Here is a 57,671-nt window from a genome sequence, read left to right as displayed (position 1 = left end):
CGTATAGAGGATGACAAGGATCTCGAGGTCTGGAACAGGCTGACCGGAAACTTCTGGCTGCCGGAGAAGGTGCCGCTTTCGAACGACATCCAGTCCTGGGCGACGCTGAAGCCGGAGGAGCAGAGGCTCACGATCCGCGTCTTCACCGGGCTCACCTTGCTCGACACGATCCAGAACGGAGTCGGCGCCGTGCGGCTGATGGAGGATGCCGCCACGCCGCATGAGGAGGCGGTTCTGTCGAACGTCTCCTTCATGGAAGCGGTGCATGCACGCTCGTATTCGTCGATCTTCTCGACACTGTGCCTGACGCCGGATGTGGACGATGCCTATCGGTGGTCGGAGGAGAACGAGTTCCTGCAGCGGAAGGCGGGGCTGATCATGGAGCAATATGACTCAGGCGATCCCTTGAAGAAGAAGATCGCCAGCGTCTTTCTCGAAAGCTTCCTGTTCTATTCCGGCTTCTATCTGCCGATGTACTGGTCGAGCCGGGCGAAGCTCACCAACACCGCGGACCTCATCCGTCTCATCATTCGCGACGAGGCGGTGCATGGCTATTACATCGGCTACAAGTTCCAGCGGGCGCTCGACCGCGAACCGGAAGCGCGGCGGCAGGATATTAAGGATTTCGCCTTCGAACTCCTGCTCGACCTCTATGACAACGAGGCCAAGTATACCGAGGACCTTTATGACGGGGTCGGGCTGACCGAGGATGTGAAGAAGTTCCTGCATTACAACGCCAATAAGGCGCTGATGAACCTCGGCTACGAAGCGCTGTTTCCGGCGGAGGCATGCAAGGTCAATCCCGCGATCCTCTCGGCACTTTCACCGAACGCCGACGAGAACCACGACTTCTTCTCCGGTTCCGGTTCCTCCTATGTCATCGGCAAGGCGGTCGCTACCGAAGATGAAGACTGGGATTTCTGAAGCGCGCTGATACCGTTGGTAGACGAGCTTCGCTTGCCACCAGAGAACGGTTGTCGGTCAGCCGTCCTGTGTCGTTCCGGCAATCGCTCATATATCTTTGAAGGGGCGGGTTGAAATTCGCCCCCTGCATTTGCAGATAACGGCCCTACGAATGCGATAGGCACGACAGGTGCGAGAGGGCATCCCCATGGACGGGCAAACGCTTGATGCGATCAATGACTGGGTTATCGAGCAAGGGTTGCTGGGATTGCGGGAAATTGATCTTGTAGATGGCTTCTGCAATCGTTTGCGCGAGGGCGGGCTGCAAATCGTGGAAGTCGCGCTTTTCTTCGACACGCTCCATCCCGTTCAGGAATCGGAAGGCGTGTTCTGGAACATTGCCAATCAGAACGGTCCTGTCCATCGAGAGTTCACGCGAGAGGAGGCGATACGAAATAACCACCTCTGGCGCGGCAGCCCCTTCCACTACATGAACGAAAACGGTTTGTCGGAACTGCACATACCGCTCGTTGATGCCGATCGTTCGCGGTTCGGTATCATTGGAGACCTAATCGATCGGGGCCATACCGATTATTTTGTGTTGATGCATAAGCTGGGCGGAAAGACGACGATCGGCGAAATCGAGAGCATCTATTCGCGATGGTCAACGAGCCAGCCGGGTGGCTTTTCCGAAGATGACCTGACGGCGTTGCGCAAGCTCGTTGCGAGCCTTGCATTGGCAATCAAGTCGGCTTCGCTAAGCCAGATTGCGCGGTCGCTGGTTGAGATCTATCTCGGACGGGACCCGGGCCGGCGCGTGCTCGAAGGCCGCATCGAGCGGGGGAAGGTCGAGACCATCCGGACAGTCCTCTGGTATTCCGACATGGAGAATTACACCTCGCTATCGGAAACCATGGAGAGCGGAAGGCTCATCGCCTTCCTGAACGATTATGCAGATATCGTCATTTCGGCGGTCCACAATGCGGGCGGCGATATTCTGAAGCTCGTTGGCGACGGCATTCTCGCCATCTTCAATCATCGCGACCAGCGCGAAGCCGCGCGCGCTGCGTTGCAGGCTCAGGCCGATGTCAGCAGGCGCATTGCCGAGCTTAACCTTCGGCGCAGTGACGAGGGGCTGGCAACGACTTCGGTCTATCTCGCGCTTCATGAAGGGGAAGTTTTCTACGGCAATGTCGGAAGCGATGAACGGCTGGATTTCACGGTTATCGGACCGGCCGTCAACGAGGTGTGCCGCATGGCGGCCATGTGCCGTTCCGTCAACGAAACGGCGCTTGCTTCCCGCGAGTTTGCAGCGCTCGCACCCGAAGAGGGACTGAAAGCGTTCCACAATCTCGGTTCGTTCCAGCTGAAGGGTGTGCAGGAGCAGAAGGCGCTGTTTGCGCTTCGCCAATAGCGGCCGGCAGGCTATCCGGAGCGGATAGAACCACACGGAAAACTATAGTCGGAGAAGTTCGACTTCGGATGCGGAGGTTTACCTTTCGATGCAGTCGGTAAACCTCCATATAGTTCATCCATCGCTCGGCTGGCGCTATAAAGGGCCAACGGCAATTGTGTGCAGGTACGCCGGAGATTGGCTACTTCCGCTGTGGCAACGACCAGTTTCATTGCAATCATCAACGACGAGGCCGACGTGCGTCGGGCAACGAGCAGTCTTGTCCGCTCGTTCGGCTTCACGGCGAAGTCATTTGTTTCCGCCGAAGAGTTCCTTGCGGATGAAGATAATCTCTCTGCATCCTGCATCGTTTTAGACGTCAACATGACCGGCATGAGCGGCATCGAGCTTTATCTCCGGGTGCAGGAAGAGAAAGTGAGCCGAGTTCCGTTCGTCTTCATCACTGCCTTCGCGGAGAGCCAAGTGCGCGAGCATATCGGCGAGCATGTCCGGGTGCTGCAGAAGCCTTTCCATGCCGATGCATTGGCGGCCTGTCTCGACGCCGCCCTGCAAGCGAAGGACGCCGGATCGAACTGAACCCACGTCCAACGGAGGAGCGACGGGATGGAGTTCCCGCCGCTCCTCGGTTCAGATTTTCTCATCGGGGCATGTCGAACAGGAGGGCCTTTCCGTTGGTCAGCCAGCTGAGTTCCAGGGTTTCCGGGTCGGAGATCTGGAGGCCATCACCCGGTCTCAGGTTCTCGTCATCGATCCGGGCCAGCCCGTCCACGATATGGACGAAGACGAGGCGTCCGGGCCGGGCGGGGATGGTGCTGACATCACCCTCCTTCGGATTGGCGATCAGTATCCTGCTGTCGGACAACAGGTGAAGCGGAGCCTCGCCTTCGGTGCCGGATGCGATCGGCGTCCAGTCCCGGGTATCTTCCGCGGCCGGCAGGCGGGCCTGCTGGTAGCGCGGTGCGGTTCCCCTGACATCCGGGATCATCCAGATCTGCAGAAGATGAGCGGTTTCGTTCTCCGAGGCATTCATTTCCGAATGGCTGACCCCTGTGCCGGCGGACATCAACTGGATCTCTCCGGCCTCGAACGTCGAGACGTTTCCCATCGTGTCCTGGTGGCGCAGCTTGCCTTCGAGCAGGACAGTGAGGATGTCCATGTTGTCATGGGCGTGTTCGGAAAAGCCGGAACCCGGAATGATCCAGTCCTCGTTGATGACACGAAGCGGGCCGAAACCCATGCGCGTCGGGTCCTGGAAGCCGCCGAACGAGAAGGTATGAAAGCTGTTCAGCCAGCCCTTGCTGGTTTTGCCGCGGCTCATGTTTTCGTGGATCAGGATCATGGTTTCTCTCCCGGATTGCATCGGGGCCGGAGACCTCCGAAGGGTGATTTCGCAGTTAGGTTCCGGCCGATATTGTTTCTTCTCGGCCGGAAGTCTTATCGGGTCAGGAAGGCGTTCAGTGCCTGCAGTTCCGTCTGGCGAATTTCGTGCCCGCCTGCATGGATGCTGGTTTCGACCTTGGCGCCCTGTCGTTCGAAGTAATCGACCAGCGCCTCGGTCAGCGGGAGCGGGCAGATAGGATCATGCTGCCCGGCTGTGACGAGTACCTGCCGGTCCTTCAGCGCGCCGTTGTTTTCCGGTTTCCACGGGATCAGCGGATGCAAGAGCGCCACACGGTCGAAGAGGTCGGGCTTTTTGAACGCCACGGCGGCGAGAATGTTCGCTCCGTTGGAATAGCCGAGCGCATAGACGGGACGGTCGGGGTTTTCCGCTTTCTTCTCAGCGAGGAAGTCGATCATCTTGTCCGTACGTCTGACGAGGTCGTCCATGTCGTAGACGCCTTCGCCTGTGCGGCGGAAGAAGCGCAGGGCGCCGTATTCGGAAACATCGCCCCTCGGGGATACGATCCCGGCATCGGGAAGGATCTGCTCCACCAGTTCGGTAAACTGGAGTTCATTGCCGCCGGTGCCGTGGAAAGCGAAGACGAGCGGAGCCCCATCGGAACCCGGCTTGGTAAAGGCATGATAAGTGCTGGTCGTCGTGTTCATGATGTCTTTCTCCTGATGACGGGACCATTCGGCCCCGCCGTTTCATCCATCGTTGCCACTGCGTCAGTCGGCGATCGGCTGAAGCTGCTTTTCGATCTGGCCGCGATAGGGTTCGTAGCGGGACGGCAGCTTCAGGGCTTCTCCGAGGTGAGCGGTATCCTCGTCACGGTCGAAGCCGGGTTCGTTGGTCGCGATTTCGAACAGCACGCCACCCGGCGTACGGAAGTAAATCGCCCAGAAGTAATCGCGGTCGATGACCGGGGTTACCTGGTAGCCGGTGTCGAGAAGCGCCTTGCGCACTTCAAGCTGCGCCGCCCTGTCTTCCACCGCGAATGCGATGTGGTGGACCGAGCCGGCACCGAGGCGGGCAAAATCTGCCTGCGGGACGGTTTCGAGATCGATGAAATCCGCACCGTTACCGCCAGCGATGGCAAAGCGAGCCCATTCGCCCTTTTCGTCGACCTTCTCGTAGCCCATGAAGCCGAGCAATTCGCGGGTCGCGCCGGTGTCCTTGAGCCTCATGCTCGCACCATGGAAACCCTTGATGGCTTCGGCGGCTCCAATCTCGTCATGTAGCCAGCCTTCGCGCTTGTCGTTATCGACTTCCACCAGCGAGAAACCGTCACTGTCCGGACCGGCGAAGCGCAGGCGCTTCTCGCCGAACACTTCCGTTTCCGAGAGGTTCTTCACACCAAGCTTGGTCAGGCGTTCCGTCCAGTAGCCCAGCGAGCCCTTTGGAACCGCGAAGTAGGATTCCCCGACTTCACCGGCACCTGGACGGCCTGCCGCGATATGCGGGAAGGGGAAGTAGGTCATGACCGAACCAGGGGTGCCTGCCTCGTCGCCATAATAGAGATGGTAGACATCGGGGGCATCGAAGTTGACGGTCTTCTTCACGCGGCGCAGTCCAAGCGTCTTGGTGAAAAAGTCGCTATTCTCCTGGGCGTCGGCAGCCATGGAGGTGATGTGGTGCAAGCCTTTGATCTGAGTAAGCATTTTTGTCATCCTTCTGTTCGGATGCCGTTGCATCCCTTGTTCCGAGGCAGAAGATGGGGCCAAAGCTCACTGAAGTGAATGGCAATAATATTGACAATATTATTGCAAAAAGTGAAATTATTCGACATGAGCGATCTGAACGATATCCGCATCTTCCTGGCCGTTGCGAAGGAGCGCAGCTTTGTCGCTGCCGCCCGGCAGCTTTCGATGACCGCGCCGACCGTCACGCGTGCCGTCAGTGCGCTTGAGGAGCGGCTCGGCGTGCAGCTTCTCCTGCGAACCACCCGGCATGTGTCCCTGACTTCGGCGGGTGCGGTCTATGCGGCACGTATCGAGCCGGTGGTGGAAGCCTTCGAGGCCGTGGCGGATGAGGTTCGGGCCGAAACCGGCCATGCCGCAGGCCTCATCCGGCTGAATGTGCCGTTGTCGCTCGGGCAGCGTATCCTGCCGGATGTCGTCTCTGGCTTCCGCGTCGAAAATCCGGGTATCTCGGTGTCTCTTACTTTGACGGACCGGTTCATCGATATCGTGTCAGATAGTTTCGATCTCGCCATCCGCATTTCAGAGCCGCCGCGGGACAAGTCCACCATCTGGCGCAAGATCTGCCCCGTGCGTCGTATGCTCGTGGCGTCTCCGGGCTATCTTGCGGCCAACGGAACGCCGAAATCGCCCGATGATCTCGATGAAGCTGCATGCATCGCCTATGACGAGGAAGCGCTGTCCGAGACATGGGAGCTTTCCTCCGCGGGCAGGACGCGCAAGGTGAGGGCGGGCCAGGTGCTTGCAGGCAATAATGGCGAACTGACCGCCCGGCTGGCGGAAAACGGAGAGGGGATCGTTCTGCTACCGGCCTTTATCGTCGAGAGGGCCATTGCGGACGGCCATCTTGTCCAGATTCTGCCCGAATGGCAGGCGCCCGAACTCTGGCTGACGCTCTATTATCCTCCTTATGAAAAACTGCCGATGCGGGTCGCCAAGTTTTCGGATTTCTTTGAGAATTTCGTCACCAGCGTCCGCCCCGTCTGAACCGATTTTCTTGTTTCCGCGGGCGCGGCAGGACGGTGTCGCGCAGTCACGAACAGGAGGACTTTGTCCAAAGCGCAGTCGGATTAGACAATCCAGATCCTGTCTCCGGTGAAAATATGTCGCTACAAACACGGCTGGTCCGCACGGCATGAGGTTGACCGAGCCGAATCCGCTTAGAATGCCCGTCTCCTGAAGTATATTCAGGCCTGATCAGATATCGAGCTTTGCGACATGTGGACGGTCAGGCTGCATGCCGCGGGGCAATATAATGTTCTTTCTGATGACCGGCCGACTTGAGCGCGGTCACTGATCGATCTGGAGGTTAGCCATGGTCCGTCCCCCTCTGTCGGCTGTTTTGAGCTTCAATGGTGGTTATGTCGATACTATGGGGTTCCTCGCGCTCACGGGTCTTTTCACGGCTCATGTAACAGGAAACTTCGTGACGCTCGGTGCGGCGATCGCGCAGGGGGCCGGCGGCGCTGTTGCCAAGATCCTGGCCCTGCCGGTCTTCTGCATTGTCGTTTTGGTCACCCGTCTGGTTGATCTCAGGCTGGAGAGACATGGACGGTCTGCGCTGCCGATCCTTCTTTCGATCAAGTTGGCGCTGTTTGTCGCGGCCGCGGTTCTGGCCATCCGCCACGGACCATTCGACCAGACGGAGAACCTGGCAAGCATCGTCGTCGGTATGACGCTTGTGGCGGCGATGGCGATACAGAATGCTCTGCACCGGGCGCATATGGCGACGCAGCCTCCCACTACGCTGATGACGGGCACGACAACGCAAATCATGCTGGATCTGGCCGATCTCCTGACCGGCGGGCATCCGACCGATGCGGTCGCAGTCAAGAGCAGACTCCTGCGTATGGGGTTCAGTGTGCTGACCTTTGCGCTCGGTTGTGCATGTGGGGCACTTGCCTTCATGCTTTCCCCGGTGTGGTGTTTTGCCGTGCCGCCGGTTCTCGTCATTATCGCCATGGCAGTGCATCTTGCGGCAGTAAAACCGCTCGCGACGTGATATAACGTCAGCGTTGGTGCGGTACCTGTAGAACGACAGCAATCCAGGGAGATCGACATGAAACAGCAGAAAAATTTGGACAAGCAGCGGTACCGGGACGGCAAGGAGAGTCTCGCGGAACCTATGGACCTCGAAGAATGTTCTCCCGCAGACGTCAAGAAGCGTCATGACGACGGCAATCTGGACGAGGCCTTGCGGGAAACATTTCCTGCCAGCGATCCGCCAGCAAGCGGACGTTTCGAGTAGTCTTTTCATGCAGAACGGCGGAGCGGAAATTCTCTGCCCGAAAAACAAGGAGCCCAATGATGGAAAATACTGCCAAATCGCGTCGCTCTGCGGATTTGCACACCCCGTCCGGCCTTGATCAGGACGCGGTGCGCGACATCTCCGCAGCGGCTAATGCACTGCTTGCGGATGTCTTTGCCCTTTATCTCAAGACGAAGAATTTTCACTGGCACATGTCCGGGGCTCATTTCCGCGATTATCACCTCCTGCTGGACGAGCAGGGAGAACAGATTTTCGCGATGACCGACGCGCTCGCCGAACGCGTCCGAAAACTCGGCGGCAGCACCATCCGCTCCATCGGCGATATCTCGCACAAGCAGCGTATCAAGGATAATGATGCGGAATTCGTTCATCCGCACGAGATGCTTGCCGAACTGCGCGACGATAACGGTTCGCTCGTTGCCAGCATGCGCGCTCTTCACGACCTCTGTGACGAACATCGTGATGTTGCCACTGCAAGCCTGCTCGAAAACTGGATCGACGAGGGCGAGCGCCGGCGCTGGTTCCTTTTCGAGACGCTTCGCCAGACCAACTGAAGGTCTCGGAACTGCAAGAACGAGCCGGTACCTTCGGGAGCCGGCTCGTCTCAATTTACCGCTTCCAATCTTGATGTTTTCGACTCTTGTCAGTGTCCTGAGGCGCTAATGGTTGATGCTTCAGGACCGCAAGGGAAAAATGGGAGCAGTCGTCTACCTCCATAAGCGGAGAGCTTTGCCTATCAGTATCAATTGAATCGTTTCGCGTTCGGGGGCAGCCTTGTTTTCGGCTGGAGGTCTGCGAAATGTCATTGGTTTCCGAGAATATTGCACAGCGGCATGCCGCCGTCTCCCCCGCACGGGTTGTGAGGAGCCGGGGCGGAAAACGTGTCTTCGACATCGTCTTCGCGCTCTCCTCGATTGTGTTCCTGCTGCCGGCTCTGGCGCTAATCGCGCTTGCTCTTCTGATCATCGACGGCCGGCCGATCATCTTCCGCCACAGACGTGTCGGGCGAAATGGCAGGTCGTTCGACTGCCTGAAATTTCGCTCCATGCGCAAGGATGCTGACAAGGCGCTGAAAGAGCTTCTTGCCAGCAATCCGGACCGTTTGCGGGAGTGGACGGAAACCCAGAAGCTGAAGAGCGATCCGCGGGTTCATTGGCTCGGCAAGTATATGCGTATCACGAGCCTCGATGAGCTTCCGCAGCTATTCAACGTCCTGCGCGGCGAGATGAGCATTGTCGGTCCCCGCCCGATCGTTACCGAGGAGCTGGAGCGCTATGGCCCCCAGGCCCACTGCTATCTGGCGATGAATCCGGGCATCACAGGCCTGTGGCAGGTTTCACGCCGCGACGGCACTTCCTATGAGGAGCGCGTCCGCTTCGATGTCGATTACTACCACAGCGTTTCGTTTTCCCGGGATATGGGAATCATCCTGCGAACCGTTGGCGTGGTGCTCTTCGCGCAGAACGAACGCTGACCGATGAAACAATGCGTCGAAGGTTTCCATCCGACGCCTTTAACCTCGTGAACGACCGCACCCGGCAGGCATTCCGCCTCGCCGGGTTTTTCGTGGGCTGGAATAGAGCTCGCGTCGGCCCAGCGATCCATCATTCTCGTCAGGTGCACAAAAGAATGAACCGGCACGTGGTGCCGGTTCTCGCGGGTGTTGACTGTAATCGAAACGGAACCGATATCCGTGTCCGTCAATCGGAATGCGGGCTGGCGCTCGCTTCCTCAGGCCAGACGGAGATAGAACCCGGTGCTCTCGCTTTCACCGAGTTCAGGATGGGTTTCGATGGTATGGGAGAGCGTCGGGATCGTCCATCGATCCACGACTTCGTAGCCGAGGCGTGAGAGTTCGGCCATGAACGTAGCCTCGTTGCGGATCTGGTAGGGAACCGTGACCTCCTCGAAACGCTGGAGGGTGAAGACAGTCGGCCCCTGCCGCATCGCCACCTTGTTCAGCAACATGTGCCTCGGCAGCCGCGGCAGGCGCGAAAGCAGTGTGGTGAGCGGCACGTCGAGATATTGCAGCAGGCCGGAGCCGACGAAGAGATCGGGGTCGCCCGCATCCTCCATGTTTTCGACGAAACGCAGCTTGTCGAGCCCGTCGATTTCGGCGCGCCGCCGTCCGGCCCGGACGATCGCCGGGACGTCGTAGACCACCCAGTCGACGGAGGTCTCGATCGGCAGCAGTTTGCGGAAGGCGCGGAACTTGGTGCCCATGTGGCCCCCTGCATCCACCAGAAGATCGATCTCCGGTAATATCTGCCCCAGCCAGAACAGCAGCGGATAATCCCAGGGCGTGATCTCGCACATCCGCTCGAAGGCGATGTCGGTGAGCTCGTCGTGGTCGAACCCGACCTTGCTGTTGGAACGTCCGGCGGCGACAGCCGTATCGTAGGTGGGATAGGCGCCCGAGAACTGGGGCGGGAAGGGCGAGAGAAACTTCATTCGTCCGCCTGCGATCTGCAGCGGTGTCATCGTGCGTCTCAACCCGTGCACCAGATGCCGGATCGAATTCGTTGCTTCCGATCTTGCCATGCCCATTTTCCTGTTCCCCCTCTGATGGTTCTTATTCAGGTCATGCTCCGGCATGTCCTTCAGGAATTGCGTTGCTGTACGAGCGGTTCAGCTGAGGTCACCACGAGCTTGTGGAGGACAGCGAGAACCGCGATGTAGGCGATTGCCCCGCCCGCCACCTGAAAGCCCGTCGTCAGGGCATTGGGCAGGCTGGCGGGAAGGGTGATGTAGTTCAATGCGAAATCGGCGAGCAGCATCGCGCCGAGGGCTGCGAGTGTCGGGCCGCAGCGTCTGGCAATGCGAACCCAGTCTAGGCCGCCATGGCGCTGCTGCAGCCAGATCATCGTGCCCAGCCAGAAGGCGCCGACGACAACCTGACCAAGCGCGAGCGGTATCAGCCCGAAGGGCGCCAGCGCCACGATCAGAGCGATGGAAATCCCGCCGTTCATCAAGGCAATCGGCGGCAGTCTCTTCAATTCGCCGACCATCGACAGCAGGGGTTCGATAATGGCGGCCGGGATGAGCAGGAGCTGACGGATCGCGAGGATCGAGACCACGATTGCAGCAGGCATCCATGCATCGCCCAGCACGAAATTGATGAGCGCGCCGGAGGCAAGCGAAAGGCCGAGATAGAAGGGGGCGGCAATGGCGACGAACAGCACCACGAATGAATTGGCGGCCGCGGCGATCCGGGCGTTGCCGCCGGCGATATCCTGCGGATGGCGGTCGCGGGCCTTGCGGAAGACCACCCAGCCGAGCATGCGGGCGGGCTCTGCCAGCAGTTCGGAGATGCTTGCGACGATGCGTTCGGCAGCCCGGTAGTATCCGGCTTCCGCGAGACCGAGGAAACTACCGACGGCCAGCGTTGCCGAATAGGAGCGTAGAAAGACGATCAGCCTGTTGGCGAGTATGTGTCGTGAGAAACCGAGGATTTCGCGCAGGAAGGGACGGGTCAGGCGGATCTTCGGCAGCCAAAGTACCGCGAGCATCGAGCAACCGAGGCTGGCGACCTGTGCGGCCAGCCTGCCGGCAAAGAGCGCAATGATATTCCAGCCGCTCCAGAGGCCGGCTGCGACGACGGCAAGGCCGACGAGCTCCGATACGATTCGTATCTTCGCTTGATCCTTCAATCTGCCACGGGCGACGAGAATACCGTCATAGATGGTGGACAGCGCGCAGACAAAGATCAGGGCACTGGAGATGACCAGTATTTCCAGATGGAGCATGTCGCCGAACCACGAGCCCATGGCCAACGCGCCGGCGAGCGCGAGTGTCGAGACGATGAGGCCCGATATCATGGCGGTGGTGGCTGCCTGATCGTAGTCGGCCTCCGTGCCGTGGGATTTCATCAGGAATTCGCCCCAGCCGCCTTCAGCCAGAACGATCAGCATGACGACGAAGGCCGATGTGAAGGCGAAGAAGCCGAATTCCGCCGATGTCAGCACACGCGCGCCGAGGATGAAGATCAGCAGTTGCACGAGTTGCGAGGTGCCTTTGGCAATCATCGTGAACATGCCGTCGCTGACCAGTGAATGCTGGCGTGCCATGAGGCTCTGCAGCCGGTTCTTCAGGGATTGTACCGTTTTGAATTTCGCCGGGTTCATCGGCGTTCCTCCCGCGACATCGGGAAGGTCTCAGCTCCGGCAAGGCGGCAATTCATCTGGTCACCGCTCTGTTTCGAAGGGAATTTGCGCGCTAATGTGATCCCGCTGGGGATCCGCCGCACGGATGAGATGCCGCTGCAGGGCGCGACAGCGAGGAGATGTTGTGGAATGGGCGACCGGTCTGTTTGGTATGTAAAGTACGGTCTACGCTGGCTCATCATTCTGCTCTGCCTGGCCGTGTGGCTCATCGCGGTTTACCTCGTCTTTTTCTGAAGCCGTCGGCCGCCCGTTCTGTCGGACGGCCTGCCAGGTCATTTGGAATGAAGATCAAGTTGCCGGCGAAAGTTTCCTGCCGAAGCTGTTCTACAGCACCGATCGGCCTGTCATTTCTTCGGCGATCAGGAACAGGCCCAGCGACAACAGGGCCATCGCGAAAAGCATGCCGACGATATCGATCGTTTCCGGCATGCGTGCGCTCTTGGCGATGGTCTTCGCTCTGGTTCGCTGGTCTCGTTTTGTCGTCTGGTCCGTGACAAACTGCATTATTCAGCCCTCCCGTTGAAATACCCATGAAGAGGCTGACAGCGGGGAGCCTACTTTTCAATTGAGCGTGGCGGACACCGGATAGTTCAATGGCGGTAGGCGGGGTAGCGGGGCTGGCTGGGTGGTCTTGTCTACCCGAAATTCCAGGCCTCTTCTTAAGGTAAGGCGACATGGATACAGTCATCCGGGTATCCTTGCGGGATGTGCTCTCGACAAGGAGCGACGTCCCGGAGATCGCTGCGGATTGGCCGCCTGCCTGAGGACACGATCATAGAGAGCCATGATCGCATCTCCCCATGACTCCGGCGTATGGGCGAGGTTACCGGCGTTCATCCGGCATCGTTCGCTCATTCCACGGACAAGATCGTCGTCTATCGCAAGGCGACGAAGGCCATCGGCCAGACCTTCAATGTCGCCGCTCCGGAACGTCAGGCCACAGCCGAGTTCCCCCAGTTCGCGACCGAGTAGTGCCGCAGCCGGCATGATGACCGGGATGCCGGCGGACACCGCCTCCAGCGCTGCGAGGCCGAAGGGTTCGGGAACGCGCGAGGATATGACGACCGCCCGTGCATTCCGCACCAGCTGCCCGATTTCCTCGCGTCCGCGCCAGCCGTGGATGGTGATTTCGGGGTAGAGGCTTTCCAGCAATGCCCGGCCATTGCCGTCTCCGATAACATGCAGCTTCGCTCCGGCGAGCCGCGCCGCCTTTGCGGCATCCTCGAAGCCTTTTTCCGGTTCGAGCCTGCCGATGAAGAAGAAAGCTTTGTTCTGCGCGGGGGTCACGGGACCGGTGGGAAAAGGTTCGACCGGGTTGCGGATTGTTTCGACCCGCTCGACATTGATGCCGGAACGCTCGAACATCTGCCTCATGCGTTCGTGGACGACCACAATGTTTGCCGGAAGGGATGACGTCGAATAAAACTGTTGCCGCAGCAGATGGCGAGCGCTGCGCCACAGTTTTTCATGATAGCCCCGCTTGTCGCATTGGGTTGCGAAACACTGCGCCGACATCGGTATGAGATCGCAGACCTGCTGTTTGCGATAGTTGGCAAAGCCCCCATTGGGGCAGGCCAGAAAATAATCGTGGGCATGCAGCACAGTGCGCTCGCGCACCTTCGCCAAAGCCCGGAAGATGGAAGGGGAGAGGATCTTCGACCATCCGTGAACATGATAGATAGTCGATGGCGTGTCGCGGAGCGAGATCAGCTCGTGAAGGGCATCATAGGCCCTTGCATTGTAGAGCCCCCCGACGAAGGCGGAGAGCTTGCCCTGTTGCACGAGGGGCTTTCCGGCGAGATTGATCGTATCGTCAACCGGCTTGTCCAGGGATGGACCGTCGCCAGCGAAATAGGTGACCTGCAATCCTTGCCGCTCAAGAAGGCCGGCGGAGAGAATGGCCAGGTTCGATGCGCCGCCGACCATGGCGGAGCGGTCGTTGACGACTACGACGCGATCCGGTTGCCACTGGGCCATGGTCAGTCCAGCCCCTCTATATTCTGTGGAGCCAGGCGGCCGGCGATGAGATCGGAGAAGGCCAGGAAGTTGCCCCGCAGCCGGCCCCGCCGGTCGATCCAGGGTTCCGGTTTCCAAGTCTTCACGATGTTGGCGACCAGATTTCGCCCCATCTGAACCAAAGCGTGGCGGGGTGTCATGGTCTCCTTGCGCATGAGGTAGATCGGATTGGCGATTTGCGAGTAGCCGAACCTCACCCCGGAGGTCCGCCCGACCTTCGTTCCCAGATGGACGCCGACAAGGTGGGGCGAGGAAACGACACGACCGTGCCGTGCCGCGATCCGGCTGAAGTCCACGTCCTCGAGCCATCCGTACAGCGGCAGGTTTTCGTCGAAACGCAATCCGCCGATCCGGACCGCCGACATGCGCACGGCCATGTTGCAGCCGTAGCCCGTGTAGGTCGGGGAAACCGGAAGGTATTGGCCTTTCGCGCGCGCGTGTGACCGTAGCATCTGCCAGCCCTCGGTGACGGAAATGCCGGGGCCGGTGATCCCGTCCGCAATGACATTGCCGGTGCAGATGTCTACATCGGGATTGGCGGCGAATATCGCCTCCGTGTGTTGCAGGTAGGGTGGCGACATAAGAAAATCGTCATCGAGGAAGACGACGATCTCCGCATCCGGACTCGATTCCAGAATATGATTTCGCTGCCGGCAACTGCCTTTTGCTGAAACCAGCACCCGGACCGGGCAGGGCAGGCGCGACAGTGTCTCACGGTCAGCATCTTCGGTCGATGGAACGCACACGACAATCTCGTCCGGAAGCCGCGTCTGCCGGGCGATATGTGGGGCAACGGCGGCAAGGATATCCCGTCTGCCTGCGCTCGGTATTCCAACAATGAGCCTGAACTGGTGGGTAGTTGTGATTGCAGCCCGGCGTTCGCCGATCTGGTCCAGGGCATTTGTCATCAGCTTCCGCTCCTTCACAGGTATTGGCCTAGCCGGCCGCTTGTCGCCGCCGCGCGTCGCTCCGGTTGGAAATGACGCCCAGCAGCGCGATGCGGGACTTGCCGAAGGCCGACAGTGCGTCGGCCAGACGTTCGATCGTCATCTTGTTGGAATTGCCCAGAACGAGAATGATGCCGTCGACATAGGTGCAGATGGTTCTGGTATCGGCGGAATCCTCGAAACCAGACATGTCGACGATAATGACCTTGTAGCGACGGCGCATCTTCACGATGGCTTCCTTCACCGTGGTCAGGTGGCCGTAGCGCTGGTTGGCGGCGGCTGCCAGCTTGGCCTGCTCCACGGTAACCAGCGGTACCGGGTTCGTGTCGCCTGCTTCCTGCTCTCCACTCACATCGTTCCGCTCGAGTTCTGAAACGACCGAACCGTGTATGCCTTTGCCCGCCGAGGAGCGACTTGGCTGCAGAGCGACGGGCTGTTCGCCGAGGAAGGAGAGTTCGACGGGTTTAACCGCGACATCCTTCGCGGCACTTGCCGCAAGACGGGAAAGGCGCGAGCCGATGAAGTCGGCATCGACCAGAAGGACCGATTGCCCTTCGTTCTGGTAAAGCTGGGCCAGGTTGGTCGCGATCGTCGTCTTGCCTTCGCCGGGCCCGACCGAGGTCACACCGATCACGATGGAACCGTTGGCGGGAATGATCGAGTCCAGCGAGTTCTTGACGCTGCGCAGTGCCTCCGAAAAGCGCGAATACGGCATGTCGAGGACCGATCTCAGCGGCAGCATCGTCGTGGGCAAGGGCTTTCCGACATTGCCGCCGTCGAGTTGCGGTCGGTAGACAGGGATGCTGCCGAGCGAGGTAATGCCCAGTTCACGCTGCAGCCTTTCGCCGGAGCCGGCGCGACGGTCGAGACCGCTGCGCAGGATGGAAGCCATCAGGCCGCCGGCAAAGCCGAGCACGGTCGCGAAGGGCAGGATGATCGTTGGTTTCGGCCAGATCCTGCCGAAGGGCGCTGTGGCCGCCGTCACGATGCGTGCTTTGCCCAGCGGGAACGACTGCGTCTGCATGGTGCCGACATATTGCTGGAGAATACTTTCATACAGACGCCGGTAGGTGTTCGCGCGGCTTTCCATTTCGGAAAGTTCCACCCGCGCGATGTTCTTGTCCGCGCCTTTTGCAGTGGCGTTGGTGAACTGCTCTTCGGCAAGCTGTTCGCGGGTGCGGGCCGTTTCCACGTTGGAGCGATAGATAGCCTCGATCTGGCGGAGTTCGCCATCGATGGCTGCCTTCATTCGCGCGATCTCGTCGCGGGCCGCAATGATGGCGGGGTTGCCGTCGTTGTAGCGGCTCTTCAGGTTTTCGAGCCGTGTCTCGGCAAGGCGGATATCGTCCCGCAGCTTCTGTATTTGCGGATTGTTGGCGATCTCGTCCATGTTGCCGTCCGCGGACTTGCCTTCGATCAGCCTTGTCAGAGTGGTGAGCTTGGCGGATTCCGCAGCTGTTGCCGCTCTTGCCGCAAGCATCTGGCTGCTGACCTCGGCGAGTTGCTGTTGATCAAGGGTGGAAGAATTCGCCATCGCGGTGATGTCATGCTTGTTGCGATATTCCTCGGCGGCAAGCGCGGCCTCGCGGGCCTTTCGACCCACCTCGATCAAGCGGCTCTCAAGCCAGCTGGCGCCCTGTTTGGCGGCATCCGCGCGGTCGTTCAGGCCGTTGCGAATATAGGCTTCTGCGAGAGCATTTGCCGTTCTCGCGGCCTTTTCCGGATCGCCGGACGTGTATCCGATCTCCAGCACGTATGATTGCCCAACGCGGCGCACCGTGACGCGTGAGAGAAAGCCTCCCATTGTGCGTCGCATCAACTCCTCTTCCGTGGGTGGTTCCTCATCTTCATCGCCTCCGCCGGTGAAGATGCCGGTGGCAGAGGTCACGAAGCCCTTGAGAACCGACTTCAGCGATCGAGAGTTTATGATCTCGGGATCTTCGGTAAGCCCAAGCTTATGGATAACGGCCTGAGCGATTGCTTCCGACTTTACGATTTCCACCTGGCTGGCGATTTCCGCGGCCTCGATAATGACGGTGCCGGTGGCCGCGTCCTGCGAAACGATTCTGCCCTGTTCCGGGTCCATGACCAGACGTGTCGTCGCCATATAGGTGGATTTGGAGTTGAGGACGTAGATGCCGCCCAGTATCGCGCCTGTTGCGGTGCAGGCGGCGATGACGATCATGTTCTTCTTCAGAAAATTGAATATATCGCGAAACGAAATGTACTCTTTCTTCGAGGCGTCCTTCTTTTCGAGGTGCGATATCGTCTCGATGTTTCCGAACTCATGGAATCCCATTTACGCCACCCTGTTCTTCTTCTTGTTTGCCCCACTGAACTGATTACTGCGACTGCTCCGGCCGGCTGGACAATTGCAGCGGGCCAGCCAGCCCCGCGGATACGTCGTAGCGAACATCCAGCACGTCCCCCGGCTCGAGCGTCGCCGTCTCCGACACCTTGGTCGGCGAGCGCACGTCGTTGCGCCGCGTGATCCAGTATTCCATCGGCTGGATCTCCAAGGCCTTCATGGCGTTGTAGCGAGCGAGCGAAGCCCCGCTCGCCTGCAGGAGCTGCAGGGTCGTGGCCCGCTTCAGCTTGGTGTCGTCGATTTCCGCTTCCACCGTCTGCAGGTCACGGCCTGCATCAGTGCTGTATTGTCCCTTAAGCGTGATCGCGTCGCGCTGGGTTTCGCTCACCTTCTGCTTGGCGCGCATGGCGGCAACCACAAGATCGAGTTTGCCGCTGTTCAGATCTGCTACGATCCGCTCAAGCGAGGTCTCGCGGGATTTTGCCAGCGTTCCGGTGTCGACGAGAGATGCGATGCTGGCGAGTTCCTGCTGGGCGATCTTGAGCTGGCGCTCCTGCACCACGCTCTTTTCTTCCAGGACCTTGATTTCGTTCTGGAGCAGGGACTGCAGATCGTTGAGTGAATCCAGCTGCCGTTTCAGGGCTTGGGATCTGGCGACAAACAGGCTGTTTTCGCTTTCCGTGATCAGCTTTCCAGTGCTCTGGTCCCGGGCGTTTGTGAGTTCGGGCGGAAAGTCGACAGTCGGGCTTCCCTTGAGTTCCGCCGCAAGCCGGGCGCGGCGTGCCGCAAGCTGCTGGAGCAGTAGGTCGTAGCGGTTCAACTCGCCGGCGTAGCGGATCTGTTCGAGATCGTTGGAGCCGTTGGGGTTCGTCCGGCGCTCGCGACCGCCTGCCATGGCAATGGCCTGCATGACGGTGAGACCCGGCCGGAATTCGAGTTCTCCGGGCCGGTCGACGGCGCCAGAGACATAGATCATCGGATATTTCATCACCTCGACCGTTGCGACCGGAGGGGATGCAAGTCCGGTTTTCTCCCTCAGCGCGCGGGCGATGCGGTCCGCCACGTCGGTGGTCGTGTCATCGACGACGACGAGTTCACCGATGAGGGGGATAGAAATCGTTCCGAGCGGCGAGACGGAGTATTCGCCGTTCAGTGCCGTCCATTCCTTGTATTCGCCTGTCGATGCAACCCATTCGACAATCGTGACTTTGACCTTCGTCTGGGGACGCAGGCGATAACCGTCGCCGGAAGCGGCCATGGCGCCACTTGAGGAGACGACAACATGGAGCAATCCCGTCAGCGCACAGGCGAGCAGAAAGCTTCTGTTTCGGGATGTAAGCTGCCGCTTTCCAAAAGATACAATCGGCATGAACGCGCCTCGCAGTTTCGGCAACAAAGGACCTGTCGGGTTTGCCCTTCAGGTTCGAACGTAAGGCCGGAGCCTCTGATCGCCGATTGTCGGCTCAAAGCGATGCGAGTAAATCCCCTGCGTGTCGCGGGGACGCTACTCCCTTAGGGCAGAGGGGCCTAAGCCCTCACCTCGAACGGATGAAAGCCGATCGGTGGACGTGCCGTTATCCTGTCCGATCGGCCAGTCCGGCGGCCCTGCTTCCGGTCCATTCGTCACTTTGACTATGTCCACAGCCCTAAGGTGGTCCTGTGCCCGTCGCGCCCGCCGCTTCTATGATGCCCTTAACAATTGTGCGTGAGGGAAACATGCGGGTAGCGATCGTTCATTACTGGCTCGTGTCTATGCGGGGCGGGGAAAAAGTCGTCGAAGCGCTCTGCGACATGTATCCGGAAGCAGACATCTTCACGCTGGTCTGCGATGAGAACAAGATCTCCGACAAGATACGTCGCCACAAGATCACGACGTCCTTCCTGCAGCGGATACCGGGCGCCACGCGCTACTATCAGTCGCTGCTGCCGCTGATGCCCTTCGCGCTCGAAAGCCTCGATCTTCGTGGCTACGATCTTATTATCTCAAGCGAATCCGGTCCGGCCAAGGGCATCATCCCGCCGCCGCATGCGGCGCATGTCTGCTATTGCCATTCGCCGATGCGCTATCTCTGGGATCACTATCATTCCTACCGGGACAATGCGGGGCTGGCTGCACGCATCACGATGCCGGTGCTCGCGCCCCTGCTGCGGTCATGGGACGCGAACTCCAGCCTGCGGGTGGACCGCTTCGTTGCCAATTCCCACCATGTCGCCGGGCGTATCCGCAAATATTACCGGCGGTCCGCCACGGTCGTTCCGCCTCCCGTTTCCGTCGAGGACTTCGCGCCGGTTGCGGGCGTCGAGGATTTCTATCTCTGCGCCGGCCAGATCGTTCCCTATAAAAGGATCGACCTGGCCGTGCGGGCCTTCTCGAAGATGGGGCGCAAGCTGGTCGTCATCGGAGAGGGGGCTAAGGGGGATATGGAGGCATTGAAACGGATCGCCGGGCCAAGCGTCACCTTCATGGGCCGTACGGCCTTTCCGGTGCTGAAAGCCAATCTTGCTCGTTGTCGCGCCCTGATCTTTCCGGGTGAGGAGGACTTCGGCATCGTTCCTGTGGAGGCCATGGCCAGCGGCCGGCCGGTGATCGCTTACGGGCGCGGTGGAGCTCTCGAAACCGTCGTCCACGGGCAGACCGGCATCCTGTTCGACGACCAGTCGGTCGAGGCGCTGATCGAGGCGGTCGAGACTTTTGAGCAGCAGGAGCGTGGTTTCCGTGCCGAAGCTATCCGCATGCATGCGGCCCGGTTCAGCCTCGCGAAGTTCCGCACCAGCATGCAGAAAATCATTGACGACGAGCTTGCGGCAAAAAGGGTGCCCGGCGCCAGGGAGCCGGGCATGGTGGCAGCGCCGTATCTCTACAACGACGACAGGCCGGTTCCCCTGCATTGAGCAGGATATCGAGAATGGGGAGGAGGAGGGGACGATGAACCTGATGATGAAACGTTACATCGCGCTCGACCGGAACGGCATGGGAGGCGCGGACAAGAGGTCGGGAAAGACTGCCGGTCTACCGGCGCTTCTGTTCTATCCGATCGAATATCTGATCTTCTACGCTATCGGCCTTTGCGTGCTGATGGTTGTGCTGTTGCTGCTGGCAACCCGCTGGATGGTACGGTTGCATTAGATCGCAACGTGTTCCAGAACGCTCTCTTTGAAGCAATCCTGTCGATCCTCGCGTCTTCGGCTGAACAAAACGAGGGTTCCCGATCAACCGCCTGGGATGGCGAAAGGTCGGGAACCCTTATGTTTTTATGGGCATGGGATCGGTTCGATCCGGCAGGCGAAGGCGTTTTCGCCCGCCGGACCCTGGATTATTTCAGCTTGAAGGCGACTTCCGTGCGGTTGGTCGCGTTCAGCTTCTTCATGATGTTGCGGATGTGAACCTTCACGGTGCTTTCGCAGAGGTTCATTTCATAGGCGATGATCTTGTTGGCCTTGCCACGGCGCAAGGCCTCGGCAACTTCGATCTCGCGTGGTGTGAACGCCTCGTTGGAGTAGGTCGAGCCGGTTACCACCGAACTCAGTGCCTCCTTCTTGGCGAGGATGCTGCTTGCGGGAATGAAAACGCCACCGGCGCGCGCCAGAGCGATTGCCTCTGCCGCGACACTGATGTTGACGCTTGTGGGAATGTACCCGCATGCGCCGGATTCTACCGCCTTGAGGATGTCTCCGAGGTCGTCGGAATCGGCGATGACGATGACGGGGCTCTGCCTGAAGGCGTCGACCACGCTGGTGATCCTTTCACAGGCTCCCGTCTCTGTGAGCTTCCTGCTGCCGAACACCAGCAGGACAGCCGAAGGCTGATCGGACATATGCCGCTTGCGCCATTCCTCCACCGACCCTGACGTGACGATGTTCATCGCCGGGTTGTAGATCGAGAGACTCCGCGACAGGCATTCACGATCGAGTGCCCGTGGATCGATTATCAGTATATATTTCTCCGTTTCGGAAGCTGACTTGGCGTTCTCCGGAATGGAGTGAATATAGTTCAAGTCCGCCTTTTGAAGAGATGCGATTTTATCGGGAAGTGCAGTGTGTGTATTCATCTTTCTTCTCCTACCCCTGTTATATTGTGCATTCTTCTTCTACGTCGTCAGGGCAGTGAACACCTGTGCCATTTTGACCAATTGTCTGCGGCTTTATCGAACGGATATCTGTATTCCTGAATGACGACGGTTAAACGTTTTCATAAAATTATATCGACTGCATTAACGTGAGTTAATTTATAGTAGTAATAGGGTAATAATTACTGCGTATTTTGCGCGCGGGTTATGCTTTTAAGTCAAGTATTACCCGAAATGATTAGTCCGGGTTGCCGAGTTCTACGGCGTGCATTAGGTGTCGTATTCCGGCATCGAATATATGCCGGGCCGATATATTTCGTGAAAGGTGCAGCGTTTGGCTGGTTAGCCCATATGCCCAGCCAGATAGGACGCGTCGAACTCGATGAGTTCCTCAAGCTTCCTCCGGTTCAGGAACTCGACGATCCCGTTTCTGAAGGAAACGAGGCCATTCAGTCTCATGTCCTTAAGGACCCGGTTTATATGGACCGTCGATAGACCCACGGCGTCGCCGATATCCGATTGCTTGAGTGGGCACTCGAAACCGTCGAAGCCGGGTTTGGTACTGGCTCCAGACCGGGCAGCCAGCTCAAGCAGTAGATGGCCGGTTCTTTCGAGCGCATCGCGCCGCCCTATATTGGCAAGACGCTCGGCCATCCGGGCCTGACGCTTCATCATCTCGATTATGATGATGAGGGATAGCTGCGAGGAGACATCGGATCCCTTACCGGTCAGTTGGCCGACGAATTCGTAGCCGGTGACTGGTGATACAGCCTGAACGCTTTCCTGCGCCAGTGCGGCTGAAACCGAGGAGAGCATGTCGCCGCCCAGAGCAAACTCCGTGACGATCCTTGTGCCGTTCGACAGGTTCTTGCTGGAGATCACCCAGCCGCTCTTGATGAACAGGATTCGCGAGCTGTCATTGTCGTGTTCGAAAATGGTGGCACCAGGGGGAAAACTGCGCAGAAAGGCTCCACTGAGTTTTGGACCCTGTTTACTGTACTGAAATGTTACCGCTTGTCTGTCGTTCGACAGATCCCCGTTACTCATTCAAACGCCCACCCAAACTACCCCTTTTGATGGAGAAAAAGTGTATCAGCAAATAATAAGATAAGAAAGTGACCTGCACTCTCTAAAATTGTTGGCAATTTTAGTAAAAATCTAAGGATTTTTCACAATTGAAACGACAATAAAATTTCAATCGACAAATATTAGTTTGTCCTGAATTAAAATGTTATTTCACGAAATGGTGATTATGCGCTACCGACGCGGCGCCGGCTTGCCCCAAAACGGGCCTTTCGCAGCGTGAGGCGTCAAAAATTATTTTGCATGCCGCGCACGCCTTCGAGCGCTTCGAGCAGCGTTGCGCCGTGTCTGTCCGGGTCGATTCCGCTGGTTTCGGCGGCTGTCACCAGTGCTGCGACGTGGGCTGGAGTCGCCGTCTTGCCGCTGGCGAAATAGGCCTCGCGGCCGACGGATCGGAAGAAGCTGGCGACCTTGCTATCCCATCCCAGGCCGACATGCGGCACTCCGAGTGAATATGCCGCGATACACGCGTGCAGCCGATGGGCGACGATCACGGAGAGCGATCGCAGGATATCTATGACATCTTCGGGCACTTGCGGGCGTTCGATCAGGTCAATCACGCCGGTGGTGCGGTAAAGTATCATGTCTTCGTCATCGAGGATCTTCTCGGCAAATCGTTGATCTTCCCGCGCGCCATTGGTGAACAGGCGAACGGAATAGCCCTGCCGGACAAGAAGACGGATGAGATCGCGATATTCCGCTGCCGTCCTGAAGCAGATATCCGTCGAGCGCCTGCCCGCGTGACGCATGAGGATGACCGGGTCGGTGACGCAGATGCCGACCTTGCCGCCGGTCCTGTCCAGTTCTTCTGCCCGTTCGAGGAAGCGGGCGGCGAGCAGGCCGGGATCAGGGACGATGACGGGGGACGGCCCCTCCTGAAAATGCTTGTTCCAGTTCTCCAGCGCCTTGCCATCGCGGACGGAGAGGTGAACAAGGTCCGTCTGCCTGATGACACCGAACAGTTCGTGCGCCTTGGCGGACCAGTCTTCGCCGACACCGACGGCATAGATCGCCAGCGGCTTGCCGCTGCGGCGCACACAATCCAGCAGCGTGCCGATCTTCAGCGGGAAGTTCAGGTCGTCATCCTGAAAGAGGTTTCCGCCTCCCAGCACGACGGCATCGACGGATGCGAGCTTTCGGCTCCATTCCTTTTCGAGCTTTTCAAGCTTGGGCCGGAGAATGAAAGCGACCGCGAGACTCCGGGCGAAGGAGGGCAGGGCGTGCAGCACATGGATGGCGTATTGCCTATGCTGGTGGGTGGTGCCGAACCCGGTGCGCCCGGCGAGATCGATCGTTTCCACCTGCGTGCCAGCTTCCATCGTCAAGGCATTCTCGATGCATTGGGCGAGGATGCCGTCCCCGAGGTTCTCGCTATATTTGACGTTGAAGACCAGGATCTTCATTGGCGTCCGTCCCGGATGCCCGGAAAGCCGCTGAAACTGCCGGTGACGGGAAATGGCCTCGCCACGGATACGCGCTCGCCTGCAAGAGCAGCGACGCTTCCGGCCAGGATGTAGAACATCAGTCCGAGATCGTAGACGGTGCCGGAAATACAGGCCGCAGTCAGCAGAGCAATCAGGCCGGTCCTTGCAGCGCGTATCGTTGCCCCGGTGACGTCCTCGTCACGGGGTGCAGATTGCGACCGACCGATCAGGATGGAGAAGACGAACAATCCAAACAGTGTGGTTCCGACAAGGCCCACATTGGAAAGCAGAACGAGGATATAGCTCGATGCGCGGGCGCTTCCCAGCCCAGCCCCGAGACCGCTGGTATTGAGGAAAGCTTCATAGGCCATGGCATTCCACATGAAGCGTTCCTTGCCGGATTGGCTCTCGGCCTTGGAAAGCAGCATTTCGTCGAGGAAGTCACCCAGCTGATCGACGAGACCCGGAAAGACGACGAATGTTGTCAGTACCGCAAGCGGAATGAGAGCGACGCAGGCGGCGATGAAGACTGGCCGTCCTTCGCCTGTCGAGCCCCGCATCGTGCCGAGCACCGCGCGCGTCCAGAGATAGGGCACCACCACGCCGAGGCCGATGAGGGCCGTGGCGGATGTCGACAGAAGCAGCGCCACCAGCAATGCCATGGACAGAGTTCCGGTGTCCCGTGCCCGAACCCGGTCGAGCCAGAGGCTGGCGACCACGGCAAACAGGACGAGCGTGTATTCCGAGAAGGCGGATGCCTCGGGGAATGTTCCCGAGATACGCTTCAGGCCACCTTTTTCGGAGGCGGTGAGAAGGGCGTAGTTCGCCGTACGGACGAAGCTCAGAAGGTATTCCGTACCGGTGAAATAGGTGACGACATCGATCACCGCGAAGCCGAGATCCACGGCGGCAAGCAGCAGAATGGCCTTGATCAGGTGCTCCGGCTTTCCTGTGTGGCGGAAATAGGCGAAGACCGTGGCGAAGCAGACGAGGCCGCCCAGAGCGTACACGGTCTGCGTGATGTTGTTGGACGAGAAGCGGAGCGGCGTCAGCGCAATCGTTGAGCGCGTGCTGCTGACGCGCTCAACGGTCATTGTGTCCGTAACGCCTTCCAGTAGTCTCGGAAAGTAGACCGCGCTCAACAGGCCGAAGGCGGTCAGGAGCAAGAGCCAGAAGCCTGCTCGACCCGGCTGCATGGACGCAAGCAGCGGACCTTCTCCAGCAGCTATGAACATTCTGATAGCGAAGAAGACGAGAAACAGGCTTGGCACCAGTACCGTCGGTCCGCCAAGCGCCGGGAGGCCGATCGCGGCCGCGGCGCCGAAGACCGTCGAAACCACCATGATGGTGAAAGCCCAGTTCGCAGGTGCTGCGAGGATCACGCATCCCACCAGGATGGTGATCAGTCCCATCAACTCAATACCCATTTGGTCCTCGTCCCGTCCGGCGGATCATCGAAGGGCGCCGGGGCAAGAAGCCATTCCGGCACCTCCTGCCCGGCGTCCGGAAGTTCGGCATCGACGGGCAATCAAACCTCAATCTTCGCTCAACTATCTGTGAGCGCTGAACAATTTAGCATGGAAGGAAAGCCCCTGTATTTACATCCGCGCGTAAGCCTTTTTCGGTAGAGGCCGATCCGAATTCGGTTCTATGCGACCAGATGACCGGCGAGATATGCATTTGCCATGTCGTACTTCGAGCAACGATACGCCAGCTTTCGGTGTGGTTTTGGTCTTCGCGGAGGTTCGGGCGGTTGGGTTGCAGGATTAGCCCTGGCGGCTTTCCTGCTGGTTCCGGCTACGCATGCCGAAGAAGCCGCTTCAGGCGACAGCGGCGATGGCATCGACCTTACCGCCATGACGCTTTCCTTTTCCGAGGAATTCGACGATCTCGACGTTTCCGAATGGGGGCCGGGAACCCGCTGGATCGCGCATACGCCGTGGTCCGGAGATTTCGGGGGCGCACGCTTTGCTGCGCCCAAGGAAGGCTTCCCTTTCACTACGGATGAGGGGGTGCTTCGCATAGAGGCTAGCAGCGACGCAGAGGGCGACTGGCGGTCAGGCATGCTCGCCTCTGTCGATACCAAGGGTAACGGCTTTGCCCAGCAATACGGCTATTTCGAAATCCGTGCGCGCCTGCCGCTCGGGTCCGGCGTCTGGCCGGCTTTCTGGCTGATTGGCCGTGACCGTTCCAAGGCGACTGCGGAAATCGACGTGCTCGAGTTCTACGGCGATAAACCGGAGGCTTACTCATCCGTCGTCCATGTGTGGCACAAGGGCGGAGAGCACTATTCCAAGGGTAAGCGCATCGAGGTCTTCAAGGATGCCGACCCGACCGAGTTTCATACCTATGGCGTAAAGATCGACCCGGTGTTCATCCGAATGTATTTCGATGGCCGTCTTGTCTGGAAGACCGAGACACAGCCGGAACATCGCCAGCCGATGTACATGCTGATCAATCTCGCTCTGGTCGAGGAGGGTGTCAGGGCTCTGCCCCCCGATCCCTCCTACATGTATGTCGATTATGCCAGGGCCTATACGCTCGACTGATCGCGAGCCATTTCCTCCCTTCTGAAAGCGATGATGGAAAGCGCCTGCAGGTTGTCGGCTGTTCGGTGTGTTTCCAGCATGTGTTTGTTTTTCTTCACATCGGTTGCGCTACTATGGAGCCAATGTGCCTTCGGAACGTGCAACTTTCCATGCTGGCGATAGTGCTTTCGGCTAGACAACACGGGGTAGAGGGAAGAGCGGAGGGGCTGGCTGCGCCCCGACTGGCCGAATGACTTAGTTCGCAAGTCCCTATCGGTCGCCGGGTTCACCCCAATGACCAGCTTTCCATTTCTCCCCGTCGTGAAATTCTGGCCACGGGGGAAAGCCGGTCGCCAGGTTCGTTTTGGCAGTGGCGCGTGAAGTTTCTCCCGTCGATGCGTGTTTCGGACCATCCAGGTTACGGGGGAAGCCGATGAGTTACACCTCAGGCTACGGAATGAACGGCGCGAGTATTGCGTCGGACGGAGGGCTCCAGAGAAGAGCTCATTACGACAGGCAGCGGAGTATCCATGATATCTTCCGTGACCATGCACATTCGGATCCCGATGCGCGGGCTCTGGTCTTCGGTGGTTATTCTCTTACCTATGGCGAACTCGACCGTCTCTCGGACGCATTGGCGGCTTACCTGCTTTCATGCGGAGTGGGAAAGGGCGAAGTGGTTGCCCTGCTGGTTCCGCGCGCGCTTTCGACGGTGGTTGCCAAGCTCGGTATCCTGAAGGCCGGCGCGGCCTATCTTCCAGTCGATCCGGCCTTCCCGGCCGATCATCTGGCCTATGTCATCGGCGAATGTGCACCGAAAGTCATTTTCATCGATTCCGCGCACGGGCCCGATATCGATCTGCCTGCGGTCGGTGCGGGCAAGGTCGTCGATCTCTCCGCGCTTCTTCCCACGCTGACGGCCGGAATTTCCTGTACCTTGCCGGAGGTCGGCGGGGCGGACCCTGCCTATGTGATGTATACGTCCGGCTCAACCGGCCGCCCCAAAGGGGTCGTCATCCCGCACAGGGGTATCGCGCGGCTGGTGCTCGACCAGAACTATGTCCTCTTCGATCACGAGGACGTCGTCCTTCACACGGCAACGATTTCCTTCGATGCCGCGACCTTCGAGATCTGGGGCGCGCTGCTGAACGGCAGTACTCTGGCCGGCATGCCCGCCGGCAGTTTTTCACTTGCCGAGCTTTCCAACGTCATCCGCGAAAACGGCGTGACGGTGATGCTGCTGACAACCGGCCTGTTCAACCTTTTCGCCGATCATGCGGTTGGAGACCTGCCGAGCCTGCGCCATGTCTTCTTCGGTGGCGAGGCGGGTTCGGTCGAGCATGCCCGGCGTTTCCAGAACGCGCATCCAGGTTGCCGTCTCACCAATGCCTACGGTCCGACCGAGGCGACGGTAATTGCGACGACCTTCACCATTCCGGCTGGGTTCGATGCAAAGGATCTGCCGATCGGCAGTGCAATTGCCAATACGGACCTGCTCATTCTCGATGAGAACATGCGTCCGCTGGCTGCCGGTGCCGAGGGGCAGCTTGCGCTCGCCGGCGACGGCCTGGCGATCGGTTACGTCAACCGTCCCGATCTCACCGCGGAAAAATTCGTGACGGTGGAAACCGGCGAGGGCGGCGAGGTGCGCTGCTATCTCACCGGCGATCTCGCGACGATGGGAGCCGATGGTACGCTGTTCTTCAAGGGGCGGCGGGATCGGCAGATCAAGATCAACGGCAAGCGCATCGAACTCGATGAAATCGAGGCCGCGCTTCGCAGGGACCCGCGGGTTCTGGACGCCGTTGTCGCCTGCCACGAGCAGGGGCCGTCTCTCAAGCGGATCGTGGCCTACCTTCATCCGCGGAGCGAAAGCGACGTCGACAATCCGGGGTTCCTCCCGGCAGTCATGGAGAAGCTGCGCAGCGCGCTGCCGGCTTACATGATCCCGAGTGCTGCCATGGTGCTCAAGGAATTTCCGCTGACACAGGCCGGAAAGACGGACCGGGCGAAACTGCCCCTGCCGCCCGTCGAAAGCGCAAAGCCGGAGGCGCCTGAAAGCCGCAGCGAGGAAATCCTGACGCGTCTCTGGCAGGAGGCTCTTGGAGCTACCGAGATCCCCGTCGACCGTAATTTCTTCGACCTCGGCGGGACCTCGCTTCAGCTCCTGAAGGTTCACGCCGGACTGGAGACCGAACTTGGGCGCAACGTCGATGTGATCGCCCTGTTCAAACACCCCACCATTCGCGAGCTCGCACGCTTCCTCGATGGCAAGACGCCACAGGCGTCCAGGGCCATGACCCCGGACCGGAGGGCGGCATTGCAGAGACGGACCGTATCCAATTTCCGCAGGAGTTCTACATGACGGAAGACGATCAGTCGCTCAACAGCAGTTCGGGCGAGGGCGGCCACGAAGAAACCTATGCGCCGGATGGCATTGCCATCGTCGGTATGTCCGGCCGTTTTCCCGGAGCTCCAAGCGTCGAGGCGCTGTGGCAGCTTGTGGAGGAGGGGCGAAACGGCTTCGTGACCTTCTCGCCCGACGAGATCGAGGATGCGTTCACGGATGAGGAGCGCGCTGGCGCGGACTATGTCGCCGCCCGTCCTTTCCTTGCCAATGTCGAAGAGTTCGATGCGGAATTCTTCGGCATGTATCCGCGCGAGGCCGCGGTGACGGACCCGCAGCACCGTGTCTTCCTCGAGGTCTGCTGGGAAGCGCTGGAAAGCGCCGGTTATGACCCTTATGCCGACGCCGGCCTTGTCGGAGTTTTCGCCGGCTGCTCCATGCCGACCTACCTCATCAACAACGTGCTTGGTGACAGGTCGAAGGTGGAGGAATTCACCTCGAATTACCAGATCGGTTGTTTCAACCAGATCGTCGGATCGGTGGCGGACGCGCTTGCGACCCGCATCGCCTACAAGTTCAATCTTCGCGGTCCCGCCTTCACGCTGCAGTCGGCTTGCTCCACCTCGCTGCTCGCCATTTCCCAGGCCTGCCAGAACCTCCTGACCTATGGTTGTGACATGGCGCTTGCCGGTGGGGTGTCTATCACACTGCCGCAGAAGCGGGGTTATCTCTATCAGGAGGGCGGCATGGTTTCGAAGGACGGTATCTGCCGGCCCTTCGATGCGGAAGCTTCCGGCACGGTGTTCGCCAGCGGTGCCGGTGTCGTGCTGCTCAAGCGGCTGGAAGACGCGCTTCGCGATGGCGACCGCGTCTATGCCGTTATCCGCGGCTACGGCGTGAATAATGACGGCTCCGACAAGATCGGGTTCACCGCGCCCAGCGCGGAAGGGCAGGCGGAAGCGATTTCCGCGGCGATCGCCCATGCCGGTATCGATCCCGCCACCATCGGCTATGTCGAATGCCATGGCACGGCGACGCCTCTCGGAGATCCGATCGAGTTTTCCGGCCTGAAGGGCGCCTTTTCGGGCGTTGCCCGTGGACAGGGCACGTGCGCGCTCGGGTCGATAAAGGGCAATGTCGGCCATATGGATGCCGCCGCCGGTGTTGCAGGGGTCATCAAGACCGCTCTTGCGCTGCATTACGGCAAGATCCCCGCAATGCCCAACTACAAGTCGCCCAATCCGCGGATCGATCTGGAGCGCAGCCCTTTCTATATTCCGACGACAACGGTGGAATGGCCGGAAGGCGAAACGCCCCGGCGTGCCGGCGTGAGCTCGTTCGGCGTGGGCGGCACCAATATCCATGTCGTTCTGGAGCAGGCGCCTCATCGTGAAGAGGTGGTCGGCGAAGACGGGGAAGGACCGTATATCCTGCCCCTTTCCGCCCGTAGCGAGGCGGCGCTTTCCGCCATGCGCGGAAATCTTGCAGATCATCTGGAGAACAATTCCGACCTGCCGCTTTCCGGGGTTGCCCGCACTTTGCAGGAAGCGAAGCATGCCTTCGCGCATCGCGTGGCCATTGCGGCTGAAAGCATAAACTCGGCGGTGGAACAGCTTCGCTCGGAGAAGGTCAGCACCAATGTGGCGGCTGATATCGCGCCGCCCGTCGTCTTCATGTTCCCCGGCCAGGGCTCTCAATATGTCGGCATGGGCGCGGGGCTTTATAACCGGGAGCCGGAATTCACCCGCTGGATCGATCGCGGCGCGGAAGTGCTCAAGATGACATCGAATGTCGATGTCCGCGATTACCTCTGCCACATGGGGCCGGTGACGGACGCCATGGCGGAGGAGCAGCGCGATACCCGGATCGCTCAGCCGTGCCTCTATCTGGTGGAACATGCGCTGGCGCGGCTGTGGATGAGCCGTGGCCTCAAGCCCGACGCCATGATCGGCCACAGCGTCGGCGAGTTCGTGGCGGCGACGCTTGCCAATGCCATTTCCTTCGAGGATGCGCTGACGCTGGTGGCTACCCGTGGAAAGCTCATGCAGAAGCAGCCCCAGGGAGCGATGCTCTCCGTTCGCGCGGCACCCGATGTGCTCGAACAATACCTGCGCGGCAGCGCCGAGATCGCCGCGATCAACGCGCCGAAGCTCTGCGTCGCATCAGGGCCGTTCAAGGATATTGACGACGTCTGCATCGAGCTTGAAAAGGCGGGCATCGCTTTCAGCCGGCTGCATACGTCCCACGCCTTCCATTCGGCGATGATGGAGCCCTGCATCGACGATCTGCGGAAGCAGGCGGCGAAGGTGACCTATGGAACCGCCACCATTCCCTACATCTCCTGCGTGACCGGCAACTGGCAGACGGATGAGCTTGGCCGCTCTCCCGACTACTGGGCGCGGCATTGCCGGGAAGCGGTACGTTTTTCCGACGGGCTCTTCACGCTCTGCAAGGATCAAAAGCCGGTTCTTCTCGAAGTCGGCCCCGGACGAACCCTTTCGGTGTTCGCCTCCCAGACCATCGGCCGCGGCGGTGTCTCGGCGATCATTCAGTCCATGCCGGAGCATGACCGTGCGGACGCAGCGGTGGACATGTTCGCGGAAGCGCATGGTAAGCTCTGGATGGCTGGCCGGGAAATTCCCTGGCCAGCCCTTCCGGAAGGAAGCGAGCGCAACCTGCCGCTGCCCACCTATCCCTTCCAGCGCCAGCGCCACTGGATCGACGCGCCACCTTCCGCGCGCCGTGCTGCCAGCGCTGCGGCACTTCAACCTTCATCGACCTTAGTAGAACCCAACGGCGAGATAGAAATCATGAGTACTATCAGCTCTTCTCCGGCTGCTGTTGCAGCCCGTATTCCCGAACTGGAAACATCGCTGCTTGCTTTGCTCAGCGACATGTCCGGAGAAACGCTTGATGCCGAAAGCAAGGCGAGCACCTTCCTCGAACTCGGTTTCGACTCCCTCTTCATCGGGCAGTTCGCCCAAAAGATCGACAAGCAGTTCGGTATTAAGATTTCGTTCCGGGAGCTGTTGAGCAACATCCCGTCGGTCGCCGATCTCGCCCGGTATCTGGATGGCGCAATGCCTCCGGAGCCCGAGCGCGCGCCGCAACTCGTGCCTGTCGTGGCATCCGCTCCCGCCGCCGTTTCCCAGCCTGCCGCGGCAGCTCCGGCAATGGCGGCAGCCATGGTCATGCCGGCAGTGTCCGCCCCGGTGGTCACGACGCAGCGCGGTGGCGGTCTCGACACCAGCCTTGAGGCCGTCCTGCAATCACAGCTCAGCCTGGCGCAGACGCTGTTTGCGCAGCAGTTCCAGGTTCTGCAAGCAGCAGGAGTCGCCTCGGGTGTTCCCGCCGCGCTACCGGCAGTCCAGCCCGCCTTTGCTCAATCTGCTCCTCAGCCGGTTGCCGCAACACCCGTTGCAGCAACGCCGGCGCCTGCATCGGCCGCCTCGACCGAGGATCAGGGCGAAATCGGCACGGAACGCATCAAGCTTTATCGTCCCGGCGCAAAGAGCAACGCTCCCGAACTGACAGCGGAAAAGAAGGCATTCATCGACAACATCATCGCGACCTACGCAGAGCGAAACAAGGGATCAAAGGCATTTACCGAGGCTAACCGCCGGCGCCATGCCGATCCGCGCACCGCATCCGGCTTCCGCGCCGACTGGAAGGAGATGATCTTCCCGATCGTTTCCAATCGTTCGAAGGGTTCGCGCATATGGGACATTGACGGCCACGAATACATCGACCTGGTCAACGGGTTCGGCCAGACGGCCTTCGGCCATGCGCCTGATTTCGTGGTCGAGGCGATGAAGAAGCAGATGGATGCCGGTTTCGCCATCGGTCCGCAGACGCTGCTTGCAGGCGAAGCGGCCGAACTGGTCTGCGAACTCACGGGTCATGAGCGCGTGACCTTCTGCAATACCGGTTCGGAAGCCGTCATGGCCGCAATGCGCGTGGCGCGCGCCGTTACCGGTCGCGAGCGGATCGTGATCTTCGCCAATGACTATCACGGTCAGTTCGACGAGGTTCTGGTCAAGGGCCGCAATCGCGGCGGCAATCCCGTCGCGCTGCCGATTGCGGCCGGCATTCCGAACAGCTCCGTCGCCAACATGGTGGTGCTGCGTTACGGCGCGCCGGAAAGCCTCGACTGGATCCGCGCCAATGCCGACGAGGTGGCTGCGGTCATCATAGAACCGGTGCAGAGCCGTCATCCCGAACTTCGGCCGCAGGAATTCGTCCGCAGCCTCAGGGAAATCGCGACAGCATCGGAATTCGCCCTCGTATTCGACGAGGTCGTCACCGGCTTCCGCGTTCACTCGGGCGGCATGCAGGCCGTTTGGGGTATCCGGGGTGACATGGCCACCTATGGCAAGGTGGTCGGCGGCGGCATGCCGATCGGTGTCCTGACGGGCAACAGCCGCTTCATGGATGCGCTCGACGGTGGTTACTGGAACTACGGCGACGATTCCGTCCCGATGGTGGCGCCGACCTTCTTTGCCGGCACCTTCGTTCGGCATCCGGTCGTGCTGTCGGCCGTCAAGGCTGTGCTCGAACATATCAAGGGCGAGGGTGCCGCACTTTACGACCGCGTTGCAACGCGCACCGAAGCGCTTGTCGCGGAAATCAACTCCGATCTCGAAAAGCGTGGCATAGGTCCGGTCGTCAACGGCTATAAGAGCTGGTTCTATACGGATTTCAGCAGTCTCGATCCGCTCGGTGGGCTGGTCTATCCCATCATGAGGATGAATGGCATCCATACGCAGGATGGCTATCCCTGCTTCCTGACGACAGAACACAGCGAAGCGGATTTCCAGGCAATCGCCAAGGCCTATCGCGATGCGTTCGATGCTCTGCAATCTGTGGGCATTCTGGCGCCGAAGGGCGTCAGCGTAGCGGTGGTTACCAGCGATGCGCCAGTCGAGAAGGTCGCCATTGCGGCCGAGCGGCCTCAATCGGCCCCGCTGACGGAGGCCCAATCGGAAATTTGGCTCGCTGCCCAGCTTGGCGAAGAGGCATCCTGCTCCTTCAATGAGTCCTTCACGCTGACGCTCGACGGTTCTCTCGACCAGGCCACTTTTCTCAAGGCGTTGAAGACGGTCATCGACCGGCATGACGCCCTGCACATCCGCTTCGACCGCAACGGCGAGCGCTTCAGCTTCATCCCCGACTTCGATCTTGGCGTCGAGATCGTCGATCTATCGCAGGAAGGCGATGGCGAGGACGTGCTTCTGGCGATCATCGACGATGAGGCGCATATGCCCTTCGATCTGGTACAGGGGCCGCTGGCGCGGGCAAAGCTCGTCACGCTCGGCAAGGACCGGCACGCCTTCGTCTTCACTGCCCATCACATCGTCTGCGACGGCTGGTCGATGAACGTGCTGGTGGAGGAACTGTCTGCGACATATTCCGCCCTGATGGGGGGCAAGACCCCCGAGCTCGATCCGGCGCTTTCGTTCGCGACCTATGCGACGGATCTCGCGCCGGATGCGGAGGTCAATCCCGATACCCAGAAGTTCTGGCTCGACCAGTTCAAGGATATTCCGGAACCGGCGGAAATGCCGTTTGACCGGGCCTATCCGGAGCAGCGAACCTTTGCCGGCGGAACCTGCACGGTGAAGATCGGTGCCGATGTCTACAAGGATCTGAAGAAGCGCGGTGCACGTAGCGGTGCGACACTGTTCTCCACCCTGCTGGCGGCCCTGCAGGTGATGGTGGCCCGACTGTCGGCGCAGCCTGATGTGGTGATCGCCATACCGTCTGCCGGCCAGAGTCTGCTCGACGGCCAGACCCTTGTCGGCCACTGCGTCAACCTCCTGCCGCTTCGCCAGATGGTGGAGGCTTCCAGCTCCTTCGAGACGCATCTGAAGGCGACGCAGCAGCTCGTGCTGAAGGCGTTCGAACACCAGGACTATACCTATGGCACGCTGGTGAAGACGCTCGGGGTCAAGCGCGATCCGCGCCGTCTGCCGCTGACGGGCATCCAGTTCAATCTTGAACGGGTGGCCGGCAATGCGGAATTCTCCGGGCTGACTGCGAAGATGGAGCCCAATCCGAAGGCGTTCTCCAACTTCGACATGTTCCTCAACATGATCGAGGGAGCTGACGGCATCCGTATCGATGTCGATTACAATGCCGACGTGCTCGATCGCGAGACCGTCGAACGCTGGGTCGGCCATTTCGTGTCGCTGGTCACGGCGCTGGCGAAGGATATGGAACAGCCGATCGCCGCCCTGTCGCTCCTGTCTTCTAAGGAAACCGACTGGCTGGTCGATGGCCTGAACCAGAGCACGGTCGATTATGACCGGGATGCCTTCGTGTTCTCGCTGTTCTCCCGCAAGGCAGCTGAACATCCGGACAAGATCGCGGCCATTCATCGCGGCAAGACGATCACCTATGGCGAACTGGATCAGCAGTCGAACAGGCTCGCCCGTCACATTGGTTCTGTCGTCTCCGGTAAAGGGCAGCGTGTCGCGCTTCTGGTCGACCGGTCGCTCGACATGCTGGTGGCGCTGCTCGCCATCATGAAATCGGGCCATGCCTATATTCCGCTCGATCCGGGCCATCCCGAACCGCGCCTGCGCCAGACGCTGGAAACGGCTCGCCCCGTCGCAATGATCTGCGACAGCGATGTCGGTGCCGCATTGGCCGGCGATGGCGTCGCCATTATCCGAACGGACAGTGATGCAAAGGCCATCAACGGTCTCTCCGGCGATGCGCTGGAGACCTTGCCGACCGATACCGAAACGACGGCCTACGTCATCTTCACCTCTGGATCGACCGGCACGCCCAAGGGTGTAGCCATTTCCCATCGCGCGCTGACCAACTTCATGCTGTCGATGGAGAAGGAACCGGGTCTTGCCGCCGACGATACGCTTGTGGCGGTTACCACGATCTCCTTCGATATCGCGGGACTGGAGCTTTACCTGCCGCTGATCGCTGGCGCCAGGGTGGTGATCGCAGACCGTACTCAGGTACAGGACGGTTTTGCCCTGGTCCGGCTGGTCGAGGAAAGCAATGCCACGGTGCTGCAGGCCACGCCGACGCTCTGGCAGATGCTTGTCGAGGCCGGCATGGGCAAGACCATGCGGCTGAAGAAACTCTGCGGTGGCGAACCGCTGCCGAAGGATCTGGCCCGCACGCTCGTCCGGATGGAAGGCGAACTCTGGAACATGTATGGGCCGACGGAAACGACCATCTGGTCTTCCGTGCAGCAGGTTCTCGACAATGACGCTCCCGTCACCATCGGGCATCCGATCGCCAATACGCAGCTGTATATTCTCGATCAGGACGGCCGGATCGCACCGGTTGGCGTGACGGGCGAACTGCATATCGGCGGCGACGGTCTGGCGCAGGGCTATTTCGACCGTCCCGACCTGACCGAAGCGGCCTTCGTCCAGCGCAATGTCGGAACGAGCGGCACGCAGCGTCTCTACAAGACGGGCGATGTCGGCCGGCGTCTCGCCGACGGTTCCCTGCAACTGCTCGGCCGTCGCGACAACCAGATCAAGCTGCGCGGCTTCCGCATCGAATTGGGGGACATCGAAGCGGTGATTTCGCAGGTCGAGGGCGTTCGCCAATGTGCGGTCGTCGGTGTCCGCAACAGCAAGGGCGACGTCTCGCTCGTCTGCTACTACGTCACCGAACCCGGCACGTCCGTTCCCGATGCCGCAGGGCTTGCGGCGCTGGCCCGGGCGAACCTGCCGGCCTACATGGTGCCGGCGGCGTGGGTGCTCGAAACGGCATTGCCGCAGACCGCCAATGGCAAGCTCGACCGTAAGGCGTTGGAAAAGCGGGACATCCGTCAGCACGAGGCTGCCGCAGCCGCAACCAAGGTCAAGCCGCGGACCGAGATGGAGACCAGGCTCTGGACCATCTGGAAGGGTGTGCTGGATGTCGATAACATCGGCGTCGAGGACAATCTCTATGCGCTGGGGGCGGACTCGCTCACCATCTTCCGCATAGCCGCCCGCATGCTGGATGCCGGCCTGCCGCTGGAAGCCAAGCATCTGCTTCGCCATCCCTCGATTGCGGAACTCGCTGCCTATGCCGAGGAGCAGAAGGACGCGGCACCGGCCGGCATGACCTACCAGATCCCGTCGCTGAAGGATTTCCGTAACGGTGCGCGTCGCCGAGTAGAGAGTGTGTCATGAGTCAGATAGAAAACACGACAGTTGCATCGGGTTCCGAGCCCGGCCTCATCGCAGAATTCCCGTGCACGCAGACGCAGTTGCGCTGCTGGGTTCTCGATCAGCTCAAACCCGGCAATCCGGCGCTGAACGTCGCCGTTCGCTGGGAAATCCGGGGAGCCTTCAAGGCTTCCACCATCGAGGCGGCGTTGCGCCGGATCATCCAGCGCCACGAGGTTCTCAGGACCCGCTTCGTCGAGCGGGCCGGCCAGCCTTACCAGCAGGTGGTCGAAGCGGTCGATTTCCGCATGTCGGTCATCGACCTCAGGAACATGCCAAGCGCGCAGCGGGAGCAGCGCATTCTCTCTATCGGCGAGGAAACGGCTTCGGCTCCCTTCGATCTCGGAAAACCCTGCCTGTTTCGCGTCACGCTGCTGATGGTGGAAAACGACCGGGCCTTCATCCTGATCACCGCGCACCAGAGCTGCTTCGATGGCTGGTCGATCCGGGTGCTGGGCCGTGAGGTCGGGGAAATCGCGGCGGCGATCGATGCAGGCCGCCAGCCCGTGTTGCCGGACCTTCCGCTGCAATACGGTGATTTCGCTCTCTGGCAGGACGAATATCTGGGAAGCTACGGTTTCGAGACGGAAAAGACCTTCTGGAAGGAACAGCTGGGCAATGCGCCCTATTTCGAAGTTCCGACCGATCATCCGCGACAGGCGATCAAGAGCAATAACGGGAACATACTGTCCGTCGTGAGACCGGTGGATTTCGGCGAACGGATCGAGAGGGCGGCCCGCGAACAGCGCGTCTCGCTTTACGGTTACGGCGCTGCCATCATGAGCGCGATGCTACATCGATTCACCGGCGCGAAGGACATCCTGTTCGGAACGCAGATCGCCGGCCGGGACCATTCGGACCTCGAAGACCTGATCGGCGTCTTCATCAACAATCTCGTCCTGCGCTTTCCCGTTTCGCCCGATGCCTCGTTTTCGGACCACATCCACGCAACGAGCGAGACCGTCACCGCTGCCCTCAATCATCAGCGGATGCCGTTCAACAAGCTGGTCGAAATGCTCAATCCGGTGCGCGACCCTTCGCGCAACCCGCTGATCTCGGTGAATTTCAACCTGCAGAAGGCGTTTCTCGAAGACCGGCGCTACGGGGATTTCGAACTCATCAGCGCGCCGTCGCAATCGCCCGGCGTCATCTACGACCTGAGCTTCATCATGATCGGTCGCCCGTCCGGCTGGCGCATGTCGATCGAATACAACACCGATCTCTTCGACCGCGGCACGATCGAAGGTCTCCTTCAGCTCTGGCAGGACATCTACGAACTGGCGCTGGAACATCCCGATGCGCCTCTTTCGGCTTTGCGGGTGCCGCCGCGCGGCGGACAGGTGGCGGACGTTCCGGTGATCGAGCTGTCGCGGTTCCGTCCGGCGCCCAAGGAAGTCGAAGTGGCATCTTCGCCGGAAGACACTTCCGCCATGTCGGCGGCGCAGCGCATCGCGGCACTTTCCGAGATCTGGGCCAATGTGCTCGAGGTGAAGACGGTCGAGCCGGAAGGCGATTTCTTTGCGCTTGGCGGTCATTCCCTGCTTGCTCTCAGAATGCTCTCGGCCGTTCGAGAGCGTTTCGGGGTGAAGGCGGATCTCGCGCTTCTCTTCAAGGAGCCGACGCTCAAGGGATTCGCGCAAGCGCTTTTCTGTGACGATGAAGGCGAACAGGGCGAAAGCCCCAAGCGTTCACCCTGGGAGATGAGTGTCTACAAGACCGGGACTGGCCCCTGCTCCGTCTATACGCTCAATAATCCCTTCCTCTACTATCGCCTTGCGAACGAGCTGGACGATTCGATCTCGGTCTATAACGTCAACATGTTCGGCGCGGCGAAGGATCAGTCGACAGTCGGGGCTTCGCTGCAGGACATTGCCGCGCAGGCGATCGAGGCCATGCAGCTTGGCGAGTATCGCGGACCGATCGTCATCGTCGGGCTGTGCGTGAACGGTGTGCTGGCGATCGAAGTGGCCCGCCAGTTGCGGGAAGCAGGCGTCGATGTGGCCTTTTCCGCCGTCATTGACTCCTGGGCGCCGGGCTATTTCCGGTCGCTGCCGAAGTCCCGCCAGCGCTGGTGGAACACTGAAAAGCGGGTCAAGCGTCTTGGCTATTTTACCGGCAAGCTCCTGTCCGGCCGCATGCGCCTGATGGTCTTTCTCAAGGAATTCAACCTGACCCTCAACCTGATGCAGAAGCTCGGGATCGGGGGCGCGAACTATACGCAGGAGGAGAGCTCCAACGCGCTTGTGACCGATCTGCTGGTGCAGGCTGCCCGCGATTACAAGCCGGTAAAGGGGGGAGCCACGTTGCTTTTCCGCAGTCAGGCCAATCATCCGCGTGCCGGCAGACTCAGGTTTGGATGGGGCGATGCCGCCGGTCAGGATGCCGAGGTCATCGATCTTGACGGCTGGCACGAGGATTCCCTGACCATGGACGGCATTCGCACGCTTGCGCTCTCCGTCGAAGACAAGCTGCTGGCGGAACGGTTCTGACATGGCCGACAATCCCGCTATGCATCTCAATACTTCCTCGCCGCTTGCGGCCTTGCAGCCGCTGCGGATCGGCGTGGCGACCGACAGAACGGGCGGCTTCGAAAACTGGCAGTTGCGGGTGCTGGATCGCATTGCCGGCGACAACCGCTTTCGGCTGGATGTCTTCGTGCTGTGCCCGCAGCATCCGGCAGAGCACAAGCCGTCGCCGCTGTTCAGCCTCGCCTCATGGCTCGAACGGGTAACACTTGGTCGCCAGCCCGTGTTTGTGTCTCAGCATTTCGATCCCGAAGTCCAGCGTTTCGAATATATCGGTAACGGTGCCGGGCCGAGTGGGGTGGAACGCCTCGGCGCAAGTCTCAAGGGGGTCGATCTCGTTATTTGCCTTGCCGAGGACGGATTGCCGGATGAAGCTGTGCGCCTCTTGCCGTTCGGGGAGTGGCATCTCTCCTTCTCGGCGCAGAGTTCAGGAGACGTCGACTGGTCCGGCTATTCCAGCGTCATCGAGAAACAGCCATCTACGGGGCTGCACCTGCTCGTTCGGCGTGGAGACCCTGCCGATACGCTGTGCATCGCGGCTTGCGCCTTCAACACCAAGTTCAGCGCCGTGCGAAACGGGGATTTCGTCAAGGAGCGTGCCGTGACGCTGGTCATGCGGGAACTTGGGCGCATCGCCGATACGCGGAACCTTGGTGTTGCGCTGGGCAAAGCCGAGCCGGCGCGTCCGGAAACGGCGCCGTCCCACATCGATCTCCTGCGTTACGGCTATTCGCTGTCGAGCGAATTGCTTGGCAGGGCAGGCAAGGCGCTGATGTCGAAAATGGGCGGCGGGTCCGCTGTCTGGACGCTTTACACCGGTCGCGGCACGATCGACGATTTCGATCCGAGCCAGGCTGTCGAGATCGTGCCCGATAATGACGAGATCCGTGCGGATCCCTTCATTCTGGAGCATGAGGGAGAGTGCTATCTCTTCTACGAGGCCTATGCTCAAGGACAGCACAAGGCGCATATCGCGGTCAGCCGTTTCGTCGGCGAAAAACTGGAACGGCTGGGCGTGGCGCTCGAATGCGACCATCATCTTTCCTACCCGTTCATCTTCCGGCATGACGGCGATCTCTTCATGATGCCGGAAACCAATCAGGCGCGGCGGCTGGAGGTGTGGCGATGCGTCGAATTCCCGCTCAAATGGGAGCTTTATTCGACGGCGCTGGAAGGGCTGTCGCCCGCCGACAGTTCGCTGACATTTTATCAGGGCAAGTGGTGGCTCTTCACCAACCTCTCCGATTTCCACGCCTATGAGGATCATTGCAGCGAGTTGCATGTCTTCGAGGTGGATGGGCCGAAGCTCTCGCGCGTCGTGCCGCACAAGCGAAACCCGGTGGTCATCGACAGCACGATTGCCCGCAATGCCGGGCGCATGTTCGAGCGCAACGGAAGACTTTACCGGCCGTCACAGCGTAACGAACACGGCATCTACGGCTACGGACTCAACATCATGGAGATCGAGCAGCTGGATCTCGATACCTACAGGGAGCGCTGCATCCGCACCATCACCCCGGATTTCAAGCCGGGGCTGATGGGCTGCCATCACTTCGATGCAGCAGATGGGCGATACGTTATCGATGCCAGACTGACGCTGTAGGGCATTTGTTGCGGAGACAAGTTGTGTCGGTTTCGCTCAGAGGTCAGAACCTGTATCGCAGTTCTACAGGCGTGCCGACGGTCAATGCCGCGACCGCTCCGAAGAAACCTTCGGGGACATCGAGATCCAGCAGGCTCCAGTCATCGGGCGTACCAATGGTGTCGTCAAGGCGCTCCAGCTTCAATGCCGTATCGTTGCCGAGCGGAACGTCGAAAGCGTCGAGCGCCAGCGACAGACCCGCGCCATGGGCCTTCACGAAGGCTTCCTTGCGGGTCCAGCAGCGATAGAAGCCCGGAATATAGAGATGTTGCGGCATGGCGCGTAGCACTGCGCATTCCTTGGGCGAGAAGAAATGGCCCGCAACGTCTTCCTCCATCGGCCTCGCCTGCTCGATGTCGATGCCGAGCGGGAAGCGATCCGATATAGCCAGTACGGCGCGGTCGGCGCTGTGGCTGAGGTTGAAATGCAGGTCCGTGCGGCTGGCCGAGGTGAGATAAGGCTTGCCGAAGTCGTTATAGGCGAACGTCAGGCGTCGCGGTGCAATGCCGAGATAGTCCCCGAGGATGAGGCGAAGCTGCCCCCTGCCGGCGACGTAGCGCAAGGCGTCACGCTCCTTCACGAAACGGGCGGCGCGAATGGCTTCGTCTGTGGAGAGGAGAGTTGCAAGGCGAGCGATCTCGTCGTCGGGCAGGTCGAGCGACCAACTCCAGATGTCGACCAGCGCGGCGTCCGGTTCGGCTTCGGTTCGTGCCATCTGTACGGCCATCTCAGGAAATCCCCGGCGTTGGAACAAGGTTGCGTTCCGGTGCCGCGTTCTGGCGTGCCATCTTGCGGGCAAAATACTGCATAAGCGGCAGGGGGTAATTCTCCCCGAGGCCGATGCGGCAGGTGCGCTTCAGGATGTCGAGGGAACGGGGGCAGGCGTTCGGCGAATAGTCGATCTTTCTCTCCGCCCAGGCAAAGGGGTTCATCTTCGGATGAATGGCCCGCTGTTCCAATATCGGTTGCCAGAAGGTGTAGACGTGTCGGCTGGAATCGTGCAGGCGATAGACGCCGCGACTGTTGCGGGCCGCGAATGATTTCGCCTCTTCCTCGCTATCGAAGATGACGTGCAGGCCGGCTGCATTGGCCCGGTCGTTATGCGGGCCGACATGCAGTTCGCCGCCGTCTTCCAGTATCCGGGAGAGGGCGTCGTAGCGCCTGCGCATCCGCCGCACCATCGGGTCGAGCTTCTTGAGCTGGACATTGAGCATGGCGCCCTGAATCTGGCTCGCCTTCATGTTGATGCCGGGCAGGAGCGGCTCATTTGCGTTGTCGAGATGGCCGCGGAACACCGAGCCGATGTCGTGATACATGCGTGCGCGGGCGAAGAAGTGATCGTCATTGGTGACGATCGCGCCGCCTTCGCCGATACTGATGTTCTTGAACTGGTTGAAGCTGAAGGCGCCGATATCGCCTATGGTGCCGGCGCGCCTGCCCTTGTAGCTGAGGCCGACCGCCTGGCAGGCGTCCTCGATCACCAGCAGACCGTGTTCGCGGGCAATCCGCATGATGCTGTCCATGTCGCAGACCATGTTGGCCATGTGAACGGGGATGATGGCGCGGGTGTTGGGCGTGATCTTGCGCAGGATATCGGCAGGATCGATCGTCAGCGTCTGGTCGATTTCGACGAGGACGGGGACTGCGCCGACGGCAAGCGGTGCGGCGGCCGTGGCGATCCAGGTATAGGCAGGTACGAGAACCTCGTCGCCCGGGCCGATGCCGGCGGCAACAAGGGCCGCGATCAGCGCACCGGTTCCACTGCTGGTCGTCAGCACATGCTTGACGTCGAAGCTTTCGGAAAAGGCCGTTTCAAAGCGCGTGAGAGGGCCACCATCGCCGTTGCCGTAACGGGAGAGCCGGCCGGAAGCGATGACCGGTGCTATCGCCAACCATTCCCGTAAGCCAACACGTGACATGACCCCCTCCATCGACGCGCAGTTTTCCAATGTCCCCAGAGCCTAAGCGCTCTTTCCAGACGTTTCAAAACGGACATCCGGCTTAGGATCCTGTGGTCGCTTACGCCTCGGTTCCGACGGAATGGGTACGTTTGAAGCCACCGCTACCCACATTGGCCAAGTTCCAGAACAGGACCAATTTGCTACCAAATGAAGACGCCATGAGGGGGCAGGGAGTGGCAGGGTAGTATTACAGGAGGTCGGTGTGTCCTCGCGGCATGAGGCGGGCGTTGCGCTGGCCTTGCATTAGTGCAACCATATTCTGCGTCTCGAATTCTGCAGCCACTACCTGCATTTTCCCGCACAGGGCGGCAAGTGCGACCTCCTTGACGATGTGGATTTTCGGCAGCGATTCTGGCTGCCCGGCTCGGGATGGCCGTTCCCCCGCCAGAGTCTGGACGTGGCGTTCGAACGGGCCGCGGACTTGCTCAGTCTCGGGCCGAATTTGTATGATGGGAACCGGGAGGGACGGCGCTGGCCGACCTTAGGTTTTGAAATGGCGACGAAGGCGGCCCATCCAGCGATGCCGCCTTCTGACATTTATAACTCCGCCGGTCGTCGTCAGCCGAGCGACGCCAGTGTTTCCCGCAGTTCCGCGAGCAGCGATTTCTGGACGGGAACGCCGAGTTCCTTGTTGCGGGCGCGGGCCTCGTAACGGCGTTGCGACGGCAGCCGCGCGCCCTGGCCGGTAATGGCGTCGAACATCTTTTCCGCCCGCTGCATGTTTTCGGCCATCGCTCCGCCGAGGAACACCTTCGGATCGAGCGCGATGATCAGTTCGCCATGGCAGGGGGTGACACCTGCGCCGTCGTCGAAGGCCATGGATTCAGCGCTGGTCATGTCGGCGATCAGTGGGCCGGCCATCAGTTCGATCATGGCCGAGAGGGCGGATCCCTTGTGCCCGCCGAAGGTCAGCATGGCGCCCTTCAGGGCTTCCGTCGGGTCGGTGGTGTCGTTGCCTTCGCTATCGATGCCCCAGCCGAGCGGAATGGTTTTGCCGGCGCGGCGGTGCAGTTCGATCTCGCCGCGGGCTGCGGCACTGGTGGCAAAATCGAAGACGAATGGATTGGGACCGGAACGCGGCCAGCCGAAGGCGAGTGGATTGGTGCCGAATACCGGCTTCTTGCCGCCGGCCGGAGCCACCCAGCTATGGCTTGGCGTCATGACCAGCGACACCAGTCCGGCGGCGGCGATGTCCTCCACTTCCGGCCAGAGCGCGGAGAAGTGGTAGCAGTTGTTGATCGCCATGGCCGTGATGCCGAGCGTGTTTGCCTTCTCGACGAGATGCGGCAGGCCTTCCCGGAAAGCGAGCAGCGAATAGCCGTAGCGGGCATCGACCTTGACGACGCCGGGGGCGGAGGCATCCACCTCGGGCACGGCATTGAGGCTGACCTTGCCCTTGCGGGTGGTGGGAACGAAACCGAGCAGGCGCCAGAGACCATGGGAATAGCATTCGTCGCGCTGGGCAGTGACCACCGATCTGGCGATCGCTTCGGCATGGCCGGGGGACAGGCCGAGGCCGAGAAGAATCCCGGTCGCGAGCTTTGTTGCGTCTTCCACGGGGATGAATTCGATATCTGCGGACATTGCTGGTTCCTTGGGGCGCGGAGTGTTCGTGTCCGACCTAGCCGTGTTTCCTGTCGGAAGCAATGTGAACACCACGGTCATTTCAAAGTGTTGGGCCGCCAGCACCTGATGTGCGGCGGCCCGGATTTTCGGCGGTGCGAGATCAGTTCGCGTGAGTTTTTCAGGCGGCCTTTGCCGTCTTGGTCGGGCGGGTAGCCGCGGCCTTTTCAACCATTGCGGTGATCTCGGCGCGGCGGTCGCCCGTCAGGATCATGCGCGGCATGCGGACACGCTCGGAACCACGGCCCATGATCTGCTCGGCGAGCTTGATCGTCTGGACGAGGTCGTGCTCGGCATCGAGATGCAGAAGCGGCATGAACCAGCGATAGATGCGGCGTGCTTCTTCCCAGTCACCACGGTCGATAGCGGCAACGAGAGCAACGGATTCCTGTGGGAAGGCGCTGGTGAGGCCGGAAACCCAGCCCTTGGCGCCAAGCATCATGCCTTCGAGGGCCACGTCGTCGAGGCCGGCGAAGATGTCGAAGCGATCGCCGAAGGCGTTCAGGAGGTCGGTGAAGCGGCGGGTGTCGGGGGCGCTTTCCTTGACAGCCTTGATGTTCGGCACTTCTTCAAGCTGCTTCAGCACGTCGACGCCGATGTTGACGCGGTAGGCCGGCGGGTTGTTGTAGAGCATGATCGGCAGCGAGGTCGCTGCAGCGACAGTCTTGAAATGGGCGACCAGCTCGTCCGGCTTCGGCACATAGACCATGGCCGGCAGCAGCATCAGGCCGGTGGCGCCGATCTTTTCGGCATCCTGCGCGTAAGCAACAGCGCGGCGTGTGTCGAATTCCGAAACGCCGGTGATGACCGGCACGCGGCCGTTCACGACTTCGACGGCACCCTTCAGGATGGCGCGCTTCTCTTCCGGATCGAGCGAATTGTTTTCGCCGCAGGTGCCCATGACGATCAGGCCGTGCACGCCGTCATTGACGAGGGCGTCCTGCACGCGACGTGTACTCTCGAAATCGATCGAGAGGTCTTCGTTGAATTGAGTCGTTACGGCAGGAATGACGCCGCGCCAGCCAGTGGTCATTGGGAAGCTCCTTGGGTTTGTCTGATATATCAGTATACAATTTGTCGACAAAAGGCAATACGGCTAACCGCAAGTATTTTCGTGCCGGGAAAGATGCTGCCGTCCGTGGGGTCGGGCGGCAGCGGTATCGGCGGCGATCAGGCGAAGGGTTCACTCGGCCCCTTGGCCGGCGCGGTGAACCATTCGGGACCGGTGGCGGTCATGTGGATATGGTCCTCCAGGCGAATTCCGAACTTGCCGGGAAGTACGATCATCGGCTCGTTGGAGAAGCACATGCCTTCGGCGAGCGCCGTGCGATTGCCGCGCACGATGAAGGGCTCCTCGTGAATTTCAAGGCCGAGGCCGTGACCGGCGCGATGGGGCAGACCGGGCAGGCGGTAATCGGGGCCAAGGCCGTGGCGGGCGAGCACGGCGCGTGCCGCATCGTCGAGGCTTTCGCAGGGCGCTCCGATCTTCGCGGCGTCAAATACTGCCTGCTGTGCCTCGCGTTCCATCGCCCAGATGCGGGTGAATTCCTCGGTCGGCTCATCGAGCATGTAGGTGCGGGTGAGGTCGGAATGATAGCCGTCGATGCGGCAGCCGGTGTCGACCAGAACGACGTCGCCCGATTTCAGGATCTGATCGCCATCCGCGCCGTGCGGCAGGGAGGTCGCCTCGCCGAAGGAGACGATGCAGAAGCTGGAGCCGCCCTCGGCGCCGCGTGCCCTGTGTTCGTCATCGATAAAGCGGACGACTTCGGAAGCGCGAATGCCCGGTTTCAGGATGCTGTGGGCGCGTTTGTGCACGTCGAGCGTGAGGTTCATCACATACTGGATGATGGCGATTTCGGCAGGAGATTTCCGTAGGCGCTGGCCACGGATGATCGGACCGCCATCGACCAGCCGGTCTGCGCCAAGTTCGCGTGCCAGCGCGTGGTAGACGAAGAGCGCGACGGCATCGTCGACGGCGAGGCTCTTGCCGGTGCCGAGAAGCGAGGCGACGAGTGCGGCGCTGCTTTCTTCTTCCTGCCAGACACAGATTTCACCCGGCAGATGCGGCAGGCTTTCGACCCGGCTCTGCTCGAAGCCTGGCACGATGTAATAAAGCGCCGTCGGCGTTACCAGCGCGCCGAGAAGACGCTCGCTCGCATGCCAGACAAGGCCGGTGAAATAGCGCAGGCTCTCCGTCGGCCCGAGCAGTACGCCGCCCAGGCCGGCCTTTTCGATGGTTGAGCGCAGTCGGGAGAGCCTTGCCCGTCTTTCTTCGTCGGAAATACGCGGCGCTGGGGTGCTCGGCGTCATCTTGTGTTCCTTTTTATATCATGGTCGTGTCGGGGTCGTGGCACCCCGGCCAGTCAGGCCGTGCGGCGAAGTGCCAAGCAGCCGGGTGTCAGTTGAAGCGGTCCGGGCGGAACGGAGCGAGCGACATACCCGTGGCGCGGCCCGCGACGAGATCGGAAACCAGCTTTCCGGTGGCGGCCGATTGCGTCAGTCCCAGATGTCCGTGGCCGAAGGCATAGACGACCGAACGGCTTGCCTTCGAATAACCGATAACCGGCAGGCAATCGGGCAGCGACGGGCGGAAGCCCATCCATTCAGTTCCGCCGCGGGTATCCAGTTCGGGCAGGAAACGCCCTGCCTTTGCCAACAGGCTCTTCGACCGGTTGTAGTTGGGGGGGAGATCGAGGCCCCCGAGCTCGACAGCGCCGCCGACCCGGATGCCGTGCGAAAGCGGTGTCACGACGAAGGCGTGATCGTTGAAATAAAGTTGTCGCTTCAGATTGAAGGACTGGCTCGGCAGCGTGGTATTATAGCCCCGCTCCGTGTCCAGCGGTACGCGATCGCCAAGTCGGGCGGTCAGCTTCTTCGACCACGCGCCGCCGGCCAGCACCACAGTTCCGGCTTCAATGGTTTCGCCGTTGGCGAGCGTGATGGTTGCGCTGTCGCCGGTCGCGGCAATGTCGGTAACATCGGCGATCCGAAGGGCGGCGCCGGCAGCCTCTGCCTGCGCACATACCGCCCGGGTGAATTCCTTCGGGTCGTTGATCTGCACGCCGGATACCGAATACATCGCATGCTGGAACTGGGGCGCGAGGCCCGGCTGCAATTCCTCGATTTCCTTGCGGTTCACGCGCCGGAACTCGAAGCCGGCTTTCTCCTTCTCGCGCCAGTCATGGGCCGCCGCGTCGAAGCTTTCCTCGCTGTCATAAAGGTCCAGCGTACCGGTATTGTCGAAAAAGGGGGCAAGCTCCGGAATGGCGCGGATGCGGGCCATTTCGACGGCGGCAAGCTCCATCATTGCGGCTTGTGTCACGATGCCCTGTTCGAAGACCTTGCGTGAGCTGGCACGCCAGAAATGCCAGAGCCAGGGTGCAATCTTCAGCGCATAGGCCGGCCGGATGCTGAGCGGGCCGAGCGGGTCGAGGAGCCATTTCGGCGCCTTGAACATCACGCCGGGAGACGGGATTGGGATGATTTCCGGGAAAGCCAGAATGCCGGCGTTTCCGGCGCTTGCGCCGGCGGCAGGCCCGGTGCGGTCGAGAATCACGACGTTGCGGCCCTGTTGTTGGAGATGAAGGGCCGACATGGCACCAACAATTCCGGCGCCGATGACGACGACATCGGCTTTCGTTTGAACAGGCATCGGAGAATTCTCTTGCGGTTGGATTGATCTGGTTTCGGATAGGGTGAAATGTCTCAGAGATTACCGATCGACACGGCGTGGTTCATGTCGCGTGCGATGTATTCCTGGATCTGGCGCACGATCTGTTCCGCATGGGCAATGGCGAGACGGTCGGAGCGCTCGACGTCTCCCGCTTCGATTGCGGCGATCATGTCTTCATGCTCCTGCACATATTGGAGCGGCAGGCGGTCATCGAAGGTCGAGTAATAGAGCCGGAGAATGCGTCGGCCTTCATCCAGAAGACGGGCAAAGAAGGTGGTGTAGTAGGGATTGCCGCCCAGTTCGGCGATGGCGACGTGGAATTCGCGGTTCGCTTCGATCATCGCATAGGCATCCCGCGCCTTCACCGCCGCTTCGAACTCGTTCTGGTGCTTGCGGATGGTGCCCATGATCGTCGGGTTCTTGCGTGTGGCGGCGGCGCGAGTGGTGACGCGATACATCAGCGTCAGCGCATCGAAATAGGTTGGCAGAGTGGCGAAATCGATAGTCGCAACGATGGTGTTACGGTTCGGTAGCGTGGTGACGAGCCCGTCGGAAGACAGGCGGAGCAGGGCTTCGCGGATCGGCGTGCGCGACATGCCGAAGCGATCCGAGAGCCGAACCTCGTCGAGGGGGCTGCCAGGCGGCAGGGTCATCGCCAGAATTTCCTGGCGTAGCGTGGCATAGACGGTCTGGGTACCGGAGCCACGGGAGCGGGGCGTCTCGATCATTTCGTCCGAGGTCGTAGGTGCGGGCATCGTGACAGCCGGTTCCGTTGTAATCTGATATTTGTAGACATACTGTCGACACTGGTTCCGCGCAAGCCGTTTCTGAGCCTGCGACCTTGTGGTCAACACATGCTGCTTCACGGGTTTGGGAATAACAGTCACGAAACCGTGCGGGATGGCGCACGCATTGGCGTGACGTCTCCCTAAATATAAGTAATTTTGAAAATTTGCCTCAATTGAACCCACCATTTGCCCGGGAATTCGGCAATTGCATGCATCGCAAATCTATGTAACAAAATACGCGTGGTTGTGCTGGGGAGAGCCGGCCACATTTGGGAGCAGAAATATATCCAATGAATATGCGGAGCGGAGTGGAGACGCTTCGTTGTCCAAACAAGGAATATTTTTGGGAGGAAAGCCATGTCGCGGGCAGAACTGTCCGTACCGTCGCTTTCGATCAAGTCGGCGCTGGTGATCGATGATCACCCGCTTTATTGCGATGCTCTTGCGACGACGATGGAGAGCATTTTCAATACCCGTCGGGTTCGAACAGCGACCACGCTAGGCGAGGCACTGCATCAAATACGCATGCGGTTTTCGCCGGATCTCGTCATTCTGGATCTCAACTTGCCCGATGCGTCGGGCCTGAGCGGTTTCCTGAAGATAAAGGAAAAGATGCCGGATGTTCCGGTGATCGTCATTTCGGCGATCACGACGGAAGGCGTCGTGCAATCCGTGATTGCCGCTGGCGCGGCGGGGTTCATACCGAAAGAAACCGGGCGGCAGGTGTTCCAGGAGGCCATGACGGACATCTGGAACGGCAAGACCTATGTGCCGCCGGGCTATGCCATGCCGTCCCGTCCGAAGGAAGGTGATCGTTCCGTCGAGACGATCTCGCGCAAGATCGCCCATCTCTCGCAACAACAGACACGCATTCTCAGCCTGATTTGCGAGGGCATGCCAAACAAGCTGATCGCTTACGAGATGCAACTCGCGGAAGCGACCGTCAAAGCGCATATCACCGCGCTCTTGCGGCGGCTTGGCGTGCACAACCGCACGCAGGCGGCGATGCTGGTGAGGGAGGTTTCCATCCGCCATAACCTTCAATAGGAGGCCATGGCGGCGGCAAACCACCTCGCCCGTGGGGACAGCCAGCGGAGGATGGCAGGCGAGTGACTGCGTTACGGGAGGCTCTTGATAACAGGCCCGCGAAAGCGGTGCGTATTGCCGTGTCGCATGCCGGCGATACCACGGAGGCTGTCCTTGACATCCGCCGCCAGTTGTCATCGGCGCGGCCGAGCTTTGTCCTGCTGTTCCTGCCTTGTCGACTGGCGACGGACGCGTTGCCAGCCGCACTTGCCGATATCATGCCAGAGACTGTGGTGTTCGGTTGCACGACCGCTGGCCAGATAACCCCGCGCGGATATGACAGCGATGCACTGATCGCCATTGCATTCGAGCGCAGTCATTTCCGCGTGGCATCAGCCTTGTTTTCCCCTATTTCGCCGCTGTCCATCGCCGATGTGGTGTCACAGGCCGAGCGGCTTTCCGCCCAGTTCGGTATCACGCCGGGACGTCATCGTCTGGCGCTGATCTTTGCGGACGGTCTGTCGAAACAGGAGGATATCCTCGTCGCCACGCTGGAGGCGGGGCTTGTTGATATCCCGGTCTTCGGCGGTTCGGCCGGCGACGGGCTGCGTTTCCAAGAGACAAAGGTTCTGCGCGACGGCCAGTTTCACAGCAATGCGGCGCTTCTGCTGTTGCTGGAAACGGACCTCGATTTCCGTGGCCTCGGTTTCGATCACTTCCAGCCGACGGAAAGCCGCATGGTCGTGACCCGCGCGGTTCCGGAGGAGCGGCTGGTTCTGGAGATCAACGGTTCCCCGGCGGCTGAGGAATATGCGCGGCTTGTCGGCGTTTCTGTCAAGGAGCTTTCTCCCGCCATTTTCGCGGAAAACCCGGTACTGGTGCGCAATCGCGACCTCTATCATGTCCGCGCCATCCAGCAGATCTACGGCGAAAATGGTCTGACCTTCCTGTCGGCGATCGACGACGGGCTGCTCCTGACGCTGGGGCGGGGCAAGGAAATCATCCGCACCCTCGACAGCGGACTGACGGTGACCGACGACCAGGGCGCCGAGCCCGATTTCATCCTCGGTTTCGACTGTTATCTCAGGAAGCTGGAGATCGAACGCAAGGGATTGGCCGACGAAGCATCGGAACGGTTTCGACAGCACCGGGTGGTCGGCTTCAGCACCTATGGCGAGCAGCATCTCGGCGTGCATGTGAACCAGACCTTCGTCGGCGTCGCCTTCTTCAGGCCGAGAAGGGGGGCGGTGCCGTGATCGATCCGAGCGATCCTCCCGCAGTCCAGATCGCCAAGCAGGCGCGGATCATCGAGGCGCTGATCAACCGCGCCGAGCGTGGTCATGAGGTGGGCGGCACGGCCTATTCCCTGTTCCAGTCGGCCATCACGCTGCAGGCCAAGGTGTGGGAGAAGACCAAGGATCTGGAAAAGGCGCTGGATACGCTGGGCCGGGCGTCGAGCGAGCTGGAAATCGCCTACCAGACCCAGGAGCGAATGCAGCGCAACCTTGCCGATGCCATGGTCGCCATGGAGGGGGGCTTTGCCCTCTTTTCAGAGGACCGGCTGCAGGTCTGCAACACACAGTTTCGGCGGCTTCTACCCGATGTGGAACCCCTGATAAAGCCCGGCCTTGCCTTCGACGATTATCTCCGGGCGGTCGAAGCCAGCAGATCGCTATCAGGCGAGGAAGATGTCGGAGTGAAGGCCGTGCGACCGTCGGCGGCGAGCGGTTTGACAGAGGCGTCGGGCAACGGCTTTTCCTCTTTCGTCATCGCCTTGCGCAATGACCGCTGGTTCCAGATTTCCTGCCGCCAGACTTCATCCGGCAACATAGCCGTCCTGCAGACGGAGATTACCGATCTGGTGCGGGAGAACAGGCGGGAGAAGGACCGCCTGATCGACCAGCAGGCCCATCTGCTGCAGGCCGCTTTCGACCACATGTCGCTTGGAGTTTGTACTTTCTCCTCGTATGGCGAACTCCTCGTGCATAACGAACGTTTCAGCGCGCTGCTTGGCCTGCCTTTGCCCCTTTTGAAGAAGGGCACATCGTTTCAGCGGATTCTCGAACATATCGAGCGCCATGAGACCGTTGACCGAAAATCACGTCGGCCCGAACTGGCGCGCTGGTTCAAGGCGTTGCGACGGGGAGAGACAGTGCAGCAGCATTTTCGCCGACGCGACGGAATGCGGCTCGACATGCGGCTGCACAGCCTGCCGGACGATGGTTTCATCGTCTCCCTGATGGACGTAACGGCGGAAACGGAGGCTGCGGCCCTGCTCGAGCGGCGGGTCACGGAGCGCACGGCCGAGCTGACCGAGGCGAACCGGCAATTGCAGGTGCATGCCGCGGAGCAGACGAAGATCGAGGGAGCCCTGCGGCTTGCCAAGGAAGCGGCAGAGGCCGCGCACGTGTCCAAGACGCGGTTCCTGGCGGCGGCCAGCCATGATCTCCTGCAGCCGATAAATGCCGCCAAGCTCTATCTCTCGACCCTGACGGAGAAGGTTGAGGAAGGGGATGCGAGGGAGGTCGTCAATCGTCTCAATCGCTCCTTCACCTCGATCGAAACCCTGCTGCAGGCGCTGCTCGATATTTCCCGGCTGGACAGTTCCGGCGCCGAGTTCAACATCACCTCCTTCTCCATGGGGAACATGCTGCAGGGGCTGAGCGAGGATCTCGCTCCGCTTGCCGCGGAAAAGGGGATCGAGCTCCGCATTGTTCCATCGAGCCGCTGGGTGACGAGCGATCAGCGCTATCTGATGCGCTCGGTGCAGAATCTCGTGGTCAACGCGATCCAGTATACCGAGCGCGGCAGGGTGCTGGTCGGCTGCCGGCTTGCGGGTACGCGCCTGCGCATCGAGGTATGGGACACCGGGATCGGCATATCGGAAACGGACCAGGCGCGGGTGTTCAAGGAATTCACCCGTGGCGGGGGAGGCAAGGGTACCGGCATGGGTCTCGGACTTTCGATCGTGGAGAGGGCCTGCCGTCATCTCGATCATCCGGTCCGGCTGGTGTCGCGTCCGGGAGTGGGCTCCATGTTCTCGATCGAAGTGCCTCTTGCAGCGCCCGGCCATGTCACAGTCTATGAAAACCCGGTGGTGGAAGCTGCTCCCACGGGGGATCTGGACCTGATCGTCATGGTGGTGGAAAACGATGCGGACGAACTGCATGCGATGACGCAGAAGCTCGAGGGCTGGGGCGCGAGCGTGCTTGCGGCCGGCTCGACGCTCGAAGCGATCTCCCTGATGCAGGACATCGGGACACCGCCTGACATCGTACTTGCCGACTACCAGCTCGATGAGGACGACAATGGCATCGAGACGATCCGAACGCTCAGAGCGCTTGCCGGTTGTGAGATCCCGGCCATCATCATTTCCGCCAACCGGCATCGCGATTTTCAGTCGCAGGCGGATGAGATGTCCTTCGCCGTGCTGAACAAACCGGTTCAGCTTGTGCGGCTGAGGGCGCTGATCGACTGGAAAACGCGGGCGCGGGTGGCGTGACCGCGATCAGGGGGTTACATCCATATGGCTCCCAATACCGACCAATGTCTGCGGTGACGGGGCAAGCGCGGCGGCATTAGGCTCTTCAAAAAAGGGAGGCTTGCAATGCGTCTTTTCGTGCTTCTTCTCGCGATGCTCGGCTCTGCCGCGACAGCATCGGCGGCCGGAACCTACGATCTTCTCTTTCACAAGGGCGGGCTTTCCGGCCTTCACGTTCCGGCTCCTGTGAGTGCCGGAAAAGAGCCGCCGGATGCCCTACTTTACGATCGGGTGCTTTTGTCGGGAAAGAAGGGCGAGGCCCCCGATAACGACAATATCGGCCTGCAACTCTCTGCCGACGACAATGTCGCGCTGATCCTGCGGCAAGGTCCCCGGATGCGGTCGCTCGGCAATTTCCCGGCTTCGGTGGGCAATCCGCTCATCATGTATTTCCTCGAAAGCACATTGTCGGATGTCGCCGCGCAGTCCGGCGGAAGCCCTTATTACATCCGTAACCGCATCAAGGAGGCCTTGATGAAGGATGCGGAGGTCGTGCCGGTTTCCGTGCATCTCGGGGATCGCGACATCGCCGCACAGAAGGTAACGCTGCGTCCGCTCGAAAAGGACAAGGCGCGGAGCAAGATGGGACGTTTTGCCGAGCTGGCGCTCTCCATCACGGTTTCGGAACAGGTGCCCGGCTGGCTCTATTCGCTGGAGGCAAACGTTCCAGAGGGGCAGGGGCCGGAGGATGCAGGTTATCGCAACGTGATCACGCTGACGGACAAGGGCGAGGCCCGGCCATGAAGTGGTTGGCCGCCTGCCTTCTCCTGGTGTCGGCTTTCGGTGTGCCTGCGGTGGGGCAAAGCCTGCCCGAGCGGCTGAACGATTATCCGACGGAGGCGCGCGCCGATTACGTCTTCGGCTGCATGGCCGCCAACGGCGAGAACCGGAACGTCCTCAGACAATGCGCTTGCTCGATCGATGTGATCGCTTCCATCCTGCCCTACGAGAAATATGTCGAGGCCGAGACCGTTCTGACATTGCAACAGGGTGCCGGCGAGCAGCTTTCGATGTTCAAAAGCGCCGTCGTTCCGCGCGGGATGGTCACGGAGCTGAGGCGAGCTCAGGCCGAGGCGGAGATGCGTTGCTTCTAGCTCAGTTGCCGATCAGGCCGGTGGACGCTTCGGCAGAACTCTGTCGAAAACGTTGCCCTCTGTATCGACTGCATGAACGGTAAGTTCTGGCGAACCGTTGTCGATATAGGTAAAACGGAAAGTCGGGTTTTCGCTGATCGATATTCCGCCCTGCAGGGCAAACAACAGTTCCTTGCCCTGCCTCACTTCCAGTTCGGTGATGAAATGGGCGCCGATAAAGAGTTGGGTGATCTGGTCTCGCTGAAGGCCCGAATAATTCGGATGTCGGATCATGATCTGGGCTTCCCGCGGAACCGCCGGGGCGGCGTCCGCCGAATCGAAGCTTCTCAGCCGCATTTCGCCAATACCCTTCAGTGCTGCGGCCGGATCCTTGGTTGCCGGGGCCGAGCAGCCGCCGGAAGCCTTGACGAAGCGGCCGGTCATATAGCTGGCGTTCGGGGTCGTGGCTATCACCCTGATGTTGGAATACTGGTTCACGCGAACCCGCGTTTCGAATTTCAACGGCATCATCGAGGGGCCGAAACGGATTTCGGCGGCGACCGGGGACGGGTTTTCATCGATGACCAGCTTGATCGATGAAATGGGAACATCCTTCACACCCGTCTGTTCGATAGTGATCGGCACGGTTGCCGCATCATCGGCGCGATAGGGGGCTAGGAGCGTCAGCAGGCTTGCGCCGTCGAGGAGCGGAGTGTCGCCCACGATGTCACCGAGGATGTCATTCCAGGTGGCGCTTTCGACGATCGGATTGACAGGCGGATCATCAGCTAGTGCGATGCCGGCCGAGAGCAGAAGCGAGAGAGCTGCAAGTGCTTGTCTCATGGGTGCGATGTCCCCCTCAATGTTGGTGACGCAATACCCGGGCACTCATGCGGGGCATCATATGCCATGTCGGATGCCTGAAAAACCGAGCCTTTCGGATGTGTTGTGAGGCTGTCGGCATGGACGCAGGCTTCGTGGGAAATGTCTTTCACCAACGCGGGATTGGCTGATGTTCGAGGCTTTTGTTTCCCTGTGTCTGATGTCCGCCGTGGAGGCGACAGGCGTGGCCTCCGCCGGACAACTGTGCCGTATGGCCTTGCTGCCGGGGCATGCGGCGGAGAGAAAGGTAGAGTGCGAGGAAGGGCTGAAGCATCGGCCCGCGTCATGGCTTTCCGGTTTCTCGCTGACCGAACCCTTTTGCGCGCCACGTCCCAAGTCAAAACTGCAATTCACAGAAGTGGCACCGGGCCTGTTTGTCCATCGCGGAGTGGTTGCGGAGCCTGATGGGCGTAATGCCGGCGACGTTTCCAACATCGTGTTTATCGTGGGAAGGCAAGGTGTGGCGGTCATCGACGCTGGAGGTTCCCGACAGGTGGGGGAGGATGTCTATCTCGCAGTTCGCGAACGGACACCTTTGCCGATATCCCATCTGATCCTGACCCATGTACATCCCGACCACGTCTTTGGTGCCGAGCCATTGCGCGAAGCCGGGGCGGTGATCATCGGGCAGCAAAACTTGCCTCGAGCGCTGGCCGAGCGCGCTGATAGCTACCGGACCAGCTTTATGAGGCTGATCGGATATCCCCCTTTTCTCGGAAGCCATATCATTGCACCGGACCGGGTGGTGTCCGACATCGAGACGATCGACCTCGGCGACCGCGTTATCGAACTCGAGGCTTGGCCGACAGCCCATACTTCAAGTGATCTCACGGTTTTCGACCGTCAAACCGCCACGCTGGTCGCCGGAGACCTGCTGTTCGACGAGCATGCCCCGGCACTTGATGGTTCGCTCAAGGGCTGGCGCTCCGTGCTGGGCGAACTTACCCGGATCAAGGCCGTCCGTGCCGTGCCGGGGCATGGCGGTCCAGTGCTGGACTGGCCGACCGGCGCTGAAGCATTGGCGCATTATCTGGAGGTGCTTGAGGAGGATACGCGCGCCGCTGTTCATTCCGGCGTGCCTCTCGGGGAAGCATCCCACAGCATAGGCAAAAGCGAAGCGCGAAAGTGGGCGCTGTTCGATCTTTACAATCCTCGCAATGCGACTGCTGCCTATACCGAACTCGAATGGGAATAGGGCGCCGCTTCTTAAGCGGCACGTGTCAGTGCGGGACCTGCTTCAACAGGAGTTGGGCGATGGCGTAGGCACGTTTTTCTATGATGACGGGTGTTTCGCAGACATGGGTCAACGCCTGTGACCGATCCTTGTAGATGCGTTCGTCCCAGTCGATCTGTTCCTCCAGCTTGTCGATGCGATCGAAGTCCTGGTTGTTCTCTGCAGTCAGCTTCGCCATTTCGGTCCGGCTGTTGTCGATCTTCTTTGATAGTGCGATCTGGTTGCGGGAATAGCGTGCGATGCCGGTGATCAGGCGGTGGCGGTCGTCCGCGAGCTTGTCGAAGGCATCGTAGAAGATGTTGCCGAGCAATTGCGCATCGGCGGTCGGGGTCTTGTCCATGAAGGCTCGGACTTGCGTCTCAGCCTCTTCCAGGCTCACCCGGCGCAGAGCCAGCATGGAGGCGAGATCGGCGGCTTCCGGAGGCAGGGCCGATCTGGTCACGGGATTCGGCCACATCAGCCCCGGCGACAGGTTTTCGACCTTGCGCTGGATGCATGGCCAGTCCGGATCTGAAAAATCCGCCGCTCCGGCGATAGCCGGCACGAGCGCCAGAAACAGCGCGAGGCGTGCGATCTTCATGACGATGTCCTCCCTGACGAAGGTCAGTATAGGACTACCAACGGCGATGCCAAAAGGGCTGATACACACACTAAGGTCGCAATTGTCACTTCGCTTGGCGCGTTTGTAATCTGCACCCAAGGCCGGAGAAGGTCGGCATCATACAAGCATTCGGGAGGCAATCCATGCGCACACGCGCTGCTCTGGCTGTTCAGGCCGGAAAACCCTTGGTCGTGACTGAAGTGGAGCTCGAAGGCCCTCGTGCCGGGGAGGTTTTGATCGAGGTGAAGGCGACGGGGATCTGCCATACCGACGATTTCACGCTGTCGGGCGCGGATCCGGAAGGCCTGTTCCCGGCGATCCTCGGCCATGAAGGTGCGGGCATCGTCGTGGACGTCGGAC

At 60.4% G+C, this 57,671-nt stretch carries 45 protein-coding genes (1 of these 45 running past the window's edge); 22 read left to right on the top strand and 23 right to left on the bottom strand.

The window, feature by feature from the left end:
* The 3 genes from nrdF to H4I99_RS21765 all read left to right on the top strand — a co-directional run.
* A protein-coding gene (gene nrdF / locus H4I99_RS21775) for a class 1b ribonucleoside-diphosphate reductase subunit beta (protein ID WP_163901441.1) crosses the window boundary here: on the top strand, nt 1-924 show its 3' portion. Its footprint begins 51 nt before the window's first position; the window shows 924 of its 975 coding nt (coding positions 52-975); the start codon falls outside the window, past its left edge; it ends in the stop codon at nt 922-924.
* Nucleotides 925-1,111: 187 nt separating this feature from the next.
* Nucleotides 1,112-2,317 (top strand): adenylate/guanylate cyclase domain-containing protein, encoded by a 1,206-nt coding sequence (locus H4I99_RS21770; protein WP_163901439.1) that lies wholly within the window; start codon nt 1,112-1,114, stop codon nt 2,315-2,317.
* A 177-nt stretch (nt 2,318-2,494) separates the two neighbouring features.
* Nucleotides 2,495-2,893 carry a response regulator gene (locus tag H4I99_RS21765; protein ID WP_163901437.1) on the top strand — a complete coding sequence of 133 codons (399 nt, stop codon included), beginning with the start codon at nt 2,495-2,497 and terminating at the stop codon, nt 2,891-2,893.
* A gap of 61 nt (nt 2,894-2,954) precedes the next feature.
* Here H4I99_RS21765 and H4I99_RS21760 read toward each other — a convergent pair whose 3' ends face one another.
* The 3 genes from H4I99_RS21760 to H4I99_RS21750 form a co-directional block, all read right to left on the bottom strand.
* Complete coding sequence (locus tag H4I99_RS21760; protein WP_163901435.1) at nt 2,955-3,656, bottom strand: pirin family protein; 702 nt, start codon at nt 3,654-3,656, stop codon at nt 2,955-2,957.
* A 95-nt stretch (nt 3,657-3,751) separates the two neighbouring features.
* A complete protein-coding gene (locus H4I99_RS21755) occupies nt 3,752-4,363 on the bottom strand; it encodes an alpha/beta hydrolase (RefSeq protein ID WP_163901433.1) in 612 nt (203 codons plus the stop codon).
* Nucleotides 4,364-4,426: 63 nt separating this feature from the next.
* Entirely contained in the window at nt 4,427-5,359 is a 933-nt protein-coding gene (locus H4I99_RS21750; RefSeq protein ID WP_163901432.1) for a VOC family protein, read from the bottom strand.
* 126 nt (nt 5,360-5,485) lie between these two features.
* Here H4I99_RS21750 and H4I99_RS21745 point away from each other — a divergent pair, with 126 nt between their 5' ends.
* The 5 genes from H4I99_RS21745 to H4I99_RS21725 all read left to right on the top strand — a co-directional run bounded on the left by H4I99_RS21745 (nt 5,486) and on the right by H4I99_RS21725 (nt 9,141).
* Nucleotides 5,486-6,385, top strand: a complete 900-nt coding sequence (locus tag H4I99_RS21745) for a LysR family transcriptional regulator (protein WP_163901430.1) — start codon at nt 5,486-5,488, stop codon at nt 6,383-6,385.
* Between the two features lie 328 nt (nt 6,386-6,713).
* Nucleotides 6,714-7,400, top strand: a complete 687-nt coding sequence (locus H4I99_RS21740; protein ID WP_163901428.1) for a YoaK family protein — start codon at nt 6,714-6,716, stop codon at nt 7,398-7,400.
* Between the two features lie 57 nt (nt 7,401-7,457).
* Entirely contained in the window at nt 7,458-7,646 is a 189-nt protein-coding gene (locus H4I99_RS21735) for a hypothetical protein (protein ID WP_163901426.1), read from the top strand.
* A 56-nt stretch (nt 7,647-7,702) separates the two neighbouring features.
* The gene (locus tag H4I99_RS21730; protein WP_163901424.1) at nt 7,703-8,221 is read left to right on the top strand and encodes a Dps family protein; all 519 of its coding nucleotides are present in this window, start codon (nt 7,703-7,705) and stop codon (nt 8,219-8,221) included.
* A gap of 245 nt (nt 8,222-8,466) precedes the next feature.
* Entirely contained in the window at nt 8,467-9,141 is a 675-nt protein-coding gene (locus tag H4I99_RS21725; RefSeq protein WP_163901422.1) for a sugar transferase, read from the top strand.
* A gap of 257 nt (nt 9,142-9,398) precedes the next feature.
* Here H4I99_RS21725 and H4I99_RS21720 read toward each other — a convergent pair whose 3' ends face one another.
* The 7 genes from H4I99_RS21720 to H4I99_RS21690 all read right to left on the bottom strand — a co-directional run bounded on the left by H4I99_RS21720 (nt 9,399) and on the right by H4I99_RS21690 (nt 18,470).
* Nucleotides 9,399-10,208 carry a methyltransferase, TIGR04325 family gene (locus H4I99_RS21720; RefSeq protein ID WP_163901420.1) on the bottom strand — a complete coding sequence of 270 codons (810 nt, stop codon included), beginning with the start codon at nt 10,206-10,208 and terminating at the stop codon, nt 9,399-9,401.
* 59 nt (nt 10,209-10,267) lie between these two features.
* The gene (locus tag H4I99_RS21715) at nt 10,268-11,791 is read right to left on the bottom strand and encodes an oligosaccharide flippase family protein (RefSeq protein WP_163901418.1); all 1,524 of its coding nucleotides are present in this window, start codon (nt 11,789-11,791) and stop codon (nt 10,268-10,270) included.
* A gap of 363 nt (nt 11,792-12,154) precedes the next feature.
* On the bottom strand, nt 12,155-12,334 hold the full coding sequence (locus H4I99_RS21710) for a hypothetical protein (protein ID WP_163901416.1): 180 nt from the start codon (nt 12,332-12,334) through the stop codon (nt 12,155-12,157).
* A 180-nt stretch (nt 12,335-12,514) separates the two neighbouring features.
* On the bottom strand, nt 12,515-13,807 hold the full coding sequence (locus tag H4I99_RS21705; RefSeq protein WP_163901414.1) for a glycosyltransferase family 4 protein: 1,293 nt from the start codon (nt 13,805-13,807) through the stop codon (nt 12,515-12,517).
* A 2-nt stretch (nt 13,808-13,809) separates the two neighbouring features.
* On the bottom strand, nt 13,810-14,754 hold the full coding sequence (locus tag H4I99_RS21700) for a glycosyltransferase family 2 protein (protein WP_163901413.1): 945 nt from the start codon (nt 14,752-14,754) through the stop codon (nt 13,810-13,812).
* A gap of 28 nt (nt 14,755-14,782) precedes the next feature.
* Nucleotides 14,783-17,092, bottom strand: coding sequence for an exopolysaccharide transport family protein (locus H4I99_RS21695; RefSeq protein WP_163901411.1), 2,310 nt, complete (start codon nt 17,090-17,092; stop codon nt 14,783-14,785).
* Between the two features lie 43 nt (nt 17,093-17,135).
* On the bottom strand, nt 17,136-18,470 hold the full coding sequence (locus H4I99_RS21690; protein ID WP_163901409.1) for a polysaccharide biosynthesis/export family protein: 1,335 nt from the start codon (nt 18,468-18,470) through the stop codon (nt 17,136-17,138).
* A gap of 347 nt (nt 18,471-18,817) precedes the next feature.
* Between H4I99_RS21690 and H4I99_RS21685 the strand changes: the two genes are divergently transcribed.
* Both H4I99_RS21685 and H4I99_RS21680 read left to right on the top strand, forming a co-directional pair.
* Nucleotides 18,818-19,993, top strand: coding sequence for a glycosyltransferase (locus H4I99_RS21685; RefSeq protein WP_163901407.1), 1,176 nt, complete (start codon nt 18,818-18,820; stop codon nt 19,991-19,993).
* A gap of 34 nt (nt 19,994-20,027) precedes the next feature.
* Nucleotides 20,028-20,228, top strand: coding sequence for a hypothetical protein (locus H4I99_RS21680; RefSeq protein ID WP_099059098.1), 201 nt, complete (start codon nt 20,028-20,030; stop codon nt 20,226-20,228).
* Nucleotides 20,229-20,415: 187 nt separating this feature from the next.
* On the opposite strand, the gene H4I99_RS21675 is transcribed toward H4I99_RS21680, so the two are convergent.
* The 4 genes from H4I99_RS21675 to H4I99_RS21660 form a co-directional block, all read right to left on the bottom strand.
* Nucleotides 20,416-21,150 carry a response regulator transcription factor gene (locus H4I99_RS21675; protein WP_163901405.1) on the bottom strand — a complete coding sequence of 245 codons (735 nt, stop codon included), beginning with the start codon at nt 21,148-21,150 and terminating at the stop codon, nt 20,416-20,418.
* 360 nt (nt 21,151-21,510) lie between these two features.
* Nucleotides 21,511-22,050: a Crp/Fnr family transcriptional regulator gene (locus tag H4I99_RS21670; protein ID WP_342345174.1), complete on the bottom strand. Its 540-nt coding sequence runs from the start codon at nt 22,048-22,050 to the stop codon at nt 21,511-21,513.
* A 428-nt stretch (nt 22,051-22,478) separates the two neighbouring features.
* Nucleotides 22,479-23,654, bottom strand: coding sequence for a polysaccharide pyruvyl transferase family protein (locus H4I99_RS21665; RefSeq protein ID WP_163901401.1), 1,176 nt, complete (start codon nt 23,652-23,654; stop codon nt 22,479-22,481).
* Entirely contained in the window at nt 23,651-25,102 is a 1,452-nt protein-coding gene (locus H4I99_RS21660; RefSeq protein ID WP_186663391.1) for a hypothetical protein, read from the bottom strand. Before H4I99_RS21660 ends, H4I99_RS21665 begins: the two co-directional genes overlap by 4 nt.
* Before the next feature lie 258 nt (nt 25,103-25,360).
* Between H4I99_RS21660 and H4I99_RS21655 the strand changes: the two genes are divergently transcribed.
* The 5 genes from H4I99_RS21655 (at nt 25,361) to H4I99_RS21635 (ending at nt 40,867) form a co-directional block, all read left to right on the top strand.
* A complete protein-coding gene (locus H4I99_RS21655; protein ID WP_163901399.1) occupies nt 25,361-26,224 on the top strand; it encodes a glycoside hydrolase family 16 protein in 864 nt (287 codons plus the stop codon).
* A 412-nt stretch (nt 26,225-26,636) separates the two neighbouring features.
* Nucleotides 26,637-28,568, top strand: coding sequence for a non-ribosomal peptide synthetase (locus H4I99_RS21650; RefSeq protein ID WP_244625232.1), 1,932 nt, complete (start codon nt 26,637-26,639; stop codon nt 28,566-28,568).
* The gene (locus H4I99_RS21645; protein WP_163901397.1) at nt 28,565-36,703 is read left to right on the top strand and encodes a hybrid non-ribosomal peptide synthetase/type I polyketide synthase; all 8,139 of its coding nucleotides are present in this window, start codon (nt 28,565-28,567) and stop codon (nt 36,701-36,703) included. Before H4I99_RS21650 ends, H4I99_RS21645 begins: the two co-directional genes overlap by 4 nt.
* Nucleotides 36,700-39,228 carry a condensation domain-containing protein gene (locus tag H4I99_RS21640; RefSeq protein ID WP_163901395.1) on the top strand — a complete coding sequence of 843 codons (2,529 nt, stop codon included), beginning with the start codon at nt 36,700-36,702 and terminating at the stop codon, nt 39,226-39,228. The genes H4I99_RS21645 and H4I99_RS21640 overlap by 4 nt, the downstream gene beginning before the upstream one ends.
* A gap of 1 nt (nt 39,229) precedes the next feature.
* Entirely contained in the window at nt 39,230-40,867 is a 1,638-nt protein-coding gene (locus H4I99_RS21635) for a glucosamine inositolphosphorylceramide transferase family protein (RefSeq protein WP_244625231.1), read from the top strand.
* 43 nt (nt 40,868-40,910) lie between these two features.
* Here H4I99_RS21635 and H4I99_RS21630 read toward each other — a convergent pair whose 3' ends face one another.
* The 7 genes from H4I99_RS21630 to H4I99_RS21600 all read right to left on the bottom strand — a co-directional run bounded on the left by H4I99_RS21630 (nt 40,911) and on the right by H4I99_RS21600 (nt 48,921).
* Entirely contained in the window at nt 40,911-41,633 is a 723-nt protein-coding gene (locus H4I99_RS21630; protein WP_244625230.1) for a 4'-phosphopantetheinyl transferase family protein, read from the bottom strand.
* Nucleotide 41,634: 1 nt separating this feature from the next.
* The gene (locus tag H4I99_RS21625) at nt 41,635-42,825 is read right to left on the bottom strand and encodes a DegT/DnrJ/EryC1/StrS family aminotransferase (protein ID WP_163901393.1); all 1,191 of its coding nucleotides are present in this window, start codon (nt 42,823-42,825) and stop codon (nt 41,635-41,637) included.
* 600 nt (nt 42,826-43,425) lie between these two features.
* Nucleotides 43,426-44,451: an Ldh family oxidoreductase gene (locus tag H4I99_RS21620; RefSeq protein WP_163901391.1), complete on the bottom strand. Its 1,026-nt coding sequence runs from the start codon at nt 44,449-44,451 to the stop codon at nt 43,426-43,428.
* Between the two features lie 160 nt (nt 44,452-44,611).
* Entirely contained in the window at nt 44,612-45,523 is a 912-nt protein-coding gene (locus tag H4I99_RS21615) for a dihydrodipicolinate synthase family protein (protein WP_163901389.1), read from the bottom strand.
* Nucleotides 45,524-45,660: 137 nt separating this feature from the next.
* Nucleotides 45,661-46,803 carry a M24 family metallopeptidase gene (locus H4I99_RS21610; protein ID WP_163901387.1) on the bottom strand — a complete coding sequence of 381 codons (1,143 nt, stop codon included), beginning with the start codon at nt 46,801-46,803 and terminating at the stop codon, nt 45,661-45,663.
* An 88-nt stretch (nt 46,804-46,891) separates the two neighbouring features.
* Nucleotides 46,892-48,145, bottom strand: coding sequence for an NAD(P)/FAD-dependent oxidoreductase (locus H4I99_RS21605; protein WP_163901386.1), 1,254 nt, complete (start codon nt 48,143-48,145; stop codon nt 46,892-46,894).
* A gap of 53 nt (nt 48,146-48,198) precedes the next feature.
* Entirely contained in the window at nt 48,199-48,921 is a 723-nt protein-coding gene (locus H4I99_RS21600; protein ID WP_244625228.1) for a GntR family transcriptional regulator, read from the bottom strand.
* Nucleotides 48,922-49,311: 390 nt separating this feature from the next.
* On the opposite strand from H4I99_RS21600, the gene H4I99_RS21595 reads away from it, so the two are divergent.
* From H4I99_RS21595 to H4I99_RS21575, 5 genes are all read left to right on the top strand, one after another.
* Nucleotides 49,312-50,001 carry a response regulator gene (locus H4I99_RS21595; RefSeq protein ID WP_163901384.1) on the top strand — a complete coding sequence of 230 codons (690 nt, stop codon included), beginning with the start codon at nt 49,312-49,314 and terminating at the stop codon, nt 49,999-50,001.
* A 62-nt stretch (nt 50,002-50,063) separates the two neighbouring features.
* Nucleotides 50,064-51,236, top strand: coding sequence for an FIST N-terminal domain-containing protein (locus H4I99_RS21590; RefSeq protein ID WP_163901382.1), 1,173 nt, complete (start codon nt 50,064-50,066; stop codon nt 51,234-51,236).
* Nucleotides 51,233-53,482, top strand: coding sequence for a hybrid sensor histidine kinase/response regulator (locus tag H4I99_RS21585; RefSeq protein WP_163901380.1), 2,250 nt, complete (start codon nt 51,233-51,235; stop codon nt 53,480-53,482). Before H4I99_RS21590 ends, H4I99_RS21585 begins: the two co-directional genes overlap by 4 nt.
* Nucleotides 53,483-53,587: 105 nt before the next feature.
* Nucleotides 53,588-54,265, top strand: coding sequence for a hypothetical protein (locus tag H4I99_RS21580; protein WP_163901378.1), 678 nt, complete (start codon nt 53,588-53,590; stop codon nt 54,263-54,265).
* Nucleotides 54,262-54,615, top strand: a complete 354-nt coding sequence (locus H4I99_RS21575) for a hypothetical protein (protein ID WP_163901376.1) — start codon at nt 54,262-54,264, stop codon at nt 54,613-54,615. Before H4I99_RS21580 ends, H4I99_RS21575 begins: the two co-directional genes overlap by 4 nt.
* Before the next feature lie 12 nt (nt 54,616-54,627).
* On the opposite strand, the gene H4I99_RS21570 is transcribed toward H4I99_RS21575, so the two are convergent.
* Nucleotides 54,628-55,437 carry a quinoprotein dehydrogenase-associated SoxYZ-like carrier gene (locus H4I99_RS21570; protein WP_163901374.1) on the bottom strand — a complete coding sequence of 270 codons (810 nt, stop codon included), beginning with the start codon at nt 55,435-55,437 and terminating at the stop codon, nt 54,628-54,630.
* Nucleotides 55,438-55,606: 169 nt separating this feature from the next.
* Between H4I99_RS21570 and H4I99_RS21565 the strand changes: the two genes are divergently transcribed.
* A complete protein-coding gene (locus tag H4I99_RS21565; RefSeq protein ID WP_163901372.1) occupies nt 55,607-56,671 on the top strand; it encodes a quinoprotein relay system zinc metallohydrolase 2 in 1,065 nt (354 codons plus the stop codon).
* Between the two features lie 25 nt (nt 56,672-56,696).
* On the opposite strand, the gene H4I99_RS21560 is transcribed toward H4I99_RS21565, so the two are convergent.
* Nucleotides 56,697-57,290 carry a hypothetical protein gene (locus H4I99_RS21560; protein ID WP_163901370.1) on the bottom strand — a complete coding sequence of 198 codons (594 nt, stop codon included), beginning with the start codon at nt 57,288-57,290 and terminating at the stop codon, nt 56,697-56,699.
* Between the two features lie 164 nt (nt 57,291-57,454).
* Here H4I99_RS21560 and H4I99_RS21555 point away from each other — a divergent pair.
* The coding region (locus H4I99_RS21555) for an alcohol dehydrogenase catalytic domain-containing protein (protein ID WP_186663389.1) at nt 57,455-57,671 on the top strand (217 nt) is incomplete at its 3' end.

It is taken from the genome of Paenirhizobium daejeonense (genome assembly GCF_014280875.1).
Lineage (GTDB): Bacteria > Pseudomonadota > Alphaproteobacteria > Rhizobiales > Rhizobiaceae > Allorhizobium > Allorhizobium daejeonense.
Note: the sequence above shows the minus strand (reverse complement) of the source record. Positions and strands in the feature narration are given on the sequence as shown.

Coding starts and splice junctions, on each gene's coding strand:
- H4I99_RS21770 (WP_163901439.1), top strand. CDS start 1,112: ATGGACGGGCAAACGCTTGATGCGATCAATGACTGGGTTATCGAGCAA.
- H4I99_RS21760 (WP_163901435.1), bottom strand. CDS start 3,656: ATGATCCTGATCCACGAAAACATGAGCCGCGGCAAAACCAGCAAGGGC.
- H4I99_RS21755 (WP_163901433.1), bottom strand. CDS start 4,363: ATGAACACGACGACCAGCACTTATCATGCCTTTACCAAGCCGGGTTCC.
- H4I99_RS21750 (WP_163901432.1), bottom strand. CDS start 5,359: ATGCTTACTCAGATCAAAGGCTTGCACCACATCACCTCCATGGCTGCC.
- H4I99_RS21745 (WP_163901430.1), top strand. CDS start 5,486: ATGAGCGATCTGAACGATATCCGCATCTTCCTGGCCGTTGCGAAGGAG.
- H4I99_RS21740 (WP_163901428.1), top strand. CDS start 6,714: ATGGTCCGTCCCCCTCTGTCGGCTGTTTTGAGCTTCAATGGTGGTTAT.
- H4I99_RS21735 (WP_163901426.1), top strand. CDS start 7,458: ATGAAACAGCAGAAAAATTTGGACAAGCAGCGGTACCGGGACGGCAAG.
- H4I99_RS21730 (WP_163901424.1), top strand. CDS start 7,703: ATGATGGAAAATACTGCCAAATCGCGTCGCTCTGCGGATTTGCACACC.
- H4I99_RS21725 (WP_163901422.1), top strand. CDS start 8,467: ATGTCATTGGTTTCCGAGAATATTGCACAGCGGCATGCCGCCGTCTCC.
- H4I99_RS21720 (WP_163901420.1), bottom strand. CDS start 10,208: ATGGCAAGATCGGAAGCAACGAATTCGATCCGGCATCTGGTGCACGGG.
- H4I99_RS21715 (WP_163901418.1), bottom strand. CDS start 11,791: ATGAACCCGGCGAAATTCAAAACGGTACAATCCCTGAAGAACCGGCTG.
- H4I99_RS21710 (WP_163901416.1), bottom strand. CDS start 12,334: ATGCAGTTTGTCACGGACCAGACGACAAAACGAGACCAGCGAACCAGA.
- H4I99_RS21705 (WP_163901414.1), bottom strand. CDS start 13,807: ATGGCCCAGTGGCAACCGGATCGCGTCGTAGTCGTCAACGACCGCTCC.
- H4I99_RS21700 (WP_163901413.1), bottom strand. CDS start 14,754: ATGACAAATGCCCTGGACCAGATCGGCGAACGCCGGGCTGCAATCACA.
- H4I99_RS21695 (WP_163901411.1), bottom strand. CDS start 17,092: ATGGGATTCCATGAGTTCGGAAACATCGAGACGATATCGCACCTCGAA.
- H4I99_RS21690 (WP_163901409.1), bottom strand. CDS start 18,470: ATGCCGATTGTATCTTTTGGAAAGCGGCAGCTTACATCCCGAAACAGA.
- H4I99_RS21685 (WP_163901407.1), top strand. CDS start 18,818: ATGCGGGTAGCGATCGTTCATTACTGGCTCGTGTCTATGCGGGGCGGG.
- H4I99_RS21680 (WP_099059098.1), top strand. CDS start 20,028: ATGAACCTGATGATGAAACGTTACATCGCGCTCGACCGGAACGGCATG.
- H4I99_RS21675 (WP_163901405.1), bottom strand. CDS start 21,150: ATGAATACACACACTGCACTTCCCGATAAAATCGCATCTCTTCAAAAG.
- H4I99_RS21665 (WP_163901401.1), bottom strand. CDS start 23,654: ATGAAGATCCTGGTCTTCAACGTCAAATATAGCGAGAACCTCGGGGAC.
- H4I99_RS21660 (WP_186663391.1), bottom strand. CDS start 25,102: ATGGGTATTGAGTTGATGGGACTGATCACCATCCTGGTGGGATGCGTG.
- H4I99_RS21655 (WP_163901399.1), top strand. CDS start 25,361: ATGTCGTACTTCGAGCAACGATACGCCAGCTTTCGGTGTGGTTTTGGT.
- H4I99_RS21650 (WP_244625232.1), top strand. CDS start 26,637: ATGAGTTACACCTCAGGCTACGGAATGAACGGCGCGAGTATTGCGTCG.
- H4I99_RS21645 (WP_163901397.1), top strand. CDS start 28,565: ATGACGGAAGACGATCAGTCGCTCAACAGCAGTTCGGGCGAGGGCGGC.
- H4I99_RS21640 (WP_163901395.1), top strand. CDS start 36,700: ATGAGTCAGATAGAAAACACGACAGTTGCATCGGGTTCCGAGCCCGGC.
- H4I99_RS21635 (WP_244625231.1), top strand. CDS start 39,230: ATGGCCGACAATCCCGCTATGCATCTCAATACTTCCTCGCCGCTTGCG.
- H4I99_RS21630 (WP_244625230.1), bottom strand. CDS start 41,633: ATGGCCGTACAGATGGCACGAACCGAAGCCGAACCGGACGCCGCGCTG.
- H4I99_RS21625 (WP_163901393.1), bottom strand. CDS start 42,825: ATGTCACGTGTTGGCTTACGGGAATGGTTGGCGATAGCACCGGTCATC.
- H4I99_RS21620 (WP_163901391.1), bottom strand. CDS start 44,451: ATGTCCGCAGATATCGAATTCATCCCCGTGGAAGACGCAACAAAGCTC.
- H4I99_RS21615 (WP_163901389.1), bottom strand. CDS start 45,523: ATGACCACTGGCTGGCGCGGCGTCATTCCTGCCGTAACGACTCAATTC.
- H4I99_RS21610 (WP_163901387.1), bottom strand. CDS start 46,803: ATGACGCCGAGCACCCCAGCGCCGCGTATTTCCGACGAAGAAAGACGG.
- H4I99_RS21605 (WP_163901386.1), bottom strand. CDS start 48,145: ATGCCTGTTCAAACGAAAGCCGATGTCGTCGTCATCGGCGCCGGAATT.
- H4I99_RS21600 (WP_244625228.1), bottom strand. CDS start 48,921: ATGCCCGCACCTACGACCTCGGACGAAATGATCGAGACGCCCCGCTCC.
- H4I99_RS21595 (WP_163901384.1), top strand. CDS start 49,312: ATGTCGCGGGCAGAACTGTCCGTACCGTCGCTTTCGATCAAGTCGGCG.
- H4I99_RS21580 (WP_163901378.1), top strand. CDS start 53,588: ATGCGTCTTTTCGTGCTTCTTCTCGCGATGCTCGGCTCTGCCGCGACA.
- H4I99_RS21575 (WP_163901376.1), top strand. CDS start 54,262: ATGAAGTGGTTGGCCGCCTGCCTTCTCCTGGTGTCGGCTTTCGGTGTG.
- H4I99_RS21570 (WP_163901374.1), bottom strand. CDS start 55,437: ATGAGACAAGCACTTGCAGCTCTCTCGCTTCTGCTCTCGGCCGGCATC.
- H4I99_RS21565 (WP_163901372.1), top strand. CDS start 55,607: ATGTTCGAGGCTTTTGTTTCCCTGTGTCTGATGTCCGCCGTGGAGGCG.
- H4I99_RS21560 (WP_163901370.1), bottom strand. CDS start 57,290: ATGAAGATCGCACGCCTCGCGCTGTTTCTGGCGCTCGTGCCGGCTATC.